55 protein-coding genes, 5 pseudogenes and 1 riboswitch (1 of these 61 only partly in view) are annotated in these 54,573 nt (G+C 72.0%); of the genes and pseudogenes, 32 read left to right on the top strand and 28 right to left on the bottom strand.

What is annotated here, in order from left to right; translation table 11 throughout:
• Together AB0B40_RS12165 and AB0B40_RS12160 are read left to right on the top strand one after the other, a co-directional pair.
• Positions 1-711, top strand: the 3' portion of a protein-coding gene (locus AB0B40_RS12165) for a maleate cis-trans isomerase (RefSeq protein WP_362263845.1). Its footprint begins 99 nt before the window's first position; 711 of the gene's 810 nt are visible here — the last part of the coding sequence; its start codon lies beyond the left edge, outside the window; its stop codon occupies positions 709-711.
• A complete protein-coding gene (locus tag AB0B40_RS12160; protein WP_345046418.1) occupies positions 708-953 on the top strand; it encodes a DUF6253 family protein in 246 nt (81 codons plus the stop codon). Before AB0B40_RS12165 ends, AB0B40_RS12160 begins: the two co-directional genes overlap by 4 nt.
• Before the next feature lie 110 nt (positions 954-1,063).
• Here AB0B40_RS12160 and AB0B40_RS12155 read toward each other — a convergent pair whose 3' ends face one another.
• Together AB0B40_RS12155 and AB0B40_RS12150 are read right to left on the bottom strand one after the other, a co-directional pair.
• Positions 1,064-1,318, bottom strand: a complete 255-nt coding sequence (locus AB0B40_RS12155; protein WP_345046416.1) for a hypothetical protein — start codon at positions 1,316-1,318, stop codon at positions 1,064-1,066.
• On the bottom strand, positions 1,315-1,950 hold the full coding sequence (locus AB0B40_RS12150) for a ParA family protein (protein WP_345046415.1): 636 nt from the start codon (positions 1,948-1,950) through the stop codon (positions 1,315-1,317). The genes AB0B40_RS12155 and AB0B40_RS12150 overlap by 4 nt, the downstream gene beginning before the upstream one ends.
• Positions 1,951-2,104: 154 nt before the next feature.
• On the opposite strand from AB0B40_RS12150, the pseudogene AB0B40_RS12145 reads away from it, so the two are divergent.
• The 4 genes and pseudogenes from AB0B40_RS12145 to AB0B40_RS12130 all read left to right on the top strand — a co-directional run.
• Positions 2,105-2,788 (top strand): annotated as a pseudogene (locus AB0B40_RS12145) (zinc-binding dehydrogenase); the annotation flags it as partial.
• Positions 2,789-2,921: 133 nt separating this feature from the next.
• Complete coding sequence (locus AB0B40_RS12140; RefSeq protein ID WP_362263844.1) at positions 2,922-4,250, top strand: DUF2254 domain-containing protein; 1,329 nt, start codon at positions 2,922-2,924, stop codon at positions 4,248-4,250.
• Positions 4,251-4,764: 514 nt separating this feature from the next.
• Positions 4,765-5,010: a DUF5133 domain-containing protein gene (locus tag AB0B40_RS12135; RefSeq protein ID WP_345046412.1), complete on the top strand. Its 246-nt coding sequence runs from the start codon at positions 4,765-4,767 to the stop codon at positions 5,008-5,010.
• A gap of 50 nt (positions 5,011-5,060) precedes the next feature.
• Positions 5,061-5,351: a hypothetical protein gene (locus tag AB0B40_RS12130; RefSeq protein WP_345046411.1), complete on the top strand. Its 291-nt coding sequence runs from the start codon at positions 5,061-5,063 to the stop codon at positions 5,349-5,351.
• 141 nt (positions 5,352-5,492) lie between these two features.
• On the opposite strand, the gene AB0B40_RS12125 is transcribed toward AB0B40_RS12130, so the two are convergent.
• Positions 5,493-6,893: a cytosine permease gene (locus tag AB0B40_RS12125; RefSeq protein ID WP_345046409.1), complete on the bottom strand. Its 1,401-nt coding sequence runs from the start codon at positions 6,891-6,893 to the stop codon at positions 5,493-5,495.
• Positions 6,883-6,978, bottom strand: a riboswitch (TPP riboswitch). (Overlaps the previous gene by 11 nt.)
• Positions 6,979-7,130: 152 nt before the next feature.
• Positions 7,131-7,598 carry a helix-turn-helix domain-containing protein gene (locus AB0B40_RS12120; protein ID WP_345046407.1) on the bottom strand — a complete coding sequence of 156 codons (468 nt, stop codon included), beginning with the start codon at positions 7,596-7,598 and terminating at the stop codon, positions 7,131-7,133.
• 108 nt (positions 7,599-7,706) lie between these two features.
• Here AB0B40_RS12120 and AB0B40_RS12115 point away from each other — a divergent pair, with 108 nt between their 5' ends.
• Positions 7,707-8,201: a PaaI family thioesterase gene (locus AB0B40_RS12115; RefSeq protein WP_362263843.1), complete on the top strand. Its 495-nt coding sequence runs from the start codon at positions 7,707-7,709 to the stop codon at positions 8,199-8,201.
• A gap of 66 nt (positions 8,202-8,267) precedes the next feature.
• On the opposite strand, the gene AB0B40_RS12110 is transcribed toward AB0B40_RS12115, so the two are convergent.
• From AB0B40_RS12110 to AB0B40_RS12100, 3 genes are all read right to left on the bottom strand, one after another.
• Positions 8,268-8,780: a DUF2231 domain-containing protein gene (locus AB0B40_RS12110; RefSeq protein ID WP_362263842.1), complete on the bottom strand. Its 513-nt coding sequence runs from the start codon at positions 8,778-8,780 to the stop codon at positions 8,268-8,270.
• 147 nt (positions 8,781-8,927) lie between these two features.
• Entirely contained in the window at positions 8,928-10,400 is a 1,473-nt protein-coding gene (locus tag AB0B40_RS12105) for a HAMP domain-containing sensor histidine kinase (protein ID WP_345046405.1), read from the bottom strand.
• 23 nt (positions 10,401-10,423) lie between these two features.
• Entirely contained in the window at positions 10,424-11,164 is a 741-nt protein-coding gene (locus AB0B40_RS12100; protein ID WP_345046403.1) for a response regulator transcription factor, read from the bottom strand.
• Between the two features lie 171 nt (positions 11,165-11,335).
• On the opposite strand from AB0B40_RS12100, the gene AB0B40_RS12095 reads away from it, so the two are divergent.
• Together AB0B40_RS12095 and AB0B40_RS12090 are read left to right on the top strand one after the other, a co-directional pair.
• Entirely contained in the window at positions 11,336-12,688 is a 1,353-nt protein-coding gene (locus tag AB0B40_RS12095; RefSeq protein ID WP_362263841.1) for a ferric reductase-like transmembrane domain-containing protein, read from the top strand.
• A 10-nt stretch (positions 12,689-12,698) separates the two neighbouring features.
• Positions 12,699-13,187, top strand: a complete 489-nt coding sequence (locus tag AB0B40_RS12090; RefSeq protein WP_345046401.1) for an FMN-binding protein — start codon at positions 12,699-12,701, stop codon at positions 13,185-13,187.
• A 32-nt stretch (positions 13,188-13,219) separates the two neighbouring features.
• Here the strand turns inward: AB0B40_RS12090 and AB0B40_RS12085 are convergent, their stop codons facing one another.
• Complete coding sequence (locus AB0B40_RS12085; protein ID WP_362263840.1) at positions 13,220-14,167, bottom strand: hypothetical protein; 948 nt, start codon at positions 14,165-14,167, stop codon at positions 13,220-13,222.
• Between the two features lie 233 nt (positions 14,168-14,400).
• Positions 14,401-14,676 (bottom strand): helix-turn-helix transcriptional regulator, encoded by a 276-nt coding sequence (locus AB0B40_RS12080; protein WP_345046398.1) that lies wholly within the window; start codon positions 14,674-14,676, stop codon positions 14,401-14,403.
• Between the two features lie 59 nt (positions 14,677-14,735).
• Between AB0B40_RS12080 and map the strand changes: the two genes are divergently transcribed.
• Complete coding sequence (map, locus tag AB0B40_RS12075) at positions 14,736-15,503, top strand: type I methionyl aminopeptidase (protein ID WP_362263839.1); 768 nt, start codon at positions 14,736-14,738, stop codon at positions 15,501-15,503.
• A gap of 277 nt (positions 15,504-15,780) precedes the next feature.
• On the opposite strand, the gene AB0B40_RS12070 is transcribed toward map, so the two are convergent.
• Positions 15,781-15,954: a CsbD family protein gene (locus tag AB0B40_RS12070; protein ID WP_345046395.1), complete on the bottom strand. Its 174-nt coding sequence runs from the start codon at positions 15,952-15,954 to the stop codon at positions 15,781-15,783.
• A gap of 138 nt (positions 15,955-16,092) precedes the next feature.
• Here AB0B40_RS12070 and AB0B40_RS12065 point away from each other — a divergent pair, with 138 nt between their 5' ends.
• A complete protein-coding gene (locus tag AB0B40_RS12065; protein WP_345046392.1) occupies positions 16,093-16,263 on the top strand; it encodes a hydrophobic protein in 171 nt (56 codons plus the stop codon).
• Between the two features lie 209 nt (positions 16,264-16,472).
• A complete protein-coding gene (locus AB0B40_RS12060) occupies positions 16,473-16,904 on the top strand; it encodes a helix-turn-helix transcriptional regulator (RefSeq protein WP_345046391.1) in 432 nt (143 codons plus the stop codon).
• A 94-nt stretch (positions 16,905-16,998) separates the two neighbouring features.
• Here the strand turns inward: AB0B40_RS12060 and AB0B40_RS12055 are convergent.
• Both AB0B40_RS12055 and AB0B40_RS12050 read right to left on the bottom strand, forming a co-directional pair.
• Positions 16,999-17,152, bottom strand: a pseudogene (locus tag AB0B40_RS12055) (ATP-dependent Clp protease proteolytic subunit); the annotation flags it as partial.
• 33 nt (positions 17,153-17,185) lie between these two features.
• A complete protein-coding gene (locus AB0B40_RS12050; RefSeq protein ID WP_362263838.1) occupies positions 17,186-17,689 on the bottom strand; it encodes an AraC family transcriptional regulator in 504 nt (167 codons plus the stop codon).
• A 928-nt stretch (positions 17,690-18,617) separates the two neighbouring features.
• Here AB0B40_RS12050 and AB0B40_RS12045 point away from each other — a divergent pair.
• Positions 18,618-19,322, top strand: coding sequence for a response regulator transcription factor (locus AB0B40_RS12045; protein ID WP_345046603.1), 705 nt, complete (start codon positions 18,618-18,620; stop codon positions 19,320-19,322).
• Here AB0B40_RS12045 and AB0B40_RS12040 read toward each other — a convergent pair.
• Positions 19,300-19,707, bottom strand: a complete 408-nt coding sequence (locus AB0B40_RS12040; RefSeq protein WP_362263837.1) for a response regulator transcription factor — start codon at positions 19,705-19,707, stop codon at positions 19,300-19,302. The two genes, AB0B40_RS12045 and AB0B40_RS12040, sit on opposite strands and share 23 nt — an antisense overlap.
• A 186-nt stretch (positions 19,708-19,893) precedes the next feature.
• On the opposite strand from AB0B40_RS12040, the gene AB0B40_RS12035 reads away from it, so the two are divergent.
• Positions 19,894-21,483: a DUF4118 domain-containing protein gene (locus AB0B40_RS12035; RefSeq protein WP_362263836.1), complete on the top strand. Its 1,590-nt coding sequence runs from the start codon at positions 19,894-19,896 to the stop codon at positions 21,481-21,483.
• A 32-nt stretch (positions 21,484-21,515) separates the two neighbouring features.
• Positions 21,516-21,944 carry a VOC family protein gene (locus AB0B40_RS12030; RefSeq protein WP_362263835.1) on the top strand — a complete coding sequence of 143 codons (429 nt, stop codon included), beginning with the start codon at positions 21,516-21,518 and terminating at the stop codon, positions 21,942-21,944.
• 61 nt (positions 21,945-22,005) lie between these two features.
• Here the strand turns inward: AB0B40_RS12030 and AB0B40_RS12025 are convergent, their stop codons facing one another.
• Positions 22,006-22,398, bottom strand: coding sequence for a DUF393 domain-containing protein (locus tag AB0B40_RS12025; RefSeq protein WP_362263834.1), 393 nt, complete (start codon positions 22,396-22,398; stop codon positions 22,006-22,008).
• A gap of 258 nt (positions 22,399-22,656) precedes the next feature.
• On the opposite strand from AB0B40_RS12025, the gene AB0B40_RS12020 reads away from it, so the two are divergent.
• Complete coding sequence (locus AB0B40_RS12020) at positions 22,657-24,102, top strand: gluconate:H+ symporter (protein ID WP_362263833.1); 1,446 nt, start codon at positions 22,657-22,659, stop codon at positions 24,100-24,102.
• 81 nt (positions 24,103-24,183) lie between these two features.
• Here the strand turns inward: AB0B40_RS12020 and AB0B40_RS12015 are convergent, their stop codons facing one another.
• Positions 24,184-24,711 (bottom strand): STAS domain-containing protein, encoded by a 528-nt coding sequence (locus AB0B40_RS12015; RefSeq protein WP_362263832.1) that lies wholly within the window; start codon positions 24,709-24,711, stop codon positions 24,184-24,186.
• Between the two features lie 132 nt (positions 24,712-24,843).
• Here AB0B40_RS12015 and AB0B40_RS12010 point away from each other — a divergent pair, with 132 nt between their 5' ends.
• Both AB0B40_RS12010 and AB0B40_RS12005 read left to right on the top strand, forming a co-directional pair.
• A complete protein-coding gene (locus AB0B40_RS12010) occupies positions 24,844-25,200 on the top strand; it encodes a helix-turn-helix domain-containing protein (RefSeq protein ID WP_345046379.1) in 357 nt (118 codons plus the stop codon).
• A gap of 323 nt (positions 25,201-25,523) precedes the next feature.
• Positions 25,524-25,976, top strand: coding sequence for a DUF1801 domain-containing protein (locus tag AB0B40_RS12005; RefSeq protein ID WP_362263831.1), 453 nt, complete (start codon positions 25,524-25,526; stop codon positions 25,974-25,976).
• A 67-nt stretch (positions 25,977-26,043) separates the two neighbouring features.
• Here AB0B40_RS12005 and AB0B40_RS12000 read toward each other — a convergent pair whose 3' ends face one another.
• Positions 26,044-26,628 (bottom strand): hypothetical protein, encoded by a 585-nt coding sequence (locus tag AB0B40_RS12000; RefSeq protein WP_362263830.1) that lies wholly within the window; start codon positions 26,626-26,628, stop codon positions 26,044-26,046.
• A gap of 153 nt (positions 26,629-26,781) precedes the next feature.
• Here AB0B40_RS12000 and AB0B40_RS11995 point away from each other — a divergent pair.
• Positions 26,782-27,018: pseudogene (locus AB0B40_RS11995) on the top strand ((2Fe-2S) ferredoxin domain-containing protein); the annotation flags it as partial.
• A gap of 76 nt (positions 27,019-27,094) precedes the next feature.
• On the opposite strand, the pseudogene AB0B40_RS11990 reads toward AB0B40_RS11995, so the two are convergent.
• Positions 27,095-27,545 (bottom strand): annotated as a pseudogene (locus tag AB0B40_RS11990) (pyridoxamine 5'-phosphate oxidase family protein).
• 674 nt (positions 27,546-28,219) lie between these two features.
• Between AB0B40_RS11990 and AB0B40_RS11985 the strand changes: the two are divergent.
• The 3 genes from AB0B40_RS11985 (at position 28,220) to AB0B40_RS11975 (ending at position 30,684) form a co-directional block, all read left to right on the top strand.
• The gene (locus AB0B40_RS11985; RefSeq protein WP_362263829.1) at positions 28,220-29,065 is read left to right on the top strand and encodes an LLM class flavin-dependent oxidoreductase; all 846 of its coding nucleotides are present in this window, start codon (positions 28,220-28,222) and stop codon (positions 29,063-29,065) included.
• A gap of 115 nt (positions 29,066-29,180) precedes the next feature.
• Entirely contained in the window at positions 29,181-29,546 is a 366-nt protein-coding gene (locus AB0B40_RS11980; protein WP_345046374.1) for a hydrolase, read from the top strand.
• 673 nt (positions 29,547-30,219) lie between these two features.
• Positions 30,220-30,684: a hypothetical protein gene (locus tag AB0B40_RS11975; RefSeq protein WP_345046372.1), complete on the top strand. Its 465-nt coding sequence runs from the start codon at positions 30,220-30,222 to the stop codon at positions 30,682-30,684.
• Between the two features lie 220 nt (positions 30,685-30,904).
• Here the strand turns inward: AB0B40_RS11975 and AB0B40_RS11970 are convergent, their stop codons facing one another.
• From AB0B40_RS11970 to AB0B40_RS11960, 3 genes are all read right to left on the bottom strand, one after another.
• The gene (locus tag AB0B40_RS11970) at positions 30,905-32,113 is read right to left on the bottom strand and encodes a Cmx/CmrA family chloramphenicol efflux MFS transporter (protein ID WP_362263828.1); all 1,209 of its coding nucleotides are present in this window, start codon (positions 32,111-32,113) and stop codon (positions 30,905-30,907) included.
• A gap of 422 nt (positions 32,114-32,535) precedes the next feature.
• Positions 32,536-32,976 (bottom strand): ATP-binding protein, encoded by a 441-nt coding sequence (locus tag AB0B40_RS11965; RefSeq protein WP_345046369.1) that lies wholly within the window; start codon positions 32,974-32,976, stop codon positions 32,536-32,538.
• Between the two features lie 61 nt (positions 32,977-33,037).
• Positions 33,038-33,409: an STAS domain-containing protein gene (locus AB0B40_RS11960; protein WP_362263827.1), complete on the bottom strand. Its 372-nt coding sequence runs from the start codon at positions 33,407-33,409 to the stop codon at positions 33,038-33,040.
• Positions 33,410-33,620: 211 nt separating this feature from the next.
• On the opposite strand from AB0B40_RS11960, the gene AB0B40_RS11955 reads away from it, so the two are divergent.
• Positions 33,621-34,316 carry a GAF and ANTAR domain-containing protein gene (locus AB0B40_RS11955; protein ID WP_362263826.1) on the top strand — a complete coding sequence of 232 codons (696 nt, stop codon included), beginning with the start codon at positions 33,621-33,623 and terminating at the stop codon, positions 34,314-34,316.
• A gap of 544 nt (positions 34,317-34,860) precedes the next feature.
• On the opposite strand, the gene AB0B40_RS11950 is transcribed toward AB0B40_RS11955, so the two are convergent.
• Positions 34,861-35,463, bottom strand: a complete 603-nt coding sequence (locus AB0B40_RS11950; RefSeq protein WP_362263825.1) for a helix-turn-helix domain-containing protein — start codon at positions 35,461-35,463, stop codon at positions 34,861-34,863.
• A 70-nt stretch (positions 35,464-35,533) separates the two neighbouring features.
• On the opposite strand from AB0B40_RS11950, the gene AB0B40_RS11945 reads away from it, so the two are divergent.
• The gene (locus tag AB0B40_RS11945) at positions 35,534-36,427 is read left to right on the top strand and encodes an NADP-dependent oxidoreductase (protein WP_362263824.1); all 894 of its coding nucleotides are present in this window, start codon (positions 35,534-35,536) and stop codon (positions 36,425-36,427) included.
• A gap of 351 nt (positions 36,428-36,778) precedes the next feature.
• Here AB0B40_RS11945 and AB0B40_RS11940 read toward each other — a convergent pair whose 3' ends face one another.
• Positions 36,779-36,979 carry a hypothetical protein gene (locus AB0B40_RS11940; RefSeq protein WP_362263823.1) on the bottom strand — a complete coding sequence of 67 codons (201 nt, stop codon included), beginning with the start codon at positions 36,977-36,979 and terminating at the stop codon, positions 36,779-36,781.
• Between the two features lie 284 nt (positions 36,980-37,263).
• Here AB0B40_RS11940 and AB0B40_RS11935 point away from each other — a divergent pair, with 284 nt between their 5' ends.
• The 6 genes from AB0B40_RS11935 to AB0B40_RS11910 all read left to right on the top strand — a co-directional run bounded on the left by AB0B40_RS11935 (position 37,264) and on the right by AB0B40_RS11910 (position 44,435).
• On the top strand, positions 37,264-39,969 hold the full coding sequence (locus tag AB0B40_RS11935; RefSeq protein ID WP_362263822.1) for an AAA family ATPase: 2,706 nt from the start codon (positions 37,264-37,266) through the stop codon (positions 39,967-39,969).
• Positions 39,970-40,031: 62 nt separating this feature from the next.
• Positions 40,032-40,487 carry an SRPBCC family protein gene (locus AB0B40_RS11930; protein ID WP_362263821.1) on the top strand — a complete coding sequence of 152 codons (456 nt, stop codon included), beginning with the start codon at positions 40,032-40,034 and terminating at the stop codon, positions 40,485-40,487.
• 17 nt (positions 40,488-40,504) lie between these two features.
• Complete coding sequence (locus tag AB0B40_RS11925; RefSeq protein ID WP_362263820.1) at positions 40,505-41,950, top strand: MFS transporter; 1,446 nt, start codon at positions 40,505-40,507, stop codon at positions 41,948-41,950.
• Entirely contained in the window at positions 41,899-42,339 is a 441-nt protein-coding gene (locus AB0B40_RS11920; RefSeq protein ID WP_345046357.1) for an SRPBCC family protein, read from the top strand. The genes AB0B40_RS11925 and AB0B40_RS11920 overlap by 52 nt, the downstream gene beginning before the upstream one ends.
• Before the next feature lie 45 nt (positions 42,340-42,384).
• Entirely contained in the window at positions 42,385-43,752 is a 1,368-nt protein-coding gene (locus tag AB0B40_RS11915) for a carotenoid oxygenase family protein (protein WP_362263819.1), read from the top strand.
• A 104-nt stretch (positions 43,753-43,856) separates the two neighbouring features.
• Positions 43,857-44,435: an SRPBCC family protein gene (locus tag AB0B40_RS11910; RefSeq protein WP_362263818.1), complete on the top strand. Its 579-nt coding sequence runs from the start codon at positions 43,857-43,859 to the stop codon at positions 44,433-44,435.
• 267 nt (positions 44,436-44,702) lie between these two features.
• Here AB0B40_RS11910 and AB0B40_RS11905 read toward each other — a convergent pair whose 3' ends face one another.
• From AB0B40_RS11905 to AB0B40_RS11885, 5 genes are all read right to left on the bottom strand, one after another.
• The gene (locus AB0B40_RS11905; RefSeq protein ID WP_345046353.1) at positions 44,703-45,443 is read right to left on the bottom strand and encodes a 3-oxoacyl-ACP reductase family protein; all 741 of its coding nucleotides are present in this window, start codon (positions 45,441-45,443) and stop codon (positions 44,703-44,705) included.
• Positions 45,444-45,654: 211 nt separating this feature from the next.
• On the bottom strand, positions 45,655-46,377 hold the full coding sequence (locus AB0B40_RS11900; RefSeq protein WP_362263817.1) for a dienelactone hydrolase family protein: 723 nt from the start codon (positions 46,375-46,377) through the stop codon (positions 45,655-45,657).
• Positions 46,378-46,530: 153 nt separating this feature from the next.
• Positions 46,531-48,012 carry an NADH-ubiquinone oxidoreductase-F iron-sulfur binding region domain-containing protein gene (locus tag AB0B40_RS11895; RefSeq protein ID WP_362263816.1) on the bottom strand — a complete coding sequence of 494 codons (1,482 nt, stop codon included), beginning with the start codon at positions 48,010-48,012 and terminating at the stop codon, positions 46,531-46,533.
• Entirely contained in the window at positions 48,009-48,854 is an 846-nt protein-coding gene (locus AB0B40_RS11890) for a hypothetical protein (protein ID WP_362263815.1), read from the bottom strand. The genes AB0B40_RS11895 and AB0B40_RS11890 overlap by 4 nt, the downstream gene beginning before the upstream one ends.
• Before the next feature lie 671 nt (positions 48,855-49,525).
• Positions 49,526-49,933, bottom strand: a complete 408-nt coding sequence (locus AB0B40_RS11885; RefSeq protein WP_345046347.1) for a helix-turn-helix transcriptional regulator — start codon at positions 49,931-49,933, stop codon at positions 49,526-49,528.
• A gap of 500 nt (positions 49,934-50,433) precedes the next feature.
• Between AB0B40_RS11885 and AB0B40_RS11880 the strand changes: the two genes are divergently transcribed.
• Both AB0B40_RS11880 and AB0B40_RS11875 read left to right on the top strand, forming a co-directional pair.
• Positions 50,434-51,747 (top strand): helix-turn-helix transcriptional regulator, encoded by a 1,314-nt coding sequence (locus AB0B40_RS11880; RefSeq protein WP_345046346.1) that lies wholly within the window; start codon positions 50,434-50,436, stop codon positions 51,745-51,747.
• A 610-nt stretch (positions 51,748-52,357) separates the two neighbouring features.
• Complete coding sequence (locus AB0B40_RS11875) at positions 52,358-53,716, top strand: hypothetical protein (RefSeq protein ID WP_345046345.1); 1,359 nt, start codon at positions 52,358-52,360, stop codon at positions 53,714-53,716.
• A 366-nt stretch (positions 53,717-54,082) separates the two neighbouring features.
• Here the strand turns inward: AB0B40_RS11875 and AB0B40_RS11870 are convergent.
• Positions 54,083-54,417: pseudogene (locus AB0B40_RS11870) on the bottom strand (IS5 family transposase); the annotation flags it as partial.
• Between the last annotated feature and the right edge of the window lie 156 nt (positions 54,418-54,573).

Here is a 54,573-nt window from a genome sequence, read left to right as displayed (position 1 = left end):
GCGATCGCGCCGGAGGACGTGTTCGTGCACGGCTCGCGCGTCCACTTCGGCGCGATGCGCGCCGGCGGCGAGATGGACCCGAAGATCCCGCACGACCCGGTACGGGCCTTCGTGGAGCCGCCGCACATCGACAACGCGGTCGAACTGCTGGCCGCTTCCCCGCTCGACGTCATCGCGCTGGGCTTCACCAGCTCCGCCTACGTCCTCGGAGCCGGCGGAGAGAAGGAACTGTTCGACCGGCTCGCCCAGTACACGCGAGGCATGCCGCTCACCGGCACCACCGCGGCGGCCGTGGCCGGGTTCACCGCCCTAGGCGCCCGGCGCATCGCCCTGGTCAACCCGCCGTGGTTCGACGACCGGCTCTCCGGGCTCGGCGCCGACTACTTCACCGAGCAGGGCTTCGAGGTCGTCCACCACGGTCCGTGCGGGCTGCCCAGCAACCAGAAGCTGATCACCCCCGAGGCGCTGTCCGAGTGGATCCGTTCCACCGTCGCCGGGCACCGGCCCGACGCGGTCCTGGTGGCCGGCAACGGCATCCGCGCGGTGGGCGTCATCAACGCCCTGGAGCAGGAGCTGGACTTCGCGGTGCTGACCGCCAACCAGGTCCTGTTCTGGCACGCCCTGCACCTGGCCGGAGCGGCCGGAGCGGCCCGCGGGATCACCGGGTACGGCCGGCTGTTCGGTACCGAACCGCCGGGCGGGGCGGCATGAGCCTGCTGGCGGCCGACGGGCACGTGGCCCTGTTCGTCACCGACGAGGGGGACGCCCGCCGGCTCCCCCTCGTGTGCTGGCGCGACGACGGCATCACCGTCCACGGCATGGTCCTGTACCGGGGTGCGCTGCACCGGGCCGAGCACGTCCCCGGCTTCCGCCGCTACGCCCACCCCCTGGAGGAGGACACCCCCGTGCGCCGCGCGGGCGGGACCACCCACTCCCGCAGGGACCCCGTCTGAGCCGGTTCGCACGTCCCCCACGCCGGAGCCCCCGGTCTCCCGACACCGGGGGCCCCGGCCTCACGCTCCCCTGAGCGGGCGGGAGTCGCCGTCACCGCCGTCCGCCGCGCTCAGGAACCGTCGACCGCGCCCGTCCATGCCGACCGGCCCCGCCCCGACGGCCGCAGTAGCGCGGCGCTCGCCCACAGGAGCGCGGCCACGGGCCGGCCGACCCATCGGGTGACCTCGCGTGGCAGGGCGGGATCCACTTCGATGACCACCTTGACGTACCGGGTGTCCACCGGCGTCACCCTGGTGGCAGAGGGCGTGGTGGTGTCCGGACGACGCTGCAGCGCGGCCCGGTACATGTCTTTGCGTTGGTTCACACCGTGTCCTGACGCTTGATGAGTTCCTCCGCGAGGTCCATGTACGCCGTGCCCTTCACCTCGACGGAGCTGCCGAACGACTGGGCGTACAGGTCGAGCCGCGGAATGTACGTGGACAGCACGTCGAAGCCCCGCTCGACGAGGGCCTCCCGGGCGTCGGCGTCGGGACCGGTACGCGTGGCGTCGGGCCTGTTCGTGCGGTTCAGCAGGACCGCGGCACGGGCCGGCTCGGCGCGCAGGGACTGCATGTCGTCCATCTCGCGGTCGATGGGCGCCATGCGGTCCAGCTCGATCGGGGCGGGAGTGACGGGCACGATCCACTCGCCGGCGTATCTCATGATGCCCCGGGTGATGTGGGCGTGGTCCTCCATCTGGGGGGCGTCGAACACCACGGCCTGCCGGCCGCCGAGGAAGTCGTTGACGCGCAGGTGTACGTCGCCCACCGGAAGGGCGCAGACGGGGAACGGGAAACCACCCGCGAGTTCGCTCCAGCGCAGCGCGGAGGACGCGGGGTCACTGTCCACGAGCAGCGGCGAGAAGCCCGACGCGTGCAGTGCGTGGGCCAGCCAGACGGCGCTGGTCGTCTTTCCCACTCCGGGCTTGAGGTTCACGAAGGCATAGCTCAGCGGCACGGGAGCCGACGCTAACGGAGGAGAGCGGACGTCCTGGGTCCGGCGCGAAGCCGTCCGGCCGGGTTCACCCCGGGGAGCCGGTGAATCACTCCGATGGGCCAGGACCTCTCACGCTTGATCGCCGCGGCCCCTCATTTCCGGACAGAAGAAGCTTGAGCGCCAGGTCGACTACGTGATGCTCGCGGACATCTTCCCGACCGGCTACCACGCCACCGAGATGGCGAACGTCAAGCCGGGCGACCAGACCGTGATCTACGGCAGTGGCCCGGTGGGCCTGATGGCGGCCTATTCCGCCGTCCTCAAAGGCGCCGGCCGCGTGTGGGTGGTCGATCACCACCCCGACAGGCTGCGGGTCGCCGAGGAGATCGGTGCCATCCCGGTCAACAGCGCCGAGGAGAACCCCGCTGAGGTGATCAAGGAGGCCACACTGGGTCTGGGTGCGGACAACGGTTGCGAGTGCGTGGGGTACCAGGCCCACGACCCCCAGGGCCACGAAGACGCCTCGCTGACCCTGAACGGCCTGATCGACTCCGTCCGCTTCACCGGTGACATCGGTGTGGTGGGGGTCTTCCTGCCGGAGGACCCCGGCGGCGCGGAAGCCCAGAACGAGCTGGAGGCCCAGGGCAAGGTGCCCATCGACTTCGGTCTGATGTGGTTCAAGGGGCAGAAGATGGGGACCGGCCAGGCCCCGGTGGACCTGATCGCCGGCGGGAAGGCCGAACCCAGCTTCATCGTGTCCCACGAGCTGAACCTGGACGAGGCGCCCACCGCCTACGAGCACTTCGACGCTCGTGACGAAGGCTGGACGAAGGTCGTTCTGCATCCCAACGGCGGCTGAGAGGAAACGGCCGCGGGAGCCCGGGAGGCCACGCACCGCATCCACCGTGCGCACCGGCCGGGCTCCTTCCGCCCGAAGGCATCGCATCGTGGCCGTGTCGAGGGCTGCGACCCGGCCTGCCGAAGGAGGCGACATGCCGGACCGGAACCACGCCCGCGCGCATGTGCCGGGGCCGCTCGTGTACCTGCGTTCGCGCATGTGGGTCATCCCGGTGTTCTGCCTGGCCGGGGGTGTGGGCCTGTGCCTGGGCACCCTGGCGATCGACCACGCCACCGGCTACCGCCTGCTTGGCCAGGGCCTCGTGGGCAGCTCCACGAACGCGCAGGGGATCCTCAGCGCGGTCGCCGCCACGATGACGACCCTGATCCCCCTCGTGCTCACCATCACGACCGTGGCCGTGCAGCTGGCGATGGGGCAGTTCTCGCCGCGGATCGTGGGCGCTCTGCTGCACGACCGCGTCAGCCAGTGGGCCATGGGACTGTTCACGGCCACCTTCGCCTTCGCCATCGTGGCCATGCGCAACGTCCAGGCAAGTCGTACCGGGGTGCCCGGCCTGACCCTCCTCACCGCGTACCTGCTCGTCCTCGCCAGCGTCGTCGGCCTCATCCTGTACGTCCACCACTCCAGCCGCTCGATGCGGGCGGCCGGGCTCATCGACCTGGTCGGCGACCACACCCACCGTGAGATCGACCGCCTCTACCCGGTCGAGCGGGAGGAGGAGCCCGCGCCGCCGCCGGACACCGCCGAGGCGCTGCCGAGGGCCGACACCGGCGTTCGGCACGAGGTGCTGAACGCCGGGGAGCCGGGGATCCTCGTCCGCTTCGATCTCGCCCGGCTGGTGCAGCTGGCCGCTCGCGCCGACTGCGTGCTGGAGACCGTCCCGGTGATGGGGGACTTCGTGCACAGCGACAGTCCGCTCTTCCGCGTGCGCGGCGACATCGGCCGCCTCGATCAGGCCGCCCTCCGCCGCGCGGTCGTCCTCGGTGACGAACGCACACACGAGGACGACTGCGCCTACGGCATCCGCAAACTGGTCGACATCACCGAGCGCAGCATCGCCCAGCCCTTCAACGACCGCACCACCGCCGTGCAGTCGATCGACCGGCTGCACGACTGCCTGCGCCAGCTCGTGTGCCGGCCCTTCCCCCCGGGGTGTCACCGCGACCAGGACGGCACGGTCCGCGTGATCACCCGACGTCTCACGTGGGACGGTTTCGTCCGCCTGGCGCTGGACGAGATCCGGCTCGCGGGCTGCTCCGCCCCGCAGGTGACCCGGCGCGTGCGCGCCCTGATCGACGACCTCAAGCGACTGGCACCGCCCGAACGCCAAGAGCCTTTGGACCGGCAGCTCCGACTGCTGGAAGCGGGAGTCCGACGGGCCTATGACGACGAGGAGGACATCACCGCGGCCCTCACCGCGGACTACCAGGGGATCGGCTCCGGGAGCGACGTCACGCGCTGACCGCGACGGTGACGGAACTGATCGAGGTCTTGGCGTGCCCGCACGCCACGCCGTGGAGAACCAGGTGCGCTCCGCGGCGGGGGTGCGGCCACTGGTTCGACCACCCGCAGCCTGAGCGAACCTCAGACGAGCGCGACATGGGGGGAGTTCGGCGCCCTCATCATGGCCGCGTCCAGCCGCAGCCGCGCGCCCCGCAGCCGCGATGAGCTCGGCTGGACGCCGACCCGTACCGACATGCTCACCGAGATCGGCGCACCCCGCCCGCGCGCACCGGCCGAGGACGCCGGCCCGCCACCGGCCGAAGACGCCGGCCCGCCACCGGACCAGGAGCCCGGTGGCCCGGCCGGGAAGCGGGGAGGGGCGGCGGCACAGGCGCATACGGTGGCCCGGCGGGGGCATACGACTCGCCGGAGCAGGTATCTGCTTCGTCCCAACTGTGGCCACCTGACGGGTGTGCGCTCGTGGGTGTCGCGGGCCGGATACGACGGCCCGCCTTTCGAGGAAGGTTGTCGCTGTGTTGCTGCCTGCGGAGAAGAACCTGCGCGCGGTGCTGGCCCGCTTCGCCGAAGCCCGCTTCCGCCATGACCTGCAGCCCACCCTCCGGACGGGCCGGGAACTGGAGGACGCCTCCTACACGTTGTGCGTCATGACCGGTACCCGGTCGGTGGACCAGGCCCTCGCCGCGGCCGACGTCCTCCTGGAACAGCTGCGGGCGGACCGTCATGCCGCCGCCAAGGCGACCCAGATCCTGGCCGCCTGACCTGAACAGACGTCAGCGGCTTCCCCTTTGGCGAGAGGACAATACGGCCCATGGCCACCGATGCGAGCTCCCGCAGGATCACGGGCAAGGTCCAGGGCAGGGACATCGTCCTGAACGGGCCTTTGTCGAAGGACGAGATCCGGCACAAGGTGTGGTGGTGGCAGATCCCCCACCCCGAGACCGCCCAGGAGCGCAAAGACCGTCTCCATGAGTACGACAGCTCTCAGAAGAACGTGATCTCCACTCTGGGCGGGTACTACGAGGTCTCCGACGACTCCCGGACGCCCGAGGCCGACGAGTTGGTCGAGCTGGTGTACACGGAGCTCAACCCGGACGACTGAGGGCGCCGCCCCGCGTCCAGCCGTCTGCGGTGGCGCACTCGTCACCGGCGGCGACCTGCTTCCTGGTGTCCCTGCCGCCCCTGCGCCCGAGGACCGCGCCACCGGGTGCACGTCGGCTTCCCCGCGGCGCGTGCGGCGCGGTCAGACCCGGCGCGGTACGCGCAACGGCGCGTAGACGAGCAGCGCCGCCAGGAAAGCCACGGGGTAGGCGAGGTCGGCGCCGTGCAGGGCCCGGGCGACCGGGCCGACGTACAGGCTGGTGCTCATGAACGGTACCGCCGCGGCGAAACCGGCGACGAACGCGGCGACGGCCGGCCACCACGGCTGCGGTGCCGCCGTCTCCGCCGCCAGGTCGACGGGGCGGCCGTCGCGGGCCCGGGCGCGGACCACCCAGTCGACGATCACGATCGCGACGAACGCGGGGATCCAGTAGCCGACGAACAGCAGCACGTTCTGGAAACGGGCGGTGGTGTCGGCGGCGTGCATCCACAGGACGAGCGGGAAACCGAGGACGGCGGCGAGCGCGGCAGCCACCGGCCGCGGCAGGCGCACGCCCACGGTCTGCAGCGCCAGCGACCCGCTGTAGTCGTTCATGGCGTTGCTGCACAGTGCCGCGAGCGCGACCGCGAGGAGTCCGAACGCGCCGAGCGCGCCACCACCGAGCAGCCGGTCCACCCCGCGGGCGGTCTGGTCCGTGAACTGCGCGGCGCCCCACAGGCCGAGTGCCTGCACCGCGACGAAGGACACGCCGACGCCGAGCAGGGTGCACCAGAACATGCGCGGACGGGACGCCGTCCGCGGCAGGTAGCGGCTGAAATCGCTGGCGTACGGGGCCCACGAGAGGGCGAGACTCAGAGCGATGGTGCAGGTCAGCACGAACGCGCCCGCCCGGTCGGCGCCGTGCACGGCCGCGGCCGTCGCGGGGTGGGTGCCGTGCACGAGCTTCATCGCGAGAGCGGCGAGCGACGCGGCGAGCGCGAAGGTCATCACCGTCTGCAGGCGGTGGATCGCCTCGTAGCCGAGCACGCCCAGCGCCCCCTGGGCCGCCAGCATCACCAGGACGCCCAACCAGAAGGGCCAGCCGAACAGCTGGGCCAGCGCGTCCCCGCCGAACAGACCGATGAGCGCGTCCCAGGCGATGGACGACAGCCACTGCAGGGCGCCCGGCAGGACGACGCCGCGGCCGAACGCCAGCTTCGCGAGCGGCAGTTGACCCGCCCCGGTCTGGCTGCCCCAGGTCCCCAGGTAGGCGGTGGGCACCGCACCGAGCAGGGTGCCGAGCACCACGGCGAGCAGCGCCGTGGCGAAGTCCAGTCCCAGGGCCGCGCCGACGGTGCCCGTGAACACGCCGGTCATGGTCAGGTTGGGTGCGAACCACACGGTGAACAGCCGCCGGGGGCTGCCGTAGCGGGCGTCCTCGGGCACCGGCGTGATGCCGCGCGCCTCCACCCGCAGATCCCCGGGAGCCGTCGGCATCCGCCCGTCGAAGACGCGCTGCGCCTCGGCGACGGCCGTCTCTTCATGGGCATACGGCAACGACATGTGACATCCCTCCGCCAGTCCTAACTGGTTCAGGTTCAACGGGTGTGATCTCAGCCCCCGTGCGGGGGCACCCCGTGTCCAGGTACGGCGGCCAGGATAGCCCGAGCCGGTGACCGGCACCGGGCGGGGGAGGGGAGCGTACGCAGAGCCGTGTGAGTGCGGACGCGGCACGGCCGTGGCGGTCCGACGGCCGACGGCGCTGCCCGGCGGTGCGTGCACGCACCGCGCCGGGCGGCTTCAGGCCAGCGGACGGGCCCCGGGCCCCGGCTCCACGGTGACGTCGGTCAAGGTGAGCGCGGCGTGTTCCCGCGAGCACTCGACCACCACCTGGACCGGCGCCCCGCAGTCGCTGTGCCGGATGTCGAGCGTCGGCCCGTCGGGACCGGCGGCATGGGCGTCGCCCCACTGCCGCAGCGCCACGAGGACCGGCCACAGGTCCCGGCCCTTGCCGGTGAGGCGGTACTCCCGGCGGGTCCGGCTGCCCTCCTCCCGGTACGGGACGGTCCGCAGGATCCCGGCCGAGACCAGCTTGCGGAGCCGGTCGGCGAGCACCGCCTCCGACAGTCCCACGTGGCGGCGGAAGTCGTCGAAGCGGCGCACCCCGTTGAAGGCGTCACGCACGATCAGCAAGGTCCACTTCTCGCCGACCAGGTCGAGGGTGCGCTGGACCGTGCAGTTCTCGGTGCTCATCTCCAGCCACTTCATCCCGTCATCGTAGAGAAGCCGCCTGGCTTTGTCATTGACAGTCAGCCTCGGCCACGGCTAACTTCGCAGAACGAAGCCAGATGGTCGGGGATGTGGAGGCAGAGCCTGATGGGACGGTCGCGAACGTACGACTGGGAGGACCCCGCGATCTCGGCGGCCGCTGTCGGCGAGCGGTCGGGGCTGGAGTTCCTCCAGGAGATCGCCGCGGGCCGGCTGCCCGCACCGCCCGTCGGAGCCACCCTGGGCTTCACCCTCGAGGAGGTCGCCCACGGGCGCGCGGTGTTCCGCCTGATCCCCGGCGAGGAGCACTACAACCCCATCGGCAGTGTGCACGGCGGCATCTACGCGACCCTGCTCGACTCGGCGGCCGGCTGCGCGGTGCAGTCCACGCTCCCGCCCGGCATGGGCTATACGTCGCTCGACCTCACGGTGAAGTTCCTGCGCCCGGTCACGGTGGACACCGGACCGGTCCGTGCCGTCGGCGGTGTCCTGAGCAGCGGCCGCCGCACGGCACTCGCCGAAGCCCGCCTGTACGACGGGACGGACCGCCTCCTCGCACACGCCACCAGCACCTGCATGCTGTTCCCGACGCCCGCCGCCTGACCGACCGGATCTTCCGGACCCCCTGGAGGCAGGGCCCGCAGGGGGAACGGGACGGCCGGCGCGTGATCAGGAGCCGTGCCCCGCCCCTGTCGCCTCCTTCGAGTAGGCGTCGTGCCAGGCGGCCCTGGCTCCGGAGTCGCCGATCCGGTAGACGTCCACGACCGCCCCCACGGCAACCGCGAGCGAGAGCACGCCGACGGCGATCCGCACCGGCAGGGCGGCCCAGCGGGTGCCGCGGCCCTGCCCGGGCTCCGCCGCAGCGCGCCGCCCCGCCCACCAGACCACCGCCGCCAGCACGAACAGGCCCACCGCCCACGGCAGCAGCCCGTCACCGAGCTCGGTGTGCCGCCGTACGAGCGCGTCGTCGTCGACGTGCCGCTCCAGCCATTCGCCTGCCTGCGTGGTCAGCGGCACGCTGACCAGGGACACGAGGGCGACGGCCGGGAGCAGGACACCCAGGCGCCGGGCGGCGCCCGGCCACAGCGCGGCCGTCACCAGGGCCAGCGCGGTGAGGGGTATCAGCACGACGACCACGTGGACGAGCAGCACATGGGCGGGCAGACCGTTGATCAGAGTCATCCAAGGGCTCCTGGAATCGGTGTCGGGCGCGCCAGACTGGCACAGACACCTCTCAGTTGCCTCTCAGCCGATCGAGCCGGCGGGAGCCTCCCCATTCGCAATTCGCACCGACGTCGCTGCGGCGCCACCGCTGCCCGGCACGCGTGATCACGTCGGCCGCCGCGTCCACCGGGGCAAGCGGACCGTGAAGGTCGTGGAGCCCGGTCCGCTCTCCAGGCCCACGCTCCCCGCGTGGGCCTGCGCCACCGCCGCCACGATCGACAGTCCCAGGCCCGATCCGCCGCCGGAAGCGCCGGGCAGGCGGCGGTGTTCGGCTCGGGTGAAGCGTTCGAAGACGGTCGGCTGGACGTCTCGGGGGACGCCGGGGCCGTCGTCGTGGACGGAGAGGAGCGCCTCGTCGCCGTCGGTCTCCAGGGTCACCGTGACCTTCGTGCCGGCAGGCGTGTGCAGACGGGCGTTGGCCAGCAGGTTGGCCAGCACCTGCTGGAGACGGTGGGCGTCGCCCGGGACGGTCACCGGGTCCTCGGGCAGGTCCAGGGTCCAGCGGTGCTCGGGGCCGGCCGCGCGGGCGTCGGTGACCGCGTCCAGGACCAGGTGGGTGAGGTCGACGGGGCCGCGTTCCAGCGGGCGGCCGGCGTCGAGGCGGGCGAGCAGCAGCAGGTCGTCGACCATCTCGCCCATGCGGGCGGATTCCGCCGAGATGCGCTGCAGGGCCCGGGTGATCTCCGGCGGTACCGGGCCCGGATGCAGAAGCGCCAGCTCGGCGTGACCGCGCACCGAGGCGACCGGGGTACGCAGCTCGTGGCTGGCGTCGGCGGCGAAGCGCCGCAGCCGCTCCTCGCCGGCGTGCCGCTTGGTCAGCGCGTCCTCGACATGGCCGAGCATCCGGTCGAAGGCCGCGGCGAGCCGCCCGACCTCGCTGCCCGGGTCCGTGCCCGGCACGCGCGCCGGCAGCGTGACCTCGCCGCTCGCGAGCGGCAGTTCGCTGACCTGGGTGGCGGTGTCGGCGACCCGGCTGAGGGGCCGCAGCGACCAGCGCACCCAGAAGGCCCCGGCGACCCCGGTCGCCAGGAGGGCGAACCCGAACACGACGGCGGCGACCGCCTCCAGCCGGTGCACCGTGGCCTGGACCGGCTCCAGCGGCAGGCCGACGATCAGGACGTCTCCGTCCCGGCCGGGCGAAGCCACGACCCGGTAGTCGGCCAGGGCGGAGAGGTCCACGGTGTGGGGCCTGCCGTCGACCGGCAGCCGGGCCAGCCGGCCGGCGTCCTGCGCGGTCAGGCCGACGTCCAGGTCCGCGGCCGGGTCGCCCGACCGGATGAGCCCCTTGTTGGTGACCGCGCCGTTCACCAGGCGGGCACCGAAGGTGCCGGTGGCCTGCCGGCGGGTGTCGCCGTACTCGTCGCCGTCGTGGTCGTTCGCCAGCCTGCCGTTGTGCTCCAGGCTCTCCGGGAACCGGGTGCCGACCTGGGCGAGCTGTTCGTCCAGACGCTGGGTGAGGAAGCCGTTCAGCTCGACGACCGCGGCGAGCCCCACGGCCGCGCAGCTCACCGCCAGCAGCACCACCAGGCCGGCCGTGAGGCGGGCGCGCAGCGTACGGGGCCGGGGCAGCGCGCGCACGCGACCGGGACGGGGCGCGCGGATCACCGGGTCACCGGCTTCAGCACATAGCCGGCACCCCGCACCGTGTGGATCATCGGCTCGCGGCCCGCGTCGACCTTCTTGCGCAGGTAGGAGATGTACAGCTCGACCACATGGGCCCGGCCGCCGAAGTCGTACGACCACACCCGGTCGAGGATCTGCGCCTTGCTGAGCACACGCCGCGGGTTGCGCAGGAGGAAGCGGAGAAGTTCGAACTCGGTCGGCGACAGTTCGATCAGCTCGCCGGACCGGGTCACCTCGCGGGCGTCCTCGTCCATCACGAGGTCGCCCACGACCAGCCGCGGCCCCTCCTCCAGCTGTCGGGCCATGCCCGCCCGGCGCAGCAGGCCGCGCAGCCGGGCCACGACCTCCTCCAGGCTGAACGGCTTGGTGACGTAGTCGTCGCCGCCCGCCGTGATGCCCGCGATGCGGTCCTCGACCGTGTCCCGCGCGGTCAGGAAGAGCACGCACACGTCGGGCTTCACCTCGTGCAGACCACGCAGCACCGTGAAGCCGTCGGTGTCCGGGAGCATCACGTCCAGGACGACGGCGTCGGGCAGCAGCTCGCGCGCGGCGGCCAGCGCGGCGGCGCCGTCGCCGGCGGCGCGCACCTCCCAGCTCTCGTAGCGCAGGGCGCCGGTGAGCACCTCCGCGAGGTCGGGGTCGTCGTCGACGACCAGGACCCGCAGTGGGCTGCCGTCGGGGCGGGTGAGGGCCGGGCGGCCGGAACGGGTGGTGTTCATCGCGTCTCCCAGCATCGCTCGTCCACAGCGCGCCCGGCGTCCCGCCCCCCTCTGAGTTCTCTCTGAGTCCGCTCGATCCGCTGTCACTCAAAGGTTCCTCAGAGCTTCGGCCCGCACAGTGGCCACGCCGGGCGCAGTCGCCGGGCACGACGAAGGAAGGGACGGCGATCGATGACCACCGTGGATGCCCGGCGGGCGGCCCCGCCCGCACCCGCGATCGCACGGCGCTCCGCCTCCGGCCTGGTGCCTGCGGCGCTGTGGGGCGGTGCGGCAGCCGTGCTCGCGCTCTGGTGGACCGACACCGGGTCCGTGGTCGGTACGGCCGGCTGGCTGACCGGCGCCGGGCGGATCGCCGGGCTGCTGTGCGGCTACGCCTGCGCGGTGCTGGTCGGCCTGATGGCGCGGGTGCCGCTGCTGGAGAGGCGGATCGGTTCCGACCGGGTGGCCCGCTGGCACGCCATGGCCGGCCGGTACACGGTCTGCCTGCTCGTCGCGCACGTCGCACTGATCCTCGCCGGGTACGCCGCCCAGGACCGGGTCTCCCTCTGGCACGAGACCACGAACGTCGTCCTGAACTACCCCGACATGCTCAAGGCGACCGCCGGCACAGCGGTCCTTCTCACCGTCGGCATCACCTCGGCCCGGGCCGCGCGCCGCCGCACCAGCTACGAGTTCTGGTACTACGTCCACCTGCTCACCTACGCGGCCGTCTTCCTCGCCTTCTTCCACCAGCTGACCCTGGGCGAGGAGCTCAACGGCAAACCGGTCGCCACCGCCGCCTGGTACGCGCTCTACCTGGGCGTCGCCGCTCTCGTCCTGTGGTTCCGGGTGCTCGTCCCGGTCCGGCTCAACCGGCGCCACCGGCTGCGCGTGGAATCGGTGCGCGCGGAGGCCCCCGGCGTGTACTCGGTCGTCGTGACCGGACGGCACCTGGACGAGCTGGGAGCACGGCCCGGCCAGTTCTTCCGCTGGCGGTTCCTCGGCGACGGCCTGGGCCGGACGTCGACGCCGTACTCCCTGTCCGCGCCGCCCCGGCCGGACCTGCTGCGGATCACGGTCAAGGCGCTCGGCGACCACAGTGCGGCCGTCGCCCGGCTCAGGCCGGGCACCCGGGTGTGGGCCGAGGGGCCGTACGGATCGCTGACCGCCGACCGGGCCACGAGCCACCGGTCCCTGCTGATCGCGGCCGGGGTGGGCGTCACGCCGCTGCGAGCGCTGTTCGAGACGCTGCCCGGCGAGGTCACGCTGCTCTACCGCGCGCACTCCGCGCAGGACCTGGCGCTGGGCGGGGAACTGGAGGAGATCGCCCGCCGGCGCGGCGCGCGGGTGCTGTACGCGCTGAACGGTCCGGGCGGGACGCGCCCGCACATCACGGCGCAGTGGCTGCGCACGACGTTCCCGGGACTGCGCGGCCACGACGTCTACCTGTGCGGCCCGCACGGCTTCGCGCAGGACGTGTACGGGGCGCTGCGGGCGGCCGGGGTGCCGGACCGCCGTATCCACCACGAGTCGTTCGAGCTGTGAGGCCATACACATGCATCCGTTGAAGAAGAACCGCCCCCTGCGCCGGATCGTGCTGGCCGGTGCGGCCACCGTCTCCGGGATGGTGCTGCTGCTCTCGCTGAAGCCGCACACCAGTCCCACGCTGGCGGCAACAGGCGTCACGTCACCGACGGAGTCGAGCAGTTCGGCGCAGCCAGGTGGTTCAGGCGGGTCGAGCGGTCCCGCTCCGGGCACACGGACCGGCTCCCGGACCGCCACCGGCGACACCGTGCAGACCCGCTGGGGGCCGGTACAGGTGCGGGTGACGATCAAGGACGGCAGGCTCACGGACGTCACGGCCGTGGACTACCCGCAGGACAATCCGCGTGACCAGGAGATCAACAGCTACGCGCTCCCTCAGCTGCGGCGCGAGGCACTGTCCGCACAGAGCGCCGACATCGACATGGTGTCGGGCGCCACGTACACGAGCACCGGCTACCAGCAGTCGCTCCAGTCCGCGCTGGATTCGGCGGGCATCTGAACCGCGCCCGTACCACCGCGGGTCGTTGCCGCTCAGTTGGGCAGCGTGACGTTCCAGGTGCGGTTGCCCGCCGCGGTGGCGTTGATCGGTGCCGACGCCTCGGGGTTCTCGGGGTCGAACACCGACTCCACCCGGTGCACCATTTCGTCACTGGTCCAGAACGGCTCGCCCTTGGTGAACCGGCCGCCCAGTCTGCGGCGGACCTTCCAGCGGAACTTGATCTCGTAGGAGGAGAGCCAGTAGCCGTTGGTCATCCTCATGTTGCCCGAGAACCCGGGGTTGTCACGGAAGGAAATGTGATCGGCCTCGTTGGCGATGGTTCCGTCGTCCGTGTTGTAGGGCGGACGGAAGGGGCCGTCCACCACCCATGGGCGTTTGGTCCTTTTGGGACGGTAGTTCACCGCGTCCGGCGTGATCTGGCGGTTCTCGTCGGTGACCTCCTGCCAGAAGTCGTACGCGTCCTCCGCCCGCGTCGTCATCCCGTCCGCTCGGTGCAGCGTGGCCACCTGTTCGAAGCCGATCGTGTCGCTTCCCGCGAGTGACTGCTGCCTGGAGCCGTCGTAACGGGAGGTGAAGCGCAGGGTCGGGTTGCCGATGTCCTCCGCCTCCTGCGCCTTCTCCTTGCCCTTCACCGACGTGCCGGCCGTTCCGCTGCGCGTGGTCCTGGTCGCCTGCTGGTCCTTCCCGACGCGCTGCTGTCGCTGGGGCGGGCTTTCGCCCCGCTCGATGCCGGACTCGTCCTGCGTCCGCTTCGAGCGCGTACTCGGCGCGGCAAAGGGGATCTTCGGCTCCGATCCTCTGCTGTCCGCGATCATCCGGCTCACCGCCGCGTTGCCCACCATGCGCTGCAGGGGCATCGCCTGAGCCGGCGTCAACGGGCCGCGGTCCGGCGCCAGGCGGTGCTCGCGCGCGCTGTCCTCGGGCCGCCGGATCGGATGTCCGGCGGCCTCGGCCTCCTCTTGCCCCTGGCGCGCACGCAAGCGGACGCTCCCCTCGTGTTCGTTGGCGTACTCCTCGCACGGCGGCCCGACCACTCACCGGAACGCGATCCACCCAACGCTAGACGGCCGACAGGCAGCGCACCAGCAGTACTCCGTCCAGGGGGCGGGGCAGCCCGAGCGGCCGTCGAGGGCAACCGCGCGCCGCCCTCGCGTGCACCGGGGAGGGACACCGGGCCGGATCCGTCGGCGCGGGGCGCGGCGCCGCCCGCTCCTCAGGCCGAGAGTGCCGGTTCCTGCCAGTCCGGGTCATGCGCGCACGCGTCCGCCAACTCGTCCAGGGACACCCGCAGCACGGTGGCCAGGGCGGCGACGGTGAAGAAGGCCGGGGTCGGGGCCCGCCCGGTCTCGATCTTGCGGAGGGTCTCCGCGGAAACGCCCGCCGCCGCGGCCACCTCCGCCATGCTGCGGCTGCCGCGCGCTCGGCGCAGCAGTGCGCCGAACCGCTCGCCGCGTTCCCGTTCCCACGTTGTCAGGGGAGTTCTCACCATGACCGTGATACTAATACCGGTATAAGTATTGGGACGACATGCTGTGGGGAGCCAGACGCATGGTGGAGATCAAGACCGATGCCGCAGTGGACGCGATGCGGGAAGCCGGACGGGTGGTGGCGCGCGCCCTGGCCGCGGTCCGCGAAGCAGCGGGCGTGGGGGTGTCCCTGGAAGAACTGGACGAAGCGGCCCGGTCGGTCCTGGCCGAGGCCGGAGCCGGTTCCCCGTTCCTCGGATACCGGCCGTCCTTCGCCCCGGTCGCCTTCCCGGCCGTGATCTGCACGTCCGTCAACGATGCCGTCTCGCACGGCATCCCGACCGGCTACCGGCTGCGCGACGGCGACCTGGTGAGCATCGACTGCGGCGCCCAGCTCGACGGCTGGACGGGCGACGCGGCCATCACCTTCACCGTCGGAACGCCACGCCCCGGTGACCGTGAACTGATCGACGCCACCCAGCGAGCCCTCGACGCCGGTATCGCCGCCGCCCGGGTGGGCGGCCGCATCGGCGACATCTCCCACGCCGTCGACACCGTCGCCCGCGAGGCGGGCTGCGGCATGCCCGCCGACTTCGGCGGCCACGGCATCGGCCGTCGTATGCACGAGGATCCCCATGTCCCCAACCGCGGCCGCCCCGGCCGTGGTTACCCTCTCCGTCACGGCCTGGTCCTCGCCATCGAACCCATGCTCATGGCCGGCGGACGGAACACCTACCGCACCGACATCGACGGCTGGACCCTGCGCACCACCGACGGCAGCAGGGCCGCCCACATCGAGCACACCGTCGCCATCACCGACCAGGGCCCCCGCATCCTGACCCTGCCCTGACCCCGTACGCCGCCGGGCCCGGGACCGGACCGTCCGATGCCCGACGGCATGCCCCATGAGGTGCGCTCCGGGCGCGCGGACGTCACATTCCGCCGGGCGGACGGGAGCGGCGACACCGGGCCGACGCGTTGACGCGGCCATGGCGAGGCCGCACGGCAGGTCGGCGGTGAGCCTTCACCTCTCCTGCCGGAATTCATCCAGAACAACTGCTCCACACCGAAGGGCCTTCCCGCATCGTGCGCGGAAAGGCCCTTCGGACAAAGCGGAGCGAGCGACGTCAGTGCTTGAACGCGTCCTTGGCCTTTTCCTTGGCCTCCCGGGCATCGCCCTTGCTCTTGTCCGCCTGCCCCTCGGCAGCCATGCGGTCATTGCCAAGGGCGCTTCCCGCGGCCTCCTTGAGCTTGCCCTCGGCCTGTTCGGTCTTCGCCTTGGCCTTCTCGCCGGCAGTCATGGAATGCGCCTCCTCGAATCTGGTGTGCCGCTTTCGCGGTAGCCCACTCGTGCCCCGGCTTTCCCTGCACAAACAAGGCGCAGCGGGGGAGTGAAGGAAGAAGTGCGGGGCATACGGCGGCTCAGGAGGTTGATAACTATGGTTCCCCTGCTGCTCGTTCTTCTTCTCGCTCTGATCCTTTTCGGCGCCGGTTTCGCCGTCAAGATTCTTTGGTGGGTCGCGGTCGCCGTCCTGGTGCTGTGGCTCCTCGGTTTCGTCATGCGCTCCACCAGCGCCGGTGGCGGTCGCGGTCGCTGGTACCGATGGTGACCTGATCCGCACCCGCGCATCCACGTGCAGGGCCCGGCCGTTCACAACGGCCGGGCCCTGCAGCCGCGTTCGCGGCCCACCGAGCGCTGCTCGGGGACGCGTTCGACGGCCGCCCGGACCCGGACCACCTGGCAGGCCGCCGGCACTGCTTCACCCAGGGCAGAACGTCGCTCCCTTCCCCCGGTGCCCCTGATCCCTAGGCTGAAGGGGTGAGCACTCATACGCCGAACGAAGCCCGCGTCATCCCCCTGCGCCCGCAGACCTCGCCGCCCGCTCCGGGTGGGGCGGCCCGTGCCCCGCAGCGACCGGCGGGGGCCCCACGGACGCCCGCGCCGAAGGAACCCCTCTGGCGCGACCTCGTCGGCGATTGTCTGCGGCGCGAGCGGCTCGCCCAGGAGCGCACGCTGAAGGACGTCGCGGAGGCGGCCAGCATCTCGATGCCGTACCTGTCGGAGCTGGAGCGCGGACGCAAGGAAGCCTCCTCCGAGGTGCTCGCGGCCGCCGCCCAGGCACTCGGGCTCGGCCTCGCCGACCTGCTCTCGCTCGCCCAGGACGAACTCGCCCGGTACACCCGGAGCCGGGTGGGCCGGGGCCGCACGGCGCCCACGACGCGGTACGACGGCCTCTGCCTCGCTGCCTGACCGAACCGACGGCCGGTACGGCGGCCGGTACGACGGGGCGCACCACCGCCGTGCCGGCCGGCTCGCCGGCCACCGCCCACCGCCGCGCGGGGCGCACGCACGCGAGCCGTCGGCTGAGCACCTCGTCGGCGGGCCCGTGGGCGACGAAAGCCTCCTCGGCGGTCGGCACCTTGTCCCGCTCCGTGTCCGCGCGCGGCGTCACCCCCTCGTGGTGCGCGTGCCCGGGACGGGAGTTCCTCCGCCTGTGAAGGTGCAGGGCGTCGCGCCGACGGCCTCACTGCTCAACCAGATCGGCCCGGTGTGCGCAGGGTCCGGGAGGGCGAGGTGCCGTACGCCTGCCGGTAGAGGGTCCTGAAGCTGCGCGGCGCGGCCCATCCCCAGCGCGCCGCGACGGCGGCGACGGTCTCCCCGTCGTCGGCCCGCGCCGATCTGAGCTCCTGGTGAGCGCGCTCCAGGCGCACGCTGCGCAGATAGGCCATCGGGGCCGTGCCGTGGTGGTGGCGAAAGCCGTACCGCAGAGCCCGGCTCGAGACGCCGGCCGCCATGGCGATGTCACCCAGGGTGATGGGCCGGTCGGCGTGCGCATGGATGAACTCCACCGCCCGGCGTACCGTCTCCGCCCCCACATGACCCGGCCCGGCCTGCAGCGGATCCGTGACCGCATAGGTGTTCGGGAAGGCGGTGAGGGCGACGGCGGCCAGCAGCCGGGCCGCCGCGTCGAGGACCAGTGGCGTCGCCGGCGCTCCGGTGCCGTCCAGCAGACTCCAGGCGTCGTGGCGTGCCACCCGCCACAGTGCCGCATGGGTCGGGGAAGCAGCCGCGCGCGGCCGCAGCAGGCGCAGGGGGGACCGCCCCCTCCTGGCCGTCCAGCCCGGCGACGGTACGCAGGAAACCCGGCTCCAGCACCGTGATGTCGGAGAAGATGCTCTCCACGTCGGTGTGGTACGGCAGTCCAGGCGGGGCCGGGACCATCACGCTGCCCGCCGGGAAGCCCGCGTCGCCGCGCCCGAACCGGACATGGAGGCACCCGTCGAGCACCTCCTGCACCAGGATCCGGTCGAGCGGCTCGATGTCCACCGCTACCGTCATGGGCAGGGCCACCCGCTCCAAGCACAGGCGGCTCGCGGTTCGCGTTCGTGCCGGAACGCCGCCCGCCGCTCCGACGGCCGGCCCATGCGCATCCCGGTGCCGTACATGGAGGCCAGGTAGGCCCGGCTCTGGTCCGGATCCGAGGTGCGGAACAGGCTGCGGTCCACCTCGCTACGCCGGTCGCTGCCTGTGCCCACACTGCCTCGCACTCACGCATTCGATCCCGGCGGCGGCCGGGGCTGCCCAGAGACGACGCTACGCCCGTGGGCGTACGGCTGCTCGTTCGGCCGCCCGGCGGTGCGGCGGGGTGGGCCGCAGCGGAGACGGTGCCGGCCGGTACCGGTGGGGCGCCTTCTGTGCCCGAGGACGAGTGACGACGGCCGGAGCACCGACAGGGGCGCTCCCTGACGCCGATGGCGTTCCGGGCGTCCGGTCTCGGGTCCGTCGGCAGTGGCAGGGTGCGCGCCGGAGTTCCGCGCAGCGGAGGCCCGGCTCACTCCCACAGCGGAGCCGGGCCCCTTCGTCCGGAGGACCGACGCCGCTTGCCGCGCACACCGCGATGCGGCACCGAGGCTCCCTTGCCGGATGCTCATCCGCGGAGGCTCGCCGATAATGTGAAAGATGATGCCAGGGACCCCCCGAGCCGGGGACGGGCCCGACGGCGACGAACCGGCCAGGGCGCATCTGCGGGTCGTCGTCGCGGACGACGACGTGCTGCTGCGGGAAGGACTGGCCAGCCTGCTGGAGCGTTCGGGCTGTGCGGTGGTGGGGCAGGCCGACGACGCGACGCGGCTGCTCGACGTGGTCCGGCAGGCGACACCGGAGCTGGTGGTGGTCGACATCCGGATGCCGCCGGGGCAGAGCACCGAGGGGCTGGAGGCGGCACGCACGATCCGGCAGGAGTTCCCCGCTGTGGGCATCCTGGTCCTGTCGGCGCATGCCGAGGTCGAGCACGCGATGGAGCTGCTGGCCAGTGGCCGCAGTGTGGGCTATCTGCTCAAGAGCCGGGTGCGTGACGTGCGGGAGTTCCTCGAGGCGCTGTGGCGGATCGCCAGGGGCGGGTCGGTGGTGGATCCGGCGCTGGTGCAGGAGCTGGTGTCCGCCCGCCGCAGGTCCGACCCCCTGGACGTGCTCAGTGCGCGGGAGCGCGAGGTGCTGGAGCTGATGGCCGAGGGCCGGTCGAACGCCGGTATCGGCCGACGGCTGTGGGTCACCGAGGGCACGGTGGAGAAACACGTGCGCAGCATCCTGGCCAAGCTGAACCTGCCGGAGACGGACGACGACCACCGCCGCGTACGGGCAGTGATCACCTTCCTGGAGGCTCGCTGACCGGACCCGGTCGGCGGTGGTCGCGCGTCCCCGCGAGAACCGTGCGGATCGCATCGCCCGACAGGGCCGTCTTGCTCAGGAAGCCCACCGCGGGGCTCGCTTCGATCAGGTCGGTGTAGTCCTCCTCGGCGTGGCTGGAGATCAGGATCACCGGGAGGGGTGCCGGGCCGGCCCCGCTCTGCAGCAGGCTGGCCAGGACGAGGCCGCACTCGCCACCGAGGTCGATGTCCACCAGCACCACGTCCGGCCTGAGCTGGCCGGCGAGCCGCAGCGCCTCGGTGCTGTCGAATGCCACGCCCACGACCGCGACGCCCTGGTGCTCGAGCAGGCAGCGAGCGACCCTCAGGAAGAACGGGTTGTCATCGACAACCAGGCAGCGCAGCATGCGTCCAGAATCCCAGGGCGGTACCAGGTCGGCATTCCCGCTAGCTGTACAGGCAGCCGTCCGTGTACCGCGCTCGTCGCCGCGGCACAGGGGGACGCCGACAGGGCCCGCACACCCGCGACGTCTCCTTCCCGACGACCCATCGGTTGGCCTGATATGTCACCCTGTGAATAGGTACGTCCATTCATGGTCGGTCAGGGAAGCGATGCGATGGCACGGCGCTGGATCCGCTCGTCGCCTCTGCGTTCGTCGCCCCAACGCTGGCCGAACCGCCTTCTCGCCAGCGTGATCCTGGTGGCCGGGTTGACCGGCCTCATCGCGCTTCTCAACCCGCGCCCCGGCTCGCTGCACCTTTCGGCCCTCTACCTGCTCGCCGTCATCGCCGTCGCGGTGGCGTGGGGCGCGCGGCTCGCGCTGGTCACGTCGGTGCTCTGCGTCGCGGTCTACGGCTACATGTTCGTGCCGCCGTACCGCTCACTGAGGGTCGGCAACTACGACGACCTCGTGGCCCTGGGTGTCTTCCTCCTCACCGCGGTGGTCGTGGGGCAGCTCGCGGCCCGGTTGCGGCGAGCGGTGCTGACGACGGAACGTCTGCTGGAGGAACAGGCCGCGCTGCGCCGGGTTGCGACACTGGTCGCCCAGTCCGTGCCGCCCTCCGCGGTCTTCGAGGCCGTCACACGGGAGATCGGCCTGCTCAGCGGGGCCGATGTGGCCCGGATGGAGCGATACGAGGCGGACGGCACCGTCGCCGGGCTCGCCGCCTGGAGCCGGAGCGGGCAATCGGACCCCCTCCCCGCCGGTACCCGGTTCGATCTGAACGGGCTCAGTGTCGCGCGCGACGTCCGGCACAGTGGCCGACCGGTCCGCATCGAGAGTTTCGATGGCGCCACGGGGGTGATCGCACAGGAGTCCCGCGCCATGGGCATCCACTCCACGGTCGGCTGCCCGGTCATCGTGGCCGGTCGGCTGTGGGGGGTGATCGCCGCCTCGACGAGGAATGACGAACCGTTCCCCGGTGACACGGAGACGCAGATCGCCCGCTTCACCGAGCTGGTCGCCACCGCCGTGGAGAACGCCGAGTCCCGTGCCGAGCTGTCCGCCTCACGCGCCCGCATCGTCAACGCCGCTGACGAGACGCGTCGGCGCATCGAACGCGACCTCCACGACGGCGTACAGCAACGGCTGGTCTCGCTGGTGCTTCTCCTGAGTTCGGCGCAGGACATGGTGCCGCCGGGGCTGGAAGAGCTCAGGGCGCGGCTCGTCGAAGTGAGCGACGGCCTGGCGGACGCCTCGGACGAGCTGCGCGAGATGGCCCGGGGGATCCATCCCTCCATCCTCACCACGGGCGGTCTCGTCTCGGCGCTCAAGGCGCTCTCCCGCCGCTGCCCCGTCCCGGTCGATCTCTCGGTGCGCACCACGGAGCAGCTGCCCAAGCAGGTCGAGGTCAGCGGGTACTACATCATCTCGGAGGCGCTGACCAACGTGGTCAAGCACGCGCGCGCCGCGGGCGTCACCGTCACGGTCGAGGGCGGCGCCGAGGCGCTGGTCCTGACCGTGCACGACGACGGTGTCGGCGGTGCCGACCTCAGCCGCGGCACAGGCCTCGTCGGTCTCAGGGACCGCGTGGAGGCGCTCGGCGGGCGGTTCCGTGTCGACAGCCCGCGCGCGGGAGGAACCACTCTGCGCGTCGAACTGCCCCTCCCGGACAGGGACCGTGCCGACAGCCGCCACCACGACGTGGCCCTCCCTCTCAACGGGCGTGGGAATATCGGCTGATGGGCAGCGGAGTGCCCTGCTATGGTGCGCCGATGCCGTCGATCAAGCAGTTCCAGGTCACCTTCGACTGCGCGGAGCCTGAGCGCGTCGCTCGTTTCTGGTGTGAGGTGCTTGGGTACGTCGTACCGCCGCCACCACAGGGGTTCGCCACCTGGGAAGACTACGACCGCTCGCAGCCGCCGGAGGATCGGGGCTCGTGGGCCGCCTGCATTGATCCCTCAGGGGTGGGACCGCGACTGTTCTTCCAGCGGGTGCCCGAGGGCAAGGTCGTCAAGAATCGGGTGCACCTCGACGTGCGGGTCGGCACCGGGCTCGTGGGCGAAGAGCGCCTCGCCGCACTGGAGGCGGAGTGCGCACGGCTGCTCCCTCTCGGTGCGGTACGCGTACAACTCCTCTACGACGGCAACGACGCGTGCATCGCGATGCAGGACATCGAGGGCAACGAGTTCTGCCTCGACTGAGCATCCTCCGAGACGGCGAGCCGCAGCCGGCGTCCAGTCCGCGCGCCGGCAGGCAACGGCCTCACTCCTGTGCAGACCCCCGGCCGGCCGGAAGGACGCAGGCCGGCGTGCCGCCGGGAAGGCGGTGGCGGTTGTGGGCGATGACGCGGTAGACGCCGAGGGCGGCCCAGCGCATCGGGGCCGGCTGCAGCGCCGCTCCCAGGACGGCCCACCCCCCACCCGCGCTCGACAACAGCCTGGCGACGGCTTGGGCACCCCCGTACACCGTTCCGTCAGGCGTGATCCACAGCGCCTCGTACTCCGCTCGCTCCCGGGAGACACCCAAGGCGTCCAGGTGCGCGCGCCGGCTGGACGTGATGTCGCAACGGGGTCTGATCCACTTCTGCGCGAGGGCCACCGAGGCCGCACAGAAGCCGCAGTCGCCGTCGTAGACCAGTACCGGTCGTCTCCGCATGACTTCATGGTGCCCCCGGGTCAGGTCGCCTGTCCGGCGGTCGAGAGCGAACGCCGACCGGACCGCGATCTGCCGTGGATCACGCCGATCGTCGCGCTGATCGAGTGATCGCGTCAGGCCATGTCCTCGTTGCGCCGGTCAGGTGCGAGTTCCGTGTGGTGTCGTTTCCCGGGTTGTGCCACCGCGACCGGGCGGTCCGTCGACCCGCCCGGAGTCCGCGCACCACCCATGGCGGGGGAGGGGAACGGAGACCACTCGATGGTGAGCTCAGCGGCCGGGCTGTTGTCGGCGGGGGGAGCCTGGACCCCTGACAACGCGTGGCTCCTGGTGGTGGTGGCCGTGTCCATCGCCATCGTCGTCCTGCTCATCAGCTGGCTGAAGATCCACGCGTTCCTGGCACTGACGGTGAGTTCACTGGCCGTCTCGCTCCTGGCGGGGCAGTCCGCCCAGAAAGCCGTCCTCTCCTTCACGACCGGGCTGGGCCGCATCACCGGTTCGGTGGGGGTACTCATCATCCTGGGTGCGGTTCTGGGCCGGATGCTGGCCGACTCCGGCGGTATCGAGCAGGTCGTCGCCACCTTGACCCGCGTGGTCCGGCCGGAACGGCTGCCCTGGGCGGTCACCCTGGTCGCGGCCCTTGTCGGTCTGCCGATGTTCTTCGAGGTCGGCTTCGTGATGCTCATGCCCCTGGTGCTGCAACTGGCGAAGCAGATGCCGTACCCGGTGCTGCGGGCGGGCATGCCGGTCGTGGCGGGTCTGGCCACGGTGCACGCACTGGTCCCCCCGCATCCCGGACCGCTGATCGCCATCCAGGCGGTTCACGCGTCGATCGGTCTCACCATGCTCTACGGGCTCCTCGTGGCCGTTCCCTGCGCCATCGTGACCGGCCCCCTGTTCAGCGCCTACATCTGGCCTCGTGTGCCGGCCCATGTCCCCGACTCCGCCATTGCCGCCTTCACCACCCGCTCGCACCACCGCGGCGACACAGCAGGCCCCGACTCCGCCACGGCACATACCGATGGGGCGGCCCCCCAGCGGATGCCGAGCCTTCGGGTCACACTCGGCACGATCCTGCTCCCCATCGTGCTGATGACGCTCAAGGCCGTCTTCGACAGCGTTTCCGTCTCCCACGGCACGCTGTACGCCGCCGTGGAGTTCCTGGGCACCCCGATGGTCGCGCTGCTGGTCACGGTGTTCGTGTCGCTGTTCACTTTCGGGTATGCCCTAGGACACAGCCGGCGCCACGTTCAGGCATCCCTGGCCAAGAGCTTCGCGCCCGTCGCGGGTGTCATGGTGATCGTCGCCGCCGGTGGGGGCTATTCGCAGGCCCTGCAGGACACCGGTGTGGATCGAGCTGTCACCCAGGCCGCAGGCCGTCTCCATGTCCCGCTGCTCCTCCTCGCCTGGCTGGTCGCCGCACTGATGCGGACCATCGTCGGTTCGGGCACCATCGCCACCATCACCGCGGCCGGTATCGTCGGTCCTCTTTCGCACGGCCTGGCGCCCGCTCAGGCATCGCTGCCGGCCCTCGCGCTGGGGTCGGGCGCGGCCTTCGCGGGCCATGTCAACGACGCGGCTTTCTGGATGGCCAAGGAGTATTTCGGTACGTCGGTCAGTGGCACGCTCCGTACCTGGACGGTGTCTCACACCCTGCTCTCCCTCACGTCCCTGGCCTGCCTTCTGCTGCTCAGCACCGTCGTGTGAGGCGCCTGAGCCGTCCGACGCGGGCAGGGCGGGCCGCACGCCTGACCGGCGACCCGCTGACGGAGGTCCCTCGGCCCGGGCTCAGGGCCGCGGACGCTGACGGCATGCTGTCCGGTTCTCCCGGCTCGCCGAGGTCATGACCCCCGGTGGCGCCGGAGCCTTGGGGTGAGGGGCGGTGGCCGGTGCCGGGTGCCGCAGGCCGTCGTACTGCGGGGGAGGCGGCGCGGACAGCCCATGGGCTCCGATGAGGGTGAGGAGTCTGTCGACGGCGGGGCTGCTGGCGCGGACGACGACGGACTTGTTCTGGCTGCGGGCGCGCTGTCGGAGGTCCAGCAGGACACCCAGACCGGCGCAGTCGCAGAAGGCGAGACCGTTCAGGTCCAGATCGAGACCGCCGGCCGAGTCGGCGAGCGCTTCGTGCAGCTCGGGCCGAAGCCGGTTGCCGGAGTCGAGATCGAGTTCACCGTGGATCTCCACGCGGGTCCGGCGTCCGTCCGACCCGTACGAGGCGGTCGCCACGCCGGGCAGCAGCGGCCGCCGGGCGACCGCGCGGGTTCCCGAGGGACCCGGCGTGATGAGGGGCTGGGCCCGGTGGGCAGGTTCATGCATGGCTCACTCCCTCATCGGTTTGGTGGGATCTGTCTCGTACATTCCCTTGAGACCCCCATGTACGTCAACCAATGCACGAATCGTAGTACGTGTTTTTGAGTGCGTGAACCTGGGGTCGCTAAACTGACGGGCATGGATGGAGTGCCCGAGCCCCACAACGGATGGACGTTCCTCACGAATCACGCCCGCGTGCTCGCAGTCATCGCGGACGATCAGAACGCGCGCATCCGAGACATCGCAGCACACTGCCGGCTCACCGAACGTGCCGTGCAGAAGATCATCGTCGACCTGGAACAGGACGGCTACCTCTCCCACACCCGGGAGGGGCGCGGCAACACCTACCGGATCGACCCGAGCAAGGTCCTGCGTCATCCCGCTGAAGCCGGACTGGGACTGACGGTGGCTTCGCTCCTGTCCCTGCTCGCCCAGGACGAGGCCCACCGCTCCGGTTCCGTCGGCCAGCCTGGTCAGCGGCCTGTGAACGCCTGACGTTCTCGGGGCTTCCCCCCGGTCGCCGGGGCATGCGGACGGGCGGGCCGGGACGGCCACAGGCGCGCACCGCCGGTCTGCCTGTGGTGCGCCCGGCTGTGGCCGTGGTCTTCCGCGGTGCGGTGTCCGACACGGCACAGCCGTGGAACCGGCTCGGCGCGCGTCCGGCCGGGCACGGCGCCGGCCCCGACGCGGTGTCCGTGGTGGTTTCCGTGGTCAGCACGGAAGCGGCCCGTACCCCGGCCGGAAGAGGATGCGATCACAGCGGTCGGGCCCGGCAGGGCCCAGCGGCCGATCGTGACGCCACGACCACAGGGGTGACCATGACCAGCACCGGCAGCAGCACGTACGAGGGATTCACGGCTGAGGAACGAGCCGCGATGAAGGACCACGCACAGGAGACGAGGAAGGCCGCGCGCCGCAGCTCGCGCGCGGACAAAGCGGCCCAGGCGGAGCGGGACGTGCTCGAGAAGATAGCCGAGATGGAGGACTCCGACCGGGTCATGGCCGAACGCGTCCACGCCGTCGTCACAGCCGGCGCCCCGGCCCTCGCGCCGAAGCTCTGGTACGGGATGCCCGCCTACGCGCTGGACGGCAAGGTCGTCTGCTTCTTCCAGAGCGCACAGAAGTTCACGTCGCGCTACGCCACGCTCGGTTTCAGCGACCGGGCGAAGCTCGACGAGGGCCCGATGTGGGCGGCCGGTTTCGCCCTGACCGAGGTGACGCCCGAGGCGGAGGAGCGCATCGCCGCGCTCGTGAGGCGGGCGGTGAGGTGAGGCGCGTTCCCGGTGGACGCCCGGCTGCCCGGGGCGGGAGGGGACTCGGATCCGTTCCGCCGACCCGTCAGCCCGCCCTGTCCGCCGTACGGGATGCCTCGTGCGGCGGCTGCACGGCGGCCACGGACGTGAGGCCGAGGCCGGCGAGTGCCGCCGTACCGTCGGCGGCGTGACCGTCCCCGGCGAACACCAGCGTCCGCGCCGACTGGTAGCGACAGCCCGCCGCGTCGAGTGCCGCCGCGGCGGCGAGCAGCCGCGCCCGGTCACTGTCCAGCAGTGCCTGCGCCCGCTCCAGCAGTGCGGTGGCGACCGGGTTGCCGGCGACCACACCCCGGGCGTCACGCACCCGGTCCCGAGCGTCCGGGTGCCCGGCGAGTACCGACGCCTCCGCCCGGAGTGCCGCATACCAGTGCAGCCAGACCCAGCAGACCCACTTCCACACCTGGTCCGGCTCCGGCGCCAGCCGCTCCAGGGCCGCGTCCGCGTCCCCGTGGTGGAGCAGGACCATGGCGTCGAACACCGCGCCGTAGCCATGCCGGTGGTCCAGGACCGGGCCCGCCCGGCCGGCGACCGCCAGCCACCTCTCCCGGGCCTCGTGGTCGTCGCGCAGGCCATGGATCATCGCGACCGACGCGGCGGCCGGGCCCAGCACGAACGAACGCTGCCGACCGCTGTGCTCCCACGCGTCGAGGAATCTCGCGCCGCGCGTCGCCGGCCACGAAGGCTCCACCGTCGTCGTCGGCCTCAACGGCCTGCGCCTGCTGCGCGAAACGGCCTGGCGAAGCCCCGTCCGGGGAGGCACCGCGTGAGGAAACGCTCCCGCCGTTCCGCCCCCGTCCCGACGGCCGGACCGGGCGCCGTACGGCCCACGGTCACCGTGTGCCGCGGGTGCTGCTGCGGAACTCCGAAGGTCCCCGGTCTCGACCACGCCGCCCAACTCCGCGACCTTCGCCAGGCCCTGGACGGCGCCGCCGACCTCCGGGTCACCGACTGCCTCGACGCCTGCGAGCGCGCCAACGTCATCGTCGTGCAACCCTCCGCGGCCACAGGTCTCCCCTCGATACGACGCTCCGACCGGGCCGTACGACTGGCCGGGCCGTGCGCACCGCCGGAGCGTGTCAGACGAGCCAACGGCCGTCGCACATCAGCTCGCGGTCGCGCAGCTCGTTCTCCTCGCGCCAGGCCTGGATGCGGCGCGGGGTGACGCGGAACCAGCGGTACGGGGTGGCAAGCGCGCGGGTCGAAGCCGGTGCGTGCGGCGAACCGGTCTCCCTGCTGTTGCCGCAGCGCGTCGATCTCGAGGACCTCGACGTCGCCCTCGATCACGGCGACGTCCCGGGTACGGCCCAGCGCCAGCCGGGTGGTCCGGGTGGCGGCCAGGTTGCGGCCGGTCGGGCTGCCGGCCGGGGTGGCGAGCAGCAGTGCCGTGCCGTCCCAGTCGAAGGACAGGGGCACCAGGTACGGTGCGCCGTCCGGCGAGGCGCTCGCCACCCACAGGTCGACGTCGTGGGTGAACCGGTGCTCGGTGTCGCGGCGGCGCTGGGCTCGGGGGCGGGGTCCGGCGCTCACCGGTCCTGCTGCAGGCCGACGATGTGCCTTTGCCGTCACCAGGTCGGAGACGGGGTGCTGTACGGTCCTGGTTCCCTGGGGGGTGGAGCCGGTCATGGTCGCTCCTGTGGTCGTGGGACGCTGGGCTCACAGGTTCTGTCCACCGGGGTGCGGTCCGCCTCCGTGCCGGCCACGGAAACCGACACGAGAGAGGCACTCCGGTCCCGGCGGCCGGCCGGCGGGCCTGTGCCTTGACTTCGGCGGTCTGCAGCGGTGTGAACGAGGCGGGACGGCCACAGTGTTGACGGCCTTTGAGGCCGGGCAGGGCCGCCTCGGCGCACCAGCCTCGTCGGGGGCGCACGGTGTCCGGGCGCAGCCCCGTCTCCCGCTCGGCGGCGCACATGCGTGACCGCGGCACCTTTGCCCACCCGGCGGCGAACTGCCCGGCGGCGACGTGAACAAACTGATGCGCCCTCTTCGCACTCAAGAGATTCCCGACGACCTGTCCGCGACGGGTGGGGTCAGGGACCGGGTCCAAACTGGCTTGTCCCGCGAAACCGGCTCGCCCTAAGGTGAGATCACTTCGATGAGACGCTCTCCCGGAAGTAGGCCGCAGCGCGGAAGCGTCCCACCTTGCGAGGTGCCGAAGGGGCGGCAGCAGTCCTTGTCGACCCTTCCCTTCGGAGGTCTCCTTCATGAACGTCGGTATCGGCCTGCCCATCGGCGACCCTGCCACACTGCTCACCTGGGCCCGGTGTGCCGAAGCCGGGCCCTTCAGCACGCTCGGCCTGCTCGACCGGCTCGTCTACCACAACCCGGAACCCCTCGTCGCCCTCGCCGTCATTGCCGGCGCGACCTCTCGCATCCGCGTCCAGACCGAGGTGTTGCTCGCCCCGTTGCGCGACACCGCCCTCCTGGCCAAGCAGGCCGCCACCCTGGATCGGATGACCGGCGGCCGTCTGGTCCTCGGCCTCGGCATCGGTGGCCGGGACGATGACCACCAGGCCACTGGAATCGACAAGCGCACCCGGGGCCGACGCCTGGATGGGCAGATGGAGGTGATGCGCCGCCTGTGGTCCGGCGAGCCGTACGGCGACGGCGTCGGCGCGATCGGCCCCGCACCCGCCCGGCCCGGCGGCCCCGAGGTGCTGTTCGGCGGCTTCCAGCCCGCCGCGCTCGAACGCGTCGCGCGCTGGGGCGACGGCTTCCTCGCCGCCGCGGCGCCCTCCTGGGCAGGTGACCTGTTCGAGACCGTCCGCACGTTCTGGCAGGAGTACGGCCGCGACGGCGAACCGCGCATCGTCGCGCAGGTCAACGTCGCGCTCGGCCCTCAAGACGTGATCGACGACGCCCGGGCCAGCATGCACTCGTACTACAGCTTCACCGGCATGGCCGACCGGATGGTGGCCGGACTGCTCACCACGCCGACCGGGATCCGCGATGCGATCGCCGGCTTCGCCGACCTCGGCGCCGACGAGGTCATGCTCTACTGCTACGGCCTCGACCCGAACCAGGTGGACCGCCTCGCCGACCTCCTGTGACGGACCTGCCGAGTTGAAGCCGACCACCAGGGGCTGTCATCCAGTGCTGCATCAACTACCGGCCGCTTTCTGGACCGTTCCGTACGTGGGCTCCCGGTTTCCGGGGTCGTCGGAGGTGGCTGACCTTCCCGGCCTGGAACGGGGTGCGAACTGCCAGCTGTTCGCCTACGAGGTGCTTCGGCACTTCGGCCTGGCTGTGCCTGCCCTGCGTTCGAGTGAACTATGGGCCGATACGCAGTCCACGGCTCGTGTACCGGTGGCCCAGCCGCTCGATCTGATGCTGTTCAACGCCACCGACGACGCTTATGGCGCCCACGTGGGAGTCATGGTGGGCGAGGGACGAGTGCTGCATCTGTGTGCGGAGGCAGGGCGCCCGGCAGTCTGGGGGATGACAGAGTTCGCGACACGGCGGCGCTACCGGGTTCTGATCGGCATCAAGCGTGTGCTCGGCACGGCGCAGGACACCGTCGGCTGTCCGTGACTGCGCCCGCTTGGAGCACGCCTTCGCCGGATGCCACCCGGGACAGCACTCTTCCGGGTGTAGTTGCGGTAGAAGTGCATGCATCGGCTCTCAAGAAAACCTGTCATGGCAACAGTAGACATTGGCCCATCGCCGGGCTACTGTTCTCGCGTAGCCAGGAAGTCGAAGTGGGCGCGGCAGACACGAACTGCCGCGCGAGCAGGTGGAGAAGGACACGGCCCGAGGGGTCGTGTCGCAGTTCCCGCAGTATCCAGCAGTACAGCCGAGTAGCCGAAAGTAAGGAGCCGAACGCCATCAGGATCGCCCGGGCGAGGAAGCACTCCGCTCGGGTACCGCAGGCCCCGGATTGGAAGGTGGTCCCCGGTCACGCATCCGCGATCCCCGCAGCCCCGCCCTCCCAGGCGGTACCTGCGGAACAAGAAGGCCGGCGCAGTCTGCCGGTAGATGGTGTTGAAAGCTCAGGGCCCGGGTGCCGGAAAGGCACCCGGGCCCTCCGACGCGTCAGGGTTCTCCCGGCGCTTGCGCTCGCGTGCGCCCCTGGTACGGGGAACGCGGCGGGCTTCGGTCCCATCCCTCCAGGCGGTTTGCCCTGGGGACGGGCAGAGAGGCGACGCGCCACCCCTTAGCTTGCTTGCAGTAGCCGTATGGCTGCGGTGAGTGAAAGGAGAGTGGAGTGCTCCGCAATTCCGCGGGCCGACTGACCGTGCTTGCCTCGACGGTCCTGATGCTGGTCGGCGTAGTGAGCGCCGGCGCGGCTCAGGCGCAGGCGCCCGGCGGCCCCATCACCTACTCGATCGATTTCTCCAACCCCCGGGAGAGCGACGACAACAACCTGCCCGAACCCTACGGCGAAGTCGTCGTGAGGGCGCCGTGGGGCCAGCAGACCGCCCTGTGGGAACACCCGGACCGGGACATCAACACCCCCACACTGCCCCGGTATCCCCTGTACGGCGGCGCCGAACACCGGTACGTCCCGCACCCCGTCACCGAGGTCTGCGCCTTCGTGGGAGAGGACGACACCGGCATCAACGAAGACGACGTCCTCGCCGACGGCTGCGTGCCCTACACCGGCCCCGGCCGGTACACCATCAGTGCCGAAGGCGGATCCGTGACCATCACGGTCTACGACTTCGGCTGACCCGGGTGGTCCCGGGAGCCGTTCTCCCGGGACTACCAGCCCGCCCGGTTCGACCGCCTCCGTCGGCGAAGGACGACGGACCGGTCACAGCGCCTTCAGCCTGATCGCGCACGGCCAGCTCGTCGTGGAAGTGCGCCACCGATGTCTCGGGCACAGCCCGAGGTGATCGCGCGGGATCGCGCCGACGCGCTGGTCGCTCCCGTGACGGATGCGGGCCTCCCTACCGCAGACTTGACGGGCGTTCGGATACGTCACCGCAGCGCGTCGCTGCTCGACCGGCCGCGACCGCATTGCGGAGGGGGAAGGCGATGAGCGACGCGACCGCGACGAGGAGTCCGCTGGCCCAGAGGGGTCCGAGGTCACCGGCTTCGGTGTTCAGGCTGGTCGCGGCGATGAGTGGTCCGACGGCCGCGCCGACGTTGAGTGCCGCGGTCGCGTAGGAGCCCGCCATGGTGGGGGCTTTTCCGGCCTCGTAGAGGACCCGGGTGATCAGGGTGCTGCCCAGCGCGAACGACAGCGCGCCCTGGACGAAGACGAGGGCGAGCAGAGCGACCGGCTGGTCGGCCAGCAGGGCAAGGGCCGGCCAGCCGATGAGCAGGAGCGGACCGCCGACCGCGAGGACCGGTCCGGGGTGCTGGTCGGACAGCCGTCCGGCGACGGTGACCCCGGCGAAGGAGCCGATGCCGAAGAGCACGAGGACGACCGAAATCCACAGCTCGCCAAGCCCCGCTGTGTCGGTCACGACGGGGGCGAGGAAGGTGAAGCCGGCGAAGGTCGCCGCGTTGACCAGCGCGCCGAGCAGCATGACCAGGAGCAACCGCGGACTTCTGAGCTGTGCGAGTTCCGCTCGCAGGGTCGGCCCGTCAGCCCCTTCCTTCGGTACGCGACGCGCCGGGATTCCGGTGAGGACACCGAGGGCTGCGGGCAGGCAGAGAGCCGCGACCGCCCAGAACGTGGCCCGCCAGCCGAGCAGTGTGCCGAGCACCGAGCCTCCGGGGACACCGGCGATCGTGGCCACCGTGGTGCCGGACAACAACAGGGTGAGCGCACGCCCCTTGCGGTCGGCGGGGACCAGCGCGGCGGCACTCGTCAGAGCGACCGCGAGGAACCCCGCGTTCGCGGCTGCCGCGACCACCCGCGTCGCGAACAGGACCCAGAAGGTCGAGGTGGCAGCGCCGACGGCATGGGCTGCCGAGAACGCGAGGACGCATCCGACAAGGCCGGACCGGGCCGGCCGGCTGCGGGCGAGTACCGCCATCAGCGGGGCGCCGACGGTCATCCCGAGCGCGAAGGCCGGGGTGAGCATGCCCGCCGTTCCGACGGTGACGTCGAGGTCCGAGGCGATGTCCGGCAGGAGGCCGGCGAGCATGAACTCCGAGGTGCCCATGGCGAAGACCGCCAAGGCAAGCAGATACAGGGGGAGAGGCATCGAATGGCTCCGGGGCGGGGAGAGGCGCGAGAAGGTCATCTCGTCACCGCGGTCAGCACCCCGGGGCGCCCTCGTCCGGCCACGGATTGCGGCGGGACGGCAGGACGGTGAACTCAGCGGTTCAGGGGGCTGACGGCGTGACCGAAAGCCCCCGCCCTGTCCGACTCAGGACTCGACATGGCTCGCACGCTACCTGACCGCCGCCTGCCGGAGCACCTCCATTCCGGAGGCGGCCTGTGCCACCGACGTCACGTCACGTTGTCACCGGTCCGTGCCGAGCCAGGGCAGTTGTCACCACCCGATCTCGCGGGCGTTCGCCGACGTCCTGGAGGGGCTTGGGTCGCCGAGCACCACCACGGTGCCTCCTTCACGGCAACTCGCGGGTGGGCGTGGCCTGGAGGTGACGACAACCGTGCTTCGGCTCACCGAGGCAGAGCGAGGGCGGCCACGACCTGCTTCCCGCGCTCCAGGCGGACGGTGTGGAACTGGTCGCAGATGCGGGTGATCAGGTGCAGGCCGTGTCCGCCGATGCGGTGCGGATCCGGGACGAGCAGCCGCGGTCCCTGCGAAGAGCTGTCGCGGACGGTGATCCGCAGGTGTGCGGGGTCGGCGATCAGCTCCAGCAGGATTCCTCCGGGACCCGGCGCGTGGCGCAGGGCGTTGGTGACGAGTTCGCTGACGACGATCTGGGCGTCCTGGCTGACCGTGTGCCCGGGCGGGTGCCCTGCGCGGGCGAGCAGAGCACGCACCGCGTGGCGCGCGTCGGCGATGGATGTGCCCTCGGCATCCCAGACAGCGCCGTAGCGCAAAGTGGCCGCCGGGTGGTGTTCATCCGTCGCCTGCTTCCTAAGCGGGATGACCATGGTGATTCCTGTGTAGTTGGAACGTTCGATTACTGATCGTTTCGGTTGTCGCAGTCTCCGCTTACCCTGTGTGCCCACAGTCATGGGGGGAGGGGCGCGGTGTCACGGCGCCGTCGGCATGGGTGATCGTGAAGTGTTCCAGGGTGCCGCTGACGGCCAGGAGTCTGCTGACCGCCGAGTGGAACGGGCCGAGGAGGAGGAGTTCGCGGCCGTCGACGGCGTGGCGCCGCCGGGCCTCGAGGAGAGCGTTGAGGAGCATGCTGTCGGCGAAGGTGACCTGGGACAGGTCTACGGCCGTAGTGGGCAGCCCCGCCAGATCGGCGGCCTGCCAGGCGGCTTCGACGTCTTCGGCGTCCTCATGGTCCATTTCTCCGCGCATGATGATGTGAAGAGCTCGGGCGTGGCGTGTGATGTGAACTTTCGTCTCAGGCATCGCAGGCCTTAGTCACACCGAGCGCTCGCGTAAGCCAACCGCCTGAGCTGGCAATACCGTGCTGGGTGAGTCCCGGTGTGCCGCGTCGCACAGCGGACCCTGTGCCGAAACACCGGCCGAGAGGGTACCAGCACGTGAGACCGGAGGAAACGGATGCTGTGGGAGGTGGCGGTCGGTGGACCGGTCCGACGGCGGTCAGCACACATTCGACATGATCGACTGGATGTTGGAAGCCGCGTCCGTGCGGGAGTTCCTTCAGCACCTGGTCGATGACGCGGTCAGCGCCTCGGGCGCGGACGGCTGCGGGGTGACGCTTCAGCGGCGGCAGCGGCCGCTGACCGTGGTCAGCACCGAGGGCGTGGCGGACAAGCTGGACGAGAAGCAGTACAGCCAGGACGACGGGCCCTGCCTTCAGGCCCTGCGCACCGGCCGGGTCGTGCACGTGCCGGACATGCTCGAAGAGTCCCGGTGGGGCCACTACCCGGGCTTCGCGGCCGATCTGGGCATCCGCTCCTCGCTGTCCCTGCCCATCCCCGTACGCGCCCACACGGCCGGGGCCCTGAACTTCTACGCCGCGGACCCGGACGCCTTCGCCGAGAACGACCGGCACACCCTGGCCATGTTCGCCGCACAGGCCGGTGGCGGGATCGCCCTGGCGCAGCGACTGGCCGACGCGGAGGACTTCACCCGCGACCTGCAGACCGCGCTCGCCTCCCGCAGCGTCATCGACCAGGCCATCGGCAGCGTCATGCAGCAGTACAAGTGCACCGAGCAGGAGGCGTTCGATCTGCTGCGCCGGCTGTCCCAGCAGGCCAACCTCAAGCTCCGCGACGTCTGCACGCGCCTGCTCACCGGCATCGCCGGCCGGCCCCCCGCTCCCCGGCCGCCTCTGCGCCCCCGCCCGTGAGGCCTCCCCGGAAGCTGACGCCGACCTCCGATTCCGCTGTCCGCCGGCTGAACGACGCCGGGAGGGCGGGAGGTGTGGGACGCGGCCGCGTCGGCATGCCGTGACAGCTCCCCCCTCATGAGGGGATCGCTCAGGAAGCCAGGCGACAGCCGTCCGCAGCCGTCTGCTCTCGCGTGGGCGCGTGACAGTTGTGCATCCGCCCGGCCGGGCTTCCGGGACGGCGGGTGCGTCACCGGCGGGCTGAACGAGGTCTCCGACTCCTGGGCGGTCCCCGGGCAGGCCCGTTCAGCATTGACCACGGGCCTGCCCGGCCATGCGCGAGCGGCACCGCGGCCATGAGGCCCCCCGGCCGCCCAGCCGCACGGAAGCGAATCGACTCCGCCTCGACCCTGTGCAGGAGTCTCCCGCCGGGGCCGCGACGTACCGGTCGCCGCCCCTCCCGCACCCCCACCGCGGAACCGGCATCGGGGTCCGGTACTCGCCCCGCCCCGACGAGGGCGATGCGGGCCGGCAGCACGAAGAGACCGAAGTCGGAACAGGGCGCTCAGCGACCCGTGACAGCCCGACCGGCTCCTGACCTGCCGACCTCCCAGGCCGCCTCGATCATCCGGAAGATCTCGTCCACCGCGGCCTCCGGCTCGGCCTCCTCGCGGGCCAGTGAATAGGCGTCGATCACGAACCTCGCGATCGCCCGGCAGACCGTTGTGGTCGGGGACAGGCCGGGATCGGCCGCGATGGCCGTCGCCAGCGACTCCGCATGACGCAGCCTCATCGACTCCTCGTACTTCCGCAGGGCGGGGGATGCGTCGATCATGCGCCAGAGCGGGGCGGCGCTGTCCGCCGTGCAGTGCCGCACCAGGGCCTGGATCTCGCGGCGCAGCGCAGGGATGAGCGGCTCGTGCGGCGCCCGGCCGGTGACCGCCTGCGTGAGGCGTTGCTCGAAGTCTTCGTCCAGCTCGAACACCAGGGCCTCTTTCGAGGCGAAGTGGGAGAAGAGCGTGGTGACGGCTACGTCGGCCTCGGCGGCCACGTCACGGATGCCCACCGCGTCGTACCCGCGTTCCAGGAAGAGCCGCAGGGCGGTGTCGGCGATTTTCTGGCGGGTCGCGGCCTTCTTGCGCTCGCGGCGGCCGGGCGGCACGGTCATGCCCCGACGCTATCAGATGCAAAACCAGAACCGTTTCTAAACCATAACCGTTAGTGTTACGGTCAGCGGCATGAAGAGAGTGAGCTTCGCCGAGTTCGGCGGTCCGGACGTCCTGCGACTCGTGGACGTCGAGGAGCCCCACGCGGGCCCCGGCCAGTTGCGCATCGCCGTGCGGGCGGCGGGCGTGAACCCCGTCGACTGGAGGATCCGTGAAGGCCAGTTCCAGAAGGTCCATCCGATCGAGTTGCCCGCCGGAGTCGGGCAGGACGCCGCCGGGGTGGTGGACGAAGTAGGCGACGGGGTCGAAGGGGTCGAGGTCGGCGACCACGTGTTCGGCGAAGGTTCGAGCACCTACGCCGAGTTCGCCGTCCTGTCGGCGTGGGCCCGGATGCCCGGGGGTCTGACATTCGAGGAGGCGGCCGGATACCCCTCCGTGGTGGAGACGGCGCTGCGCGTCATTCGCCAGGTCGGTGTGCGGTCCGGGCAGACGCTGCTGGTCAGCGGCGCGTCCGGGGGAGTGGGATCGGCGGTGCTGCAGATCGCCCGCGAGCGCGGCATCACCGTGATCGGCACGGCCGGGGCCGCGAACCAGGACTATCTGCGCGGCCTGGGTGCCGTCGCCACGACGTACGGCGAGGGCTGGGTCGAGCGGGTGCGGCAGCTCGGCCGGGTCGACGCAGCTCTCGATCTGGCCGGCTCGGGAGTGATCCGGGAACTCGTCGAGCTGACCGGGGATCCGCAGAAGGTGATCTCCATCGCCGATCTCGGTGCGCCGGAATTCGGTGTCCGATTCTCCGGCGTGGCCGGCAGCATGCCGGAAGCGCTTGCCGAGGCCGCCGGCCTCATCTCACGGGGAAAGCTCCACATCCCGGTCGAGAAGTCGTACACGCTCGCCGAGGCCGCGGCGGCGCACGTCGACAGCCAGGCCGGTCACACGCGCGGGCGCCGGGTCGTGGTCGTCTGAGCCGTCTCCCGCGCGGCGGCGCGGCCCGGTCGGCGGCATCCCCGGCGGTGGTGAACCCGCCTTCCGTCGCCGCGTCCGCCGGCCGGGTGTGGTCGCCGGTCGTCGAGTGCTGCTCGCCCTACTGCCGTTCGGGTCAGTCCGGCAGGTCGACCGACCGCGTTCCGGCCTGGACCTGAAGGCGATCGCCCGACCACCCCACGGTGATTCCGCCACCGGCCACCCCGCTTCGGTGTCCGGCGGCGGGAGTCACGGCCGATCCGCGCCCACCGCCTGGCAGCCGACGGCGCACGCCCACCGCCTGCCGACCGTCGGCACATCAGGGCCGACGACCGCCTGATCCGGGTGAACCGCCTACGCGCGACAGGCTTCGTCGATCAGGGTGGGGACGGTGCCGAGCCACCACGCCAGGTCGGCAGTGGCGCCGGTGGTCGGGCCGTCGCGGTGCACGTAGTGGCGCACGTCGCGCCCGGGCTCGGCGCGCTCGCCGTTCAGGGCACGCTCCACCCACTCGGCGCCGAAGCGGAAGATCTCCACCGGCACCGGCACCGGCACCGTCGCCGCCTCCGCACTCGACGCCGCTCTGCGCCGATGGGCCGGCGCGCCGTCGTCCGCACCCGAGAACGCGCCGGTGGGCTGAACCCCCTGAGCCCCTGCCCGCGCCGGCCTCGGTCGACGTACCGCCGACTGCCCGCGCCGGCCTCGGTCGACGTACCGCCGGACGAGCTCGGCGTCGGCCAGATCAAGCGATCCGGCCGCACCGCCGGTCGGGGAAGGGGGAGGGGCGCCGACGGGGACCGACCCTGTCCGTTCCGTGGTGCGCGTGACATGATCCCGTTGTGGATTTGCTTCCAATTTCAAGCTATTTCCCACCAGATGGGCGCGCTGCCATAGCCGATCTGATCGCGGCGGCCAGGTCCGGTCGTGGTGGTGCGGTGGTGGTCCGCGGTGAGGCGGGCATCGGCAAGACCACTCTCCTGCGGCATGTCCTGGACGCGCAGGTCGGGTTGCGGGTGCTGTGGGTGAACGGGGCCGAGTTCGAGGCGGACTTCGCCTACGCGGCGGTGCATCAGCTCACCCGGCCGTTGCACGACCGGATCGGGCGGCTGCCGGCCCGGCAGGGGAACGACCTGTCGGTGGCGTTCGGGCTCGGGGAGGGCAGCGCGCCCAGTCAGTTCGCGGTGGCACTCGGTGTGTTGGGGCTGCTGTCGGAGGCGGCGGGGGAGTCGCCCGTGGTCTGCGTCGTGGATGACGCGCAGTGGCTCGACCGGGCGTCGGCGCAGGTTCTGGCGTTCGCGGCGCGCAGGATCGGCGCGGAGCCGATCGCGCTCGTGTTCGGGTTGCGCGATCCGCACGGCGTCGACGAGCTGGACGGGCTGCCGGAGCTGAAGCTGTCGGGCTTGTCCGATCAGGCGGCACGCGACCTGCTGGCGTCCGGGGTTCCGGTGCCGCTGGACGACCGGGTGCGTGAGCGGATTCTCGCCGAGGCGCGCGGCAATCCGCTCGCGCTGCTGGAACTGCCGCGCAGGCTCGGTCCCGCCGGACTCGCGGGCGGATTCGGGCTGCCCACTCCCGCCTCGCCGGCGAACCGGATCGAGCAGAGTTACCGGGAGCGGGTCTCCCGGCTGTCGCCCGGAGCCCGGATGTTGCTGCTGATCGCGGCCTCCGAGCCGCTCGGCGACCCGGGTCTGCTGTGGCGGGCCGCGGATCTGCTCGACGTGAAACCGGAGGCCGGAACCGAGGCCGAGGCGGAGGAGCTGATCGAGTTGGGAGGCCGGTCCCGGTTCCGGCACCCGCTGGTGCGGTCGGCCGTGTACGCCGCCGCGTCACCGGCCGACCGGCGGCTCGTCCACGGAGCGCTCGCCGACGTCACCGACCCGCAGACCGATCCCGACCGGCGCTCCTGGCACCGGTCTCAGGCCGCACCCCGGCCCGATGAGGACGTCGCGGCCGATTTGCTGCGCAGCGCGGAGCGGGCCCGGCGGCGGGGCGGGGCGGCGGCCGAGGCCGCGTTCCTCCAGCAGGCCGCGTCCCTCACTCCCGATCCCCGGTTCCGGGCCAAGCGCAGCCTCGCCGCGGCACGGGCGGCGCTGGAGGCCGGCGCGTTCGAGACCGCGATCACCCTGGTCGACGCGGCCGAGCACGGCCCCATCGACGACGCCGGGCGGGTCGAGGCCGAACTCGCCCGCGGACAGGCGGCGTTCTTCCGCGACGGCGCGGCCGACGCCGTCGGCCATCTGATCCGGGCCGCCGGACTCGACCCCGGCCGGGCCCGGCTGTACCTGCTGGACGCGCTGCAGGCGGGGCTCGTCGTCGGCCGGTCCTCGCCCGCCTGCCGTACCGCCCTTCAGGCGGCCCGGCAGGCACCCGTTCCCCCGGGGCACCGCACCGGCGCCGACGACCTGCTGGACACGCTGGTCGCCTACCTCGACGGTGATCTCGCGACGGTGTCCGTACTGTCCCGCATGCTGTCGGACACGACCGACCCGCTGTGGTCACGGCGCCTGTCGCTGGCGGCGCTGCTCGCCGTGGAACTGTGGGACTTCGCCCTGGAGGAACGATTCGCCACCCAGGCCGTCACAGCGGCCCGGAGCAGCGGAGCGCTGATGATCCTGCCGGTCGGCCTCTGGATGCGGGCCATGGCCGCCGCCCAGCGCGGCGCGCTGCTCGACGCCTCCGCCCTGCTCGGCGAGGCCGACGGCATCGCCGAGGTGACCGGGGTCCCGGTCCACTGGTACGGCCACCTGCAGGTCGCGGCCGTGCGCGGCCGGGCCGCCGAAGCCAGGCCGCTGATCGACCGGGTGCTGGCCGAGTCACGGGCCCGCAGCAAGGGGATGCTGACGGCGATGGCCCACAGCGCCGCCGCGTTCTACGCCAACGGCGTCGCCGACCACCGCGCGGCGCTCGAATCGGCGCCGCTGGCACTCACCGACGGCGACCTGTCGACGAGCAGCATGGCACTGCCCGAACTGGTCGAGGCGGCGGTGCGGTGCGGCCAGGACGCCGTCGCCCGCGAGGCGTTCGCCCGGCTCGACGAGCACACGCGGGCCGCGGGCACCGACTGGGCGCTCGGGGTGCGCGCGGCTCTCGGCGCCCTGCTGTCGGACGAGCCGGAAGCCCTGCATGCCGAGGCGGTGGCCAGGCTGGGCGCCGGCGGCATGCGGACCTGGCACGGCCGGGCCCTGCTGCACCAAGGGGCGTGGCTGCGCCGCGACGGCCGCCGCCGTGAGTCGCTGGAGGCCCTGCGCGCGGCCCACGACCTGTTCACCACGACGGGCGCGGAGGGATTCGCCGAACGGGCCCGGGCCGAACTCGCCGCCGCGGGCGAGCAGGCCAGATCGGTGACGAGAGGGGTGCTGGAGGCGCTCACCGGCCAGGAACTCAACATAGCCCGGCTCGTCGCGACCGGCGCCACCTCCCGCGAGGTCGCGGACCGGCTCTTCCTCAGCCCCCGGACGATCGACGCCCACCTGCGCAACATCTTCAAGAAGCTCGACATCACCTCGCGCCGCCAGCTCACCGACCTCGTCACCCAGGCGATCTAGGTGACGGTCTAGGCGACTTTCACCGAAGAGCGGCCGGGTCTCGCCACAGCAGACTCGGCCGCATGGACAACCCGCCCGCCGGCATCGACCGCGCCGCCCCCGTCGTCGCCCGCCACGAACTGACGATCAGAGCTCCCGCCACCGCGGTCTGGGGGTTACTGACCGACGTGCCCGCCTGGCCGTCCTGGCAGCCCGACATCGTCTCCGCACGCGCCCGCACGCCGTTGACGCCGGGCGCGACGTTCCACTGGCGCACCGCGGCCCTCGACATCGCCTCCACCGTCTACGCGATGGAGGCGCCCCGCCTCATCCTCTGGGGCGGCCCGGCCCAGGGCATCGTCGCCGTACATCAGTGGACGCTCACCTCGTCCGGCCCCGCCGCGACCCTCGTCACGACCGAGGAATCGTGGGACGGCGCCCCGGTGCGGGCCGACGCCGCCAACATCCGGCAGGCGCTCGACGACTCCCTCGCCCAATGGCTCGGCCACCTCAAGACCGCCGCGGAGAAACCGCGATGACCGCTGTGGAGTCCGCCATGCGCAAGCGATCCCGCGGCGCCGCCCTCACCGCCCTGGCCGCCGCGCAGTTCACCGTCATGCTCGCGACGTCGATCGTGAACGTCGCGCTGCCCCAGATCCGCGACGGCGTCGGTCTGTCGGACGGCGGCACCACCTGGGTGGTCAACGCCTACGGCCTGGCGTTCGGAGCCCTGCTGCTCGCCGGCGGGCGAGCAGCGGACCTGCTGGGACGCCGCCGGGTGCTGTTCGCGGGCCTCGCGCTCTTCGGGGCGGCCTCGGCGGCAGCGGGACTGGCGACGTCGCCCGCCGTCCTCATCGGTGCCCGCGCGGTGCAGGGGACCGGCGCCGCGGTCGTCGCCCCGGCGGCCCTCGCCCTGGTGATGGACCTCTACCCGCCGGGGCCGGGGCGGGGCAGGGCCCTGGGTATCTGGGGCGCGGTGTCCGGAGCCGGAGGCGCGGCGGGGGTCGTCCTCGGCGGCGTGCTGAACCAGGCGTGGGGCTGGCCATGGATCTTCCACGCGGTCGCTGTCGGAACGTACCTGGTCCTGGGCGCCTCAGCCGTCCTCGTCCCACAGACCGCGGCAGCGGAGGCGGCTCGGTTCGATCTCCCCGGCACCGCCGCGATCGGCCTCGCGCTGACCGGTCTGGTGTGGGGGCTGACCACCGCCCGCAGCGCCGGGTGGACCGACGGCCCCGTACTCGGCGCCTTCCTGCTCGCGGCCGTCCTCGGGGCGGCGTTCGTCCTGATCGAACGGGGCAGCAGCCACCCGCTGGTGCCGTCCAGGCTGTTCGCCGGGGGCCGGGTGACCGCAGGAAACGTCCTGATGGGCCTGTTCGGTTCGGTATGGATCGCGCTGTTCTTCTTCCTGCCGCTCTACCAGCAGCAGGTCCTCGGTGCCGGCCCGCTGGTCACCGGTCTCGGACAACTCCCCCTCGCCGCCGCGAACATGCTCGGCGCGACCCTCGCACCGCGGATCGCACGCCGGATCGGCGCCACGGCCACGGTGATCGGAGCACTGCTCACCGAGGCCGCCGGAATGCTGTGGCTCTCGCGCATCGGCGTGCACGGAAGCTTCGTCACCGATGTCCTGGGCCCGAGCGTCCTGGTCGGCCTCGGCCTGAGCGTCGCGTTCGTCCAGCTCACCGCCCTCTCCATCGAAGGCGTGGCCAAGGACGACTCCGGGGTGGCCGGGGGACTGGTCAACACCACACGCCAGGTCGGCGGTGCGATCGGCCTCGCGGTGCTGACCACCGTCGCCGGAACCGTCACCTCGTCCGCCCACCGGCCACGCCTGGAGGCGCTGACCGAGGGATACCGCACCGCGTTCGTCATCTCCGCCGCAGTCCTTGTGGCAACCGCCCTTCTCGCCTCTCTTCTGACCCGTCCGAACACGAAAGCAGGGAAAGCACCATGCGCACCATCGACGAATCCGCTCCCGTCGTCGTCCGGCTCTCGACCGTGATCGACGCTCCGCTGGAGACGGTGTGGAACCTGCACACCGGCATCGACGCCTGGGCCGAGTGGAACACGCACGTCGACGAGGCCAGGCTCGACGGCCCGCTCCAGCCCGGCAGCTCCTTCCGCTGGAAGACCCACGGGCTGGACATCACCTCCACCCTCTACGAGATCGTCCCCGGCGCCCGGATCGTCTGGGGCGGCCCCGCGAACGGCATCGACGGCGTCCATGTGTGGACCTTCGAAGCCGACGGCGGCCAGGTGACCGTCCGCACCGAGGAGTCCTGGGCCGGTGCCCCCGTCGAGGCCGCCGTCGAAGAACTCGGCCAAGCCCTCGAACAGTCCCTCCAGTCCTGGCTCGTGGCCCTCAAGTCCCGTGCGGAGCAGCACGCCTGACCGACCATCACCAGCACCGACACCACCGAGCGACGAGGTTCACACATGTCCACCAAGCCCTACCTGATCGGCCACTACACCCCGGCCGTCGACGAGATCACCGCCACCGGTCTGACCGTCGAGGGCAGCCTGCCGCCGGAGCTGACCGGCCGGCTGATCCGCAACAGCCACAACCCCAAGCCCGGCGTCACCCCCACCCACTGGTTCAAGGGCAGCGGCATGGTCCACGGCATCCGCCTGCGCGAGGGCCGCGCCGAGTGGTACCGCAACCGCTGGGTCCGCACCCCCGCCCTGGACGGCGCCCCCTACCTCACCGAGCACGGCCCCGACCTGACCGCCAGCACCGCCGGCACCCACGTCGTGGAACACGCCGGGCGCCTCCTCGCCCTGTGCGAGGCGAACCTCCCCTTCGAACTCACCCGGGACCTGGACACCGTCGGCGCCTACGACTTCGACGGCAAGCTGCGCAGCGCGATGACCGCGCACCCCAAGACCGACCCGGTCACCGGGGAGTTGCACTTCTTCGGCTCCTCGCCGTTCCCGCCGTACCTGATGTACTACGTAGCCGACGCCAAGGGCCAGGTCACGCACAGCTTCGAGGTGCCGGGAGCCACCGCCTCCCTCAAGCACGACTTCGCGCTCACACGTCACTACGTGGTCTTCGTCGAAGGCACGGTCACCTTCGACCCGACCGAGCACTCGGGCATCCCGTACTCCTGGAACGACGACCAGCCCGCCCGGATCGGCGTCATGCCCCGCGGCCCGGAGGGCGCCGGTGAGGTCCGCTGGTTCCCCATCGAGCCGGGCAACATGCTGCACGCCGGCAACGCCTACGAGGACGCCCAGGGCCGCATCGTGCTGGAGGGCCCGACGGTGGACAGGGAGGGCTTCCAGCTCTCCTGGAACTGGTGGGTCGGCGCCCCCGGCCGCGGCACGGAGCCCAACACGCGCTCCTACAACCGCCGTTGGGTCATCGACCTGGCCGCCGGCCGCGTCGACGAGCGGATCACCGACGACCTCGCCGTCGAGTTCCCCACGCTCAACGAGGACTTCCTCGGCGCCGAGAACCGCTACCAGTACGCGGTCTCCTTCCCCGACCAGGACGGCTACGGCGGCTACGGCATCGTCAAGTACGACCGCACCACCGGCGCCCGCCGCGTCCACCAGGCCGGGGACGCCCGCCTGCCCAGCGAGGCCGTGTTCGTGCCCGCCGCCGGAGCCACCCGCGAGGACGACGGCTATCTGCTCACCGTCGTCTCCGACCTCAAGCAGGACGCCTCCCAACTCCTGGTCCTGGACGCCTCCGGCCTCGACCGGATCGCCACCGTCCACCTGCCACGACGGGTCACCGGCGGCATCCACGGCTCCTGGATCCCGGACACCGACACCGGCACCGACGCCTCCGACAGCTGAACCCGCCGCCCCGGCCGGGGGGCCGCCCCTCCCGGCCGGGCCCGCACCCACCACCCGTTCCCTGAAATCCCTGAAATCTCCTCGAAAGGCCAAGCATCGTGCGTATGTTCACCGTGGCGAGGTTCACCGCCGCCTCCACCGTGCTCGTCCTCGCCGTCTCCGGCACCGCCCACGCCCTCACCGACGACAGGCCCACCACCTCGGGCGAGAGCCTCGCCGCGCACACCGCTGACGTGCAGATCGATCAGACCGCGCCGGTCATCACGCGGGAGAACATCCTCATCCACGCCCCCCTGCGCACCATCTGGAAGATCCAGACGGATGTCGAGAAGTGGCCCGCCTGGCAGCCCGGCGTGGAGAGGGTCGTCAAGGACACCCCCGGATGCCTGCGCCCCGGCTCGGTTTTCCGCTGGAGCACCGAGGGGCTGGACATCACCTCCACCGTCAAGCAGGTCAGACCCGGCAAGCGCCTCGTCTGGGGCGGCCCCGCCCAGGGCATCACCGCCGTGCACGTGTGGACGTTCACGCCGACCCGCGACGGCGTCCTCGTCCACACCGAGGAGTCGTGGACCGGAGAGCCCGTCGTCGCCAACCAGGCCGTCCTCCAGGCCGCCCTCGACAAATCCCTCCACGACTGGGTCGACAACCTCCGACACGAGGCCGAGGCCCAGGCCGCGAAGTAGCCCGTCACCGGGGCCGAAGGAGCCGCCGGGCACTGCCGGCCGAAAGAGCCACTCGAGTCACGTCGCGCATGCGCCCGCCGACGCGGCCGGTGGCCGAACGCGGGCCGTGTCGATCGAGCCCGTCGTGCACGGGAGGCCCGTGCCGGTGCTGCCGTCGGCGATGGGCGCAGCACCGGCGGGGGAGAGAGCCGGTCCCCGGTGATCAGGCGGTGACCGCTCTCGCTCGGCGCCGGGCATCCGACCGGATACCGCCACCGAGTTCGCCCGTCAGGCGGTGAAACCTCCGTCGACGGCGATCACCGCTCCGGTGATGTACCCGGCGTCCGCGCCGGCCAGGTGGGCGACCGTGGCGGCGATCTCCGGTGCGGCCGCATAGCGGCCCAGCGCGGTGAATCCGGCTATCGCCGACGCGTTGGGACCATCGGCGGGGTTGGCGTCCGTGTCGGTGGGGCCGGGGTGCACCAGGTTGACGGTGATGCCGCGCGGCCCGAGTTCCCTGGCCAGCCCCTTGGTCATGCCGACGAGTGCCGTCTTGCTCATCGCGTAGAGGGTCATGCCCGGGAAGACCGCGCGCTCAGCCACGTTGCTGCCGATACTGATGATGCGGCCGCCCTGGCCCATGTGACGCGCCGCCGCCTGGGACGCCACGAGCGGCGCCCGGACGTTCACCGCCAGGGTGCGGTCGATCTCCTCCGCCCTCATGTCCTCCAGCGGGCCGACGAGGAAGACCCCCGCGTTGTTGACCAGGACGTCCAGTCTGCCGAACGTCTCGACGGTCTCCTCCACCGCCGCGGTCAGCCTGTCGGGAACCGCGCTGTCGGCCTGGACGGCCACCGCTCGGCGGCCGACCGCCTTGATCTGTTCCACCACCCCCGCGGCGCGCTCCGCGCTGTTCTCGTACGTCAGGGCCACATCGGCACCCTCCTCGGCCAGCCGCAACGCCACCGCGGCGCCGATTCCACGGCTTCCACCGGTCACCAAGACCACATGTCCTTCGAGTCGGTTCATGAGGCGAGCATTTCGTCGGTCGCCGCCGGACGCTGGCGCAAATCGGACCGCGCGCTCGCCCGTCACGTCGGCCGGCGGCACGCATGTCGGCGCGGACCTCTACCGCCGCAACCAGATCTTCCGCGGCCCGCGCCGTCTCCTGATCGACGTCGACGGGATCCGCGACCGACGAGCGGTGCGGCTCGGTTCCCAGGGGCTGTGTCGCTCCAGCTCACTCCGTCACGGGCAGGCACTCGGCGAGCAGGCCGACGATGTCGCGCCAGGCTCGCTCCGCGTGCCGTGGATGGTGGCCGACGCCGGGACGCACGGTGTGGTCGACCTGTGGGTGGTGGAAGGCGTGCAGGGCTCCGCCGTAGACCACGAGGCGCCAGTCGACGCCCGCGGCCTGCATCTCGGCGGTGAACGCGGCCCGTTGCGCCGGCGGCATGATGGGGTCTTCCGACCCGACCCCGGCCCACACCGGGCAGCGAATGCGCGCCGCCTCGCCCGGCCGGCCCGTGGTCACGGCGTTGACGGTCCCGATCGCGCGCAGGTCGACGCCGTCGCGCCCGAGTTCCAACGCGATCGCTCCCCCCGTGCCGTAGCCGACAGCGGCGATCCGGTCGGGGTCGGTCCGCGGTTCGGCGCGCAACACGTCGAGCGCCGCGTGGCCGATGTCCCGCATCCGGTCGGGGTCGGCCAGAAGCGGGGTCACGTGCGCCAGCATCTCGTCGGGGTCGGTGAACCAGCGCCCGCCGTTGATGTCGAAGGCCAGCGCCACGTACCCCAGCTCAGCCAGAGCGTCGGCCCGGCGGCGCTGGAAGTCGTTCAGTCCGATCCCCTCGGGCCCGATCAGGACCGCGGGTCGGCGGTCGGCCCCGGCCGGGAGTGCGAGGTGCCCGATCATCGTCAGGCCGTCGGCCGGATACTCGACCGTGCGTGTGGTGATCGTCATGTCATCCGACGGTAGTGATCGTCGAGCCCGGTCGGGCCGGTATTAGCCGTCAGCAGAGCCGAAGCGCCTGCCCGCCGAGCGCTCCCTACGCGCCGGCCGTACGGGGGACGAGCCCGGGTCGTCCTCTCCCCACCCGGACCCGGTAGGGACGGATCAAGCGGTGCGCCGCAGGCGCAGGGCCAGCGCCGGGCACTGGTTGACGGTGCGGCGGGCGGCGTGCTCCTGCCAGGGAGCGACCGGCACGGAGGTGGAGGTGGGGTACCCGTGCGGGCCGAGGCGGATCACGTCGGGGGCCAGCACGGTGCACAGGCCATGGCCGGAGCAGCGGGACCAGTCCACCTCCAGCCGGGCGCCCGCCACCCGGGGAAGGGGCAGTACACCGTGCACCGGGCGGCCGCAGCCGGAACCGGAGAGGTGGGCGTCCAGGTCATCGGCGAAGACGTCGAGCGCGGTGCGGACGAAGCGGGCCGTGCCGTCCGGGTGCGAGCAAGCCCCACCGCCCTGGGCCGCGCCGAGGGCACGCCGGGCATCATCGAGCACCCCCGGTTCGGCGGCGCCGGCGGCGAGCAGGGCGAGGGACTCGGCGGCGGCGGGCAGGCCCCGCTTGCAGGGGCCGCACTGGCCGGCGGATTCGGCCGCCAGCCAGGCCGTGACCCGGGCGATCTCGCCGAGCGGGCAGGTGTCGTGCGGCAGCGTGACGATCGCGCCCGCGCCGAGCGCACCGCCCAGGGCCGCGAGTCCCGCACGGGAGAGCGGCGCGCCGACGGCGTCCAGGGGGCGCAACCAGGCACCGTGGTAGCCGCCCACCAGGACGCCCGCGCCCGGCTCGAGGCCGCAGGCGTCCAGCATCGGGCCCAGCGCGGTCCCGGCCGGGGCCTCGACCACGAGCGGAGCGGCGCCCGACCGGTTGACGGTGAGCAGGATGGTGCCCGGTTCGGCGAGGGTGCCGACAGAGGCGTAAGCGTCGGGGCCGAGGCGGGCGGCGATGGCGAGCTGAGCCCAGGTCTCGGTGTTGGAGAGCAGCGTCGCGCGGCGGCGCACGCCGGCCGTTCCGCCATGGGCCGCGCGGCCCTTCAGCGGCGTCGGCGCCACCGGCAGGCCGTTGACGCCCCGGATCAGGGCCCCCGACTCGCCGGAGACGAAACGCTCGGGCAGACAGACGGTCCGGGCCGGGCAGGGCAGCTCGCGCTCGGCGAGGGCGGCGGGGACCGAGATCTCGCCGGGGCTGCCCGCGGTGACACCGATCACGATCTCCTCGGCGCCGAACGCGGCCGCCGCGAGGCAGGCACCGTCAAGCACCAGGTGCGGCGCGCGGGCGAGCAGCATCTTGTCCTTGGCGCTGGGCGGCTCGCCCTCGGCACCGTTCACCACGACGACGGGCGGCACGCCGAGACGGTCCGCGCCGGCCAGGGCGGCCCGGCCCTTGCGAGCGAAGGGAAAGCCGGCGCCGCCGCGACCGCGCAGGGCGACGGCCTCGGCCAGGGCGAGCAGACCGTCCCGGTCCAGCGGGGGAAGCGGCGGGTGGACGCGGCGGTGCGCGGCCAGGTCCAGCCTCCGGTGACGGTTCAGTCCGGCAGTGAGCCGGGCGGTCCCGAGCCGGCGCACCGCCGGCAGCTCCAGCTCGGGGCCCCTCACCAGCCGCTCCCGGGCCGGGCCAGGGGCAGCGGACGGAGCTCCGGCTCAGCGGCGTGCCTGGGCGGCCGGGCAGGACCGGTGCTCGGCGCGGGCCTGTGGCCCGCTCCCGCCGGAGCCGCGGGCCGGGCGGCGCAGGTCACGGGGCGGGAGGCGGAGACGGAGGGTGTGGACGGCGCCGACAGCCCGGCGAGGGCGGCAGGGTGCACGGAGGCGGGTTCGTACGCCCTGGAGTCGCGCCGGCGCAGCCTCAGGGACCGGCGGTATCCGAGGTACGACAAGGCGCGGACCAGCAGAGCGAGCGCCACCACGGCCGCGCACAGGCCGTAGCCCCACAGGACCCACGCGTGCGCCCGGCGCCCCGCAGACAGCCCGTGCGCCAGTGCGATGGGCCAGCAGACGTACGCCGTGGAGTGCAGCACCCTCCACAGCCACGGGTGCCTGCTGCCGGCGAACCGGCCGCGGAGCACACCGGTGATCGCCACCAGGAGGAGCAGGTCGGCACCGACCGTGCCCAGGCTGACCGCGAAGAGAGTGCCGCCGGTGAACGGGAGCACCGCGGCCTGGGGGCCGGCGTGCCGCTCGGCGACCTTGACCGCGACATGGACGGCCAGGAAGCCGACCGCCGTCACGGCAGTCGCCCGGTGCACCGACTGCATGGCCACCCGCAGCCGACGGGTCAGTACCAGCCGGTCGGTCGCGGTGAGCCCGCACACCATCGCGGCGGTCAGCGAGAGCAGGGTGAAGACACCGGCGAAGTAGTCCAGGAAGGTCATCATCCGGCTGGTCGCCGCGGTCGACGCGGCGCCGACGGAAAGATCGGCGAGCAGGACATGGCTGGACACAGGACACCTCATTCCATGGCTTGGATCACGTGTCCGCAGGACCGGACCGGTGAGCGGCCCGACGTGCCCAGTTCGGCGGATGGCACCACCGGTCCGGGACCGGCGGCGCTGCACGACGTCGCCCGCGCTGCACGACGTCGCCCATTCTTAGCCCACGCCCGACCAGCGACGACGGACCCGCCTACGACCCGCGACCGTATAGGGCCCTGCGGCGGCGCCGCTTTCCCGGCCGCGCGCCGCGGGCCCGCCTCCTACGGTCCCGCGTAGTAGACGAGGTGAGCGGTGTGAGCGGCTTCACCAGGGCCGAGCCGTGGCGCCGACGCGCCGGCCGCCGAGGCTCGGTGCGCAGGTGCCATGGCGCGTGGCGCTGACACTCATGGGGGCTCCGCAGAGCTCGACCAGAACCTGCTGTGGCGTCCGTTGCCCAGCGCCCGCCGGCACGCCACACCGGTGCGCGGTCTGTGGCACATCGGCGCCTCCACACATCCCGGCCCGGGTGTCGGCGGCGGCTCGGGCCACGTCGTGGCGCAACAGCTCATCCGTGCCGGGCGCCGGGCACCGGGCGCCGGAGCCGACGCCGCCGCTGACCGGCGCGGAGGCGAGCGGGCGAGAACGTACGACATCGTTGTCGGCGCCCGGCCGGCTCTCGGCGCTACCGGCCGGGGCGGGGGCTACATACCGGCCTCGCGGCGGGCCGACGGCATCCGGACGCCGAACTCCGCCACCGGCTCGCCCGGCCTCGCGACGGGCCGGGGCGGGTGGTTCGTGCGCTCGGGCGTACGCATCCGGCTGCCCAGGGCCACCCCCAGCTGGAACCGGTTGTCGACCCCTAGCCTGTCCATGAGCGAGCGCAGGATGTTCGTCACCGTGCGGGGGCTGACGCCGAGCCGGCCGGCCGCGCTCGCGTCCGTGTGGCCCGCCAGCAGCAGAGCCACCAGCCTGCGCTGGCGCTCGTCGAGGGGCATGACCGCGGCGAGCCTCTCCTCCACGGTCGGCCGTACGGGGATGGACGGCTGTTCGCCGCCGGGCATCCGGAGGCTGTTGCGGCGCAGAGGTGTGGGGTTCGGCGAGCTGAACACGGGGCTCCCCTGGTCGGTGTGGTCTGGTGTGAAGCGACGGCCGGGCGTACGCGGCGCGGACGTGGCGGTTCCCGCAGGGCGTGAGGAAGGCCGGCGGGGGCGAGGGGCTGAGGGGCTGTAGGCGGTTCGGGCGGGCGAGGGGTGATGCCCCGTCCTTTCGGATGCGCATTTAGGGCAGGCGGAGGATGACTGCGGAGGTGACTGGGAGGGTGACTGCTGTCAATAACCATCCCGGGCCTCAACCGTGACCGTTGGCAGCGAAATAGGGCCACCGGGCCGACCGGGTCCCCTCGCGCCGGGTCGCCACTTCCACGGACCGTCCATCTGGGGTGATGATCCTGAAGACAGTCGGTGACGAACCCGGAGCGGCGGCCTCCGCCGGAGTGCCGGCATAGGAAATCGGTTCCCCGGCCCCCAAGGGTTTGAGCTAAAGTTGACTCCCTGGTAATGCCCGTCAAAGTAGCCGAGGAGCAGGTGTGAAGAACTCGGGTGAAGTCGGTGTGCGAATCCGACGCCTGCGTCGGGCCGCCGGAATGTCCCAGGCCGACCTCGCGGGCGGTGACCTGTCCGCCAGCTACATCTCGTTGCTGGAGGCGGGCAAGCGGGCGCCGTCGACGGACGTGCTCGCGCAGCTGGCCAAGCGGCTCGGCTGTGAACCGTCCGACCTGACCGGCGCCCCAGCGGACATGCCGGTCAACGAGTTCCAGGTGGAGCTCAAATACGCCGAGCTGGCCCTGAACAACGGGGACTCGAACGCGGCGTTCGAGGCGTACCGCGCGCTCCAGGAGAAGGTGAGCCTCGCCGCCCGTCCCGAGGCCTGGTACAAGGCGGAGCACGGCATGGCCCGTTCGCTGGAGCACGCCGGCCGGCTGGAGGAGGCGGTCGCCCGTTACGAATCCCTGCACTCGGCCTCCCTGGACCGTCCCGACCTGGTGCCGCGTCTGCCCACCGTGATCGCGCTGTGCCGGTGCTACCGGGAGCTGGGCGACCTGTCCCACGCCATAGAGGTGGCCGAGGCCACCCTCGTCGAGCTGGAGAAGCTCCAGCTGGGGCCGACCGTCATCGGGGTCGAACTGCTCTCCACCCTGGTGGGCGTGTACATGGAGCGCGGTGACATGCATCGGGCGGCGTACCTCGCCGCCAAGGCGATCGAACAGGCGGGCACGGTCACGGACTCCCGGGCACTGGGCGCCGCGTACTGGAACGCCAGCGTGGTCATGCACCGCAACGGCAACACCGCGGACGCCCTGACCCTGATCGAGAAGGCGTTGGCCATCTACGCCGAGGGCGAGGACCAGCGGGCGCTGGCGCGGCTGCGCAACGCCTACGCCATGGTGCTCCTGCAGTCGGAGACGGCGCAGCCGGAGGTCGCCCGTGACGTGCTCGGCCAGAGCCTCACGAGCCTGCGCGAGGTCGGCAGCAGCGTGGACGTCGCGTACTGCCTCTCCGCCCTCGCGCAGGCCGAACTGCGCCTCGGCAACGCCGAGGCCGCGATCGACCACGCCGAACGGGCCCTGGAACTGCTCGGTCCCGACCACCGGCTGCAGAGCGCCCGCAACCATCTGGTGCTGGCCGCGGCCCGGCTGGCGCTCGGGGACCGGGAGTCCGTCCAGGAGGCTTACGAGCGGGGCGCCCTGATGCTGGAGGCGTCGGAGGCCAATCGCCAGGCGGCGTTCGCCTGGGCCGAGCTGGCCGAGATCCTGAGGCTCTGCGGCGAGGACGAACGCGCGGTGTGGGCGTACCGGCAGAGCATGCGGTGCATGGGGCACCGGGAGACCTTCCTGACGGGCCAGAAGCTGACGTCGCGCACGTAGGCACGGCGCGGAAGGGATATGACCGCCCCGGGGGCGGCAGGGGAAGGAACGCCTCTGCCGCCCCCGGGCGTTTGAGGGCCGCCGTCAGCAGCAGAGCGGGATGTCACGGTCGTTCGGGGGCTCGTCGGGTGCGGGCGCCGCGATCACGGTGGTGCTGCCGGCCGGCGATCCGGACTCGCCCGACTGCCCGCCGTGTGTCGCGGACGCCCCCAGTGTGGCGACACACAGCAGAAGCGCAGCGGCTACCGAAAAGCGCCTCAAGCGGATCATTTTTGGTCCTCCCCGACGTATCTCTTCAGGTGTGACTGAAGTGCTCAGTTCCCACCGGCAGCTGGTCCGTGACTCGTTTTGTGACTCACTTGACTGCCTTGAACCCAGATGCTGACACGACGTGACTCGATGGTCAATGCCAGAATTAAGTGGAACGAGAAGGGCGTGTCGCCCGGATTTGTGGGGTATTGGTGGCCTTTTGGTGAAGGGTCAAAACGGGATGAAACTCCTCATGTTGGGCAGGGCAAAAAAACAGATGCAGGAATGGCTTGGCTGTCACTAGTCTTTGTGACAGGCAGTTAAGTTTTGTGCTGTGAACTGAAAACGGGGAGTGGTGGGCGTGCGCGAGAGCGTGCCGCAGGGGCGAACGGCCGGGGCGGTCCCGCGGGCCGCGCTGGCGTTCGCGGAATGTCTGGTAGGGCTCGGCTACCGCCGGCTCCCACCGGGGCCCCTGCTCGCCGGGGACGGTGGCACGACCCTCTTCACCTCGGTGGCGGCACCGGCGTGGCGCAGATTCCTGACCGGTCATCCCCGGCCGGAGCCGGGCGGCGCCGTCGTCCTCCAATGGGTGCTGAACACCAGCCGCCTTGCCTCGCTGCCCCCCGCTTCGCCGCCGAGCGTCCAACGCGCGGTCGGAGCCGTCTGGACCGGCGTACGCCCCTACCAGCAGGCGCTGTGCGACGTCCTGGACGCGCTGCGGGAGGCCGGTACCCCGACCGGTGAACTGACGTTCGTGTTCCGGGCGGAGCCACAGGACCGCGTGCCCGTCATGACCGCGCTGCGCGGGCTCGGTGTCGAGCCCGGGCGCCTCATGTGCGGTGCCCGGCTGCCGGACGCGCCGGTGCGCATGGATCCCGAGCTGGGGCCGTGCCTCACGCTGCGGCGCCGGTCCAGGGGGCCGGTGTTCGCGCACTGCGACGGCCTGTGCCCCTGCGGGTGTCATGTCTCGGTCGCCCACATCCAGTTCGTGGAGCGCCGGCGGACGGCGGGACATGTGACGGCCCTGCGCCGGCCGCTGTTCGAGATGATCGTCTCCGAACACGCGCTGATACAGAGCGTCCGCGGCGGGTCGCCGGCGCCGGGCGGCCCGAGGACCCCCGTGCCGGCACTGCTCGGCCCGCTCAGCGCGGGCATCGCCGACCTGCTGGCCGCGGCCGGCGGAGCGGCGGGCCCGAGCCCCGTCTTCCTCGCGGACGTCTCGAGCGCCGCCTCGCTGCTGCTCGGTGAGGGGATGGCACCCGGGCCCCGCGGCGGCCCGTACGTCCTGCGCCGGCTGATCCGCATGATCGGCACGGAACTGGCGGTGCACGGCCTCCCGCCCGCTCTACTGACCTCGGTCATCGCCACCGCGGAATTCGTGTACCGGGCGCCCCTCGGGTTTCCCGAACTGTCGGCGCGCTCCTGGGTCCACATGACCGAGGAACGGGACGCCTTCCTCAAGGTGCTGAGGCGGGGACGCAACCGGCTGCTACGACCCGGCGCGCTCTCGGACCGGCCGGGTGAGGCCGCGCGCCAGCTGACGCGGCTGCGCTCCGAACGCGGCGTGCCGCTCGCGCTGTCGTTGCGCTGGTGCCGCGAGGCTGGCGTGGAGCCGTCCCTACTCCACCTGGCCCTCGACGGCGTCCTGGAGGAGGCACTGCTGCGCCCACTACCCGCGACGGCCCCGCCGCCCAGCCCGGCGCCCGGCCTGCGAATATGACGCCCGCCGGCGATCCGCCGCCGCGGCAGGCCCCGCCGCGGCTCGCGGTAGACCGCCCCAGTCCCGGCGGGAGCACCCCTGGTCGGCCCTTCCCTGTGGGAGGACCCCAGCCCGCCCCTGGCCTCCTGGCGGCTCGTCGAAGGCCGCCGCAGCCCGGGCGGGAGCATCCCCGGTCGTCCCGGCCTCGCGGCGGCTCGCCGAAGGCCGCACCGGCCCCTCGGGAGCACCCAGGCCGCCTAGGTTCCGTCCGGCCGATCATGTGCGGAGCCAGATGACGAGGGCGGCTGCGGTGACAGTGCCGAGATAGACGTAGCCGCGTTTGTCGTACCGAGTTGCGACGGCTCTGGCGTGCTTGAGCGGATCGGTCCTGGCGCTGGCCGCGTGCTGGTGGGCCCGGACGATGGTGGAGTCCACTGAGATGTCCCAGTCGATGTCGCCGACCGCGTCCGCTTCCGCCTGGACCTGCTGGAGCAGGCGCTCCCAGGTCCCGTCGGCCGACCACAGCCGGTGGCGCTCGTAGACCGTCTTCCACGGTCCGAACCGCTCGGGCAGATCACGCCAGTGCACCCGGTCCGCACCCGGTGCAGGATCCCGTCGATCACCTGCCGGTGATCCCGCCACCGGCCACCACGCCTGTTGCTGACCGGCAGGAACGGCCGCAGTTGCTCCCACTCGGCATCCGTGAGATCTCCCCGCCCCATGTCTGGCCCAACGACCAGAGCGGGTGATAGTCACATGATCGACCAGACGGAACCTAGTCGATGTCATGCGCCGCACCGGTCACAGCACCGCCGCGGTCACCTAGGGCCTGTGTGATGTCGTGATCAACCTTTCCGAATCGGGTCCGTCTGGAAGGC

It is taken from the genome of Streptomyces sp. NPDC042638, assembly GCF_040647235.1.
In the GTDB taxonomy this organism is placed as follows: Bacteria; Actinomycetota; Actinomycetes; order Streptomycetales; family Streptomycetaceae; genus Streptomyces; species Streptomyces rameus.
The sequence above is the reverse complement of the archived record's forward strand: the minus strand, read 5'-3'. Positions and strand labels throughout refer to the sequence as shown.

Coding starts and splice junctions, on each gene's coding strand:
- AB0B40_RS12160 (WP_345046418.1), top strand. CDS start 708: ATGAGCCTGCTGGCGGCCGACGGGCACGTGGCCCTGTTCGTCACCGAC.
- AB0B40_RS12140 (WP_362263844.1), top strand. CDS start 2,922: ATGCCGGACCGGAACCACGCCCGCGCGCATGTGCCGGGGCCGCTCGTG.
- AB0B40_RS12130 (WP_345046411.1), top strand. CDS start 5,061: ATGGCCACCGATGCGAGCTCCCGCAGGATCACGGGCAAGGTCCAGGGC.
- AB0B40_RS12125 (WP_345046409.1), bottom strand. CDS start 6,893: ATGTCGTTGCCGTATGCCCATGAAGAGACGGCCGTCGCCGAGGCGCAG.
- AB0B40_RS12120 (WP_345046407.1), bottom strand. CDS start 7,598: ATGAAGTGGCTGGAGATGAGCACCGAGAACTGCACGGTCCAGCGCACC.
- AB0B40_RS12115 (WP_362263843.1), top strand. CDS start 7,707: ATGGGACGGTCGCGAACGTACGACTGGGAGGACCCCGCGATCTCGGCG.
- AB0B40_RS12110 (WP_362263842.1), bottom strand. CDS start 8,780: ATGACTCTGATCAACGGTCTGCCCGCCCATGTGCTGCTCGTCCACGTG.
- AB0B40_RS12100 (WP_345046403.1), bottom strand. CDS start 11,164: ATGAACACCACCCGTTCCGGCCGCCCGGCCCTCACCCGCCCCGACGGC.
- AB0B40_RS12095 (WP_362263841.1), top strand. CDS start 11,336: ATGACCACCGTGGATGCCCGGCGGGCGGCCCCGCCCGCACCCGCGATC.
- AB0B40_RS12090 (WP_345046401.1), top strand. CDS start 12,699: ATGCATCCGTTGAAGAAGAACCGCCCCCTGCGCCGGATCGTGCTGGCC.
- AB0B40_RS12080 (WP_345046398.1), bottom strand. CDS start 14,676: ATGGTGAGAACTCCCCTGACAACGTGGGAACGGGAACGCGGCGAGCGG.
- map (WP_362263839.1), top strand. CDS start 14,736: ATGGTGGAGATCAAGACCGATGCCGCAGTGGACGCGATGCGGGAAGCC.
- AB0B40_RS12070 (WP_345046395.1), bottom strand. CDS start 15,954: ATGACTGCCGGCGAGAAGGCCAAGGCGAAGACCGAACAGGCCGAGGGC.
- AB0B40_RS12065 (WP_345046392.1), top strand. CDS start 16,093: ATGGTTCCCCTGCTGCTCGTTCTTCTTCTCGCTCTGATCCTTTTCGGC.
- AB0B40_RS12045 (WP_345046603.1), top strand. CDS start 18,618: ATGCCAGGGACCCCCCGAGCCGGGGACGGGCCCGACGGCGACGAACCG.
- AB0B40_RS12040 (WP_362263837.1), bottom strand. CDS start 19,707: ATGCTGCGCTGCCTGGTTGTCGATGACAACCCGTTCTTCCTGAGGGTC.
- AB0B40_RS12035 (WP_362263836.1), top strand. CDS start 19,894: ATGGTCGGTCAGGGAAGCGATGCGATGGCACGGCGCTGGATCCGCTCG.
- AB0B40_RS12030 (WP_362263835.1), top strand. CDS start 21,516: ATGCCGTCGATCAAGCAGTTCCAGGTCACCTTCGACTGCGCGGAGCCT.
- AB0B40_RS12025 (WP_362263834.1), bottom strand. CDS start 22,398: ATGCGGAGACGACCGGTACTGGTCTACGACGGCGACTGCGGCTTCTGT.
- AB0B40_RS12020 (WP_362263833.1), top strand. CDS start 22,657: ATGGTGAGCTCAGCGGCCGGGCTGTTGTCGGCGGGGGGAGCCTGGACC.
- AB0B40_RS12015 (WP_362263832.1), bottom strand. CDS start 24,711: ATGCATGAACCTGCCCACCGGGCCCAGCCCCTCATCACGCCGGGTCCC.
- AB0B40_RS12010 (WP_345046379.1), top strand. CDS start 24,844: ATGGATGGAGTGCCCGAGCCCCACAACGGATGGACGTTCCTCACGAAT.
- AB0B40_RS12005 (WP_362263831.1), top strand. CDS start 25,524: ATGACCAGCACCGGCAGCAGCACGTACGAGGGATTCACGGCTGAGGAA.
- AB0B40_RS11985 (WP_362263829.1), top strand. CDS start 28,220: ATGAACGTCGGTATCGGCCTGCCCATCGGCGACCCTGCCACACTGCTC.
- AB0B40_RS11970 (WP_362263828.1), bottom strand. CDS start 32,113: ATGCCTCTCCCCCTGTATCTGCTTGCCTTGGCGGTCTTCGCCATGGGC.
- AB0B40_RS11965 (WP_345046369.1), bottom strand. CDS start 32,976: ATGGTCATCCCGCTTAGGAAGCAGGCGACGGATGAACACCACCCGGCG.
- AB0B40_RS11960 (WP_362263827.1), bottom strand. CDS start 33,409: ATGCCTGAGACGAAAGTTCACATCACACGCCACGCCCGAGCTCTTCAC.
- AB0B40_RS11955 (WP_362263826.1), top strand. CDS start 33,621: ATGATCGACTGGATGTTGGAAGCCGCGTCCGTGCGGGAGTTCCTTCAG.
- AB0B40_RS11950 (WP_362263825.1), bottom strand. CDS start 35,463: ATGACCGTGCCGCCCGGCCGCCGCGAGCGCAAGAAGGCCGCGACCCGC.
- AB0B40_RS11945 (WP_362263824.1), top strand. CDS start 35,534: ATGAAGAGAGTGAGCTTCGCCGAGTTCGGCGGTCCGGACGTCCTGCGA.
- AB0B40_RS11930 (WP_362263821.1), top strand. CDS start 40,032: ATGGACAACCCGCCCGCCGGCATCGACCGCGCCGCCCCCGTCGTCGCC.
- AB0B40_RS11925 (WP_362263820.1), top strand. CDS start 40,505: ATGCGCAAGCGATCCCGCGGCGCCGCCCTCACCGCCCTGGCCGCCGCG.
- AB0B40_RS11920 (WP_345046357.1), top strand. CDS start 41,899: ATGCGCACCATCGACGAATCCGCTCCCGTCGTCGTCCGGCTCTCGACC.
- AB0B40_RS11915 (WP_362263819.1), top strand. CDS start 42,385: ATGTCCACCAAGCCCTACCTGATCGGCCACTACACCCCGGCCGTCGAC.
- AB0B40_RS11910 (WP_362263818.1), top strand. CDS start 43,857: ATGTTCACCGTGGCGAGGTTCACCGCCGCCTCCACCGTGCTCGTCCTC.
- AB0B40_RS11905 (WP_345046353.1), bottom strand. CDS start 45,443: ATGAACCGACTCGAAGGACATGTGGTCTTGGTGACCGGTGGAAGCCGT.
- AB0B40_RS11900 (WP_362263817.1), bottom strand. CDS start 46,377: ATGACGATCACCACACGCACGGTCGAGTATCCGGCCGACGGCCTGACG.